General features: G+C 64.6%; 48 protein-coding genes (1 of these 48 only partly in view). 26 read left to right on the forward strand and 22 right to left on the reverse strand.

Annotated elements, in window-relative coordinates:
• The 4 genes from FFS13_RS16210 to FFS13_RS16225 form a co-directional block, all read left to right on the forward strand.
• On the forward strand, positions 1 to 1,630 hold the 3' portion of the coding sequence (locus tag FFS13_RS16210; RefSeq protein WP_137820100.1) for a sigma-54-dependent Fis family transcriptional regulator. Its footprint begins 296 nt before the window's first position; the window shows 1,630 of its 1,926 coding nt (coding positions 297-1,926); its start codon lies off the left edge, out of view; its stop codon occupies positions 1,628 to 1,630.
• Positions 1,631 to 1,791: 161 nt separating this feature from the next.
• Positions 1,792 to 3,144: a UDP-N-acetylmuramate:L-alanyl-gamma-D-glutamyl-meso-diaminopimelate ligase gene (gene mpl / locus FFS13_RS16215; protein ID WP_137820101.1), complete on the forward strand. Its 1,353-nt coding sequence runs from the start codon at positions 1,792 to 1,794 to the stop codon at positions 3,142 to 3,144.
• Between the two features lies 1 nt (position 3,145).
• Positions 3,146 to 3,775: a flavin prenyltransferase UbiX gene (gene ubiX, locus FFS13_RS16220; protein WP_137820102.1), complete on the forward strand. Its 630-nt coding sequence runs from the start codon at positions 3,146 to 3,148 to the stop codon at positions 3,773 to 3,775.
• A complete protein-coding gene (locus FFS13_RS16225) occupies positions 3,768 to 4,055 on the forward strand; it encodes a YceK/YidQ family lipoprotein (protein ID WP_137820103.1) in 288 nt (95 codons plus the stop codon). Before ubiX ends, FFS13_RS16225 begins: the two co-directional genes overlap by 8 nt.
• A 29-nt stretch (positions 4,056 to 4,084) precedes the next feature.
• Here FFS13_RS16225 and FFS13_RS16230 read toward each other — a convergent pair whose 3' ends face one another.
• From FFS13_RS16230 to FFS13_RS16250, 5 genes are all read right to left on the reverse strand, one after another.
• Positions 4,085 to 4,951: an MBL fold metallo-hydrolase gene (locus FFS13_RS16230; RefSeq protein WP_137820104.1), complete on the reverse strand. Its 867-nt coding sequence runs from the start codon at positions 4,949 to 4,951 to the stop codon at positions 4,085 to 4,087.
• Positions 4,952 to 4,994: 43 nt separating this feature from the next.
• Positions 4,995 to 5,288, reverse strand: a complete 294-nt coding sequence (locus FFS13_RS16235) for a DUF5629 family protein (protein WP_137820105.1) — start codon at positions 5,286 to 5,288, stop codon at positions 4,995 to 4,997.
• Between the two features lie 36 nt (positions 5,289 to 5,324).
• Positions 5,325 to 5,966 carry an oxidoreductase gene (locus FFS13_RS16240; RefSeq protein ID WP_137820106.1) on the reverse strand — a complete coding sequence of 214 codons (642 nt, stop codon included), beginning with the start codon at positions 5,964 to 5,966 and terminating at the stop codon, positions 5,325 to 5,327.
• A 31-nt stretch (positions 5,967 to 5,997) separates the two neighbouring features.
• Entirely contained in the window at positions 5,998 to 7,731 is a 1,734-nt protein-coding gene (locus FFS13_RS16245) for a C13 family peptidase (protein WP_137820107.1), read from the reverse strand.
• 140 nt (positions 7,732 to 7,871) lie between these two features.
• Positions 7,872 to 8,327: a MaoC family dehydratase gene (locus FFS13_RS16250; RefSeq protein ID WP_137820108.1), complete on the reverse strand. Its 456-nt coding sequence runs from the start codon at positions 8,325 to 8,327 to the stop codon at positions 7,872 to 7,874.
• Between the two features lie 206 nt (positions 8,328 to 8,533).
• On the opposite strand from FFS13_RS16250, the gene FFS13_RS16255 reads away from it, so the two are divergent.
• From FFS13_RS16255 to FFS13_RS16265, 3 genes are all read left to right on the forward strand, one after another.
• Positions 8,534 to 8,896, forward strand: a complete 363-nt coding sequence (locus FFS13_RS16255) for a CidA/LrgA family protein (RefSeq protein ID WP_137820109.1) — start codon at positions 8,534 to 8,536, stop codon at positions 8,894 to 8,896.
• A complete protein-coding gene (locus tag FFS13_RS16260; protein WP_137820110.1) occupies positions 8,893 to 9,609 on the forward strand; it encodes an LrgB family protein in 717 nt (238 codons plus the stop codon). Before FFS13_RS16255 ends, FFS13_RS16260 begins: the two co-directional genes overlap by 4 nt.
• Before the next feature lie 70 nt (positions 9,610 to 9,679).
• Positions 9,680 to 10,270, forward strand: coding sequence for an LON peptidase substrate-binding domain-containing protein (locus FFS13_RS16265; RefSeq protein WP_137820111.1), 591 nt, complete (start codon positions 9,680 to 9,682; stop codon positions 10,268 to 10,270).
• Between the two features lie 29 nt (positions 10,271 to 10,299).
• Here FFS13_RS16265 and FFS13_RS16270 read toward each other — a convergent pair whose 3' ends face one another.
• Positions 10,300 to 11,616: a bifunctional DedA family/phosphatase PAP2 family protein gene (locus FFS13_RS16270; protein WP_137820112.1), complete on the reverse strand. Its 1,317-nt coding sequence runs from the start codon at positions 11,614 to 11,616 to the stop codon at positions 10,300 to 10,302.
• The gene (locus tag FFS13_RS16275; RefSeq protein ID WP_137820113.1) at positions 11,613 to 12,359 is read right to left on the reverse strand and encodes a DNA-3-methyladenine glycosylase; all 747 of its coding nucleotides are present in this window, start codon (positions 12,357 to 12,359) and stop codon (positions 11,613 to 11,615) included. The genes FFS13_RS16270 and FFS13_RS16275 overlap by 4 nt, the downstream gene beginning before the upstream one ends.
• A 64-nt stretch (positions 12,360 to 12,423) precedes the next feature.
• Here FFS13_RS16275 and FFS13_RS16280 point away from each other — a divergent pair, with 64 nt between their 5' ends.
• A complete protein-coding gene (locus tag FFS13_RS16280; RefSeq protein ID WP_137820114.1) occupies positions 12,424 to 13,278 on the forward strand; it encodes a class I SAM-dependent methyltransferase in 855 nt (284 codons plus the stop codon).
• A 20-nt stretch (positions 13,279 to 13,298) separates the two neighbouring features.
• On the opposite strand, the gene FFS13_RS16285 is transcribed toward FFS13_RS16280, so the two are convergent.
• Positions 13,299 to 14,528, reverse strand: coding sequence for an alpha/beta fold hydrolase (locus tag FFS13_RS16285; protein ID WP_137820115.1), 1,230 nt, complete (start codon positions 14,526 to 14,528; stop codon positions 13,299 to 13,301).
• A 281-nt stretch (positions 14,529 to 14,809) separates the two neighbouring features.
• Between FFS13_RS16285 and FFS13_RS16290 the strand changes: the two genes are divergently transcribed.
• From FFS13_RS16290 to lipA, 12 genes are all read left to right on the forward strand, one after another.
• Complete coding sequence (locus FFS13_RS16290; RefSeq protein WP_137820116.1) at positions 14,810 to 16,069, forward strand: glutamate-5-semialdehyde dehydrogenase; 1,260 nt, start codon at positions 14,810 to 14,812, stop codon at positions 16,067 to 16,069.
• A complete protein-coding gene (gene nadD, locus FFS13_RS16295; protein ID WP_137820117.1) occupies positions 16,062 to 16,706 on the forward strand; it encodes a nicotinate-nucleotide adenylyltransferase in 645 nt (214 codons plus the stop codon). The genes FFS13_RS16290 and nadD overlap by 8 nt, the downstream gene beginning before the upstream one ends.
• 51 nt (positions 16,707 to 16,757) lie before the next feature.
• Positions 16,758 to 17,117: a ribosome silencing factor gene (gene rsfS / locus FFS13_RS16300; protein ID WP_137820147.1), complete on the forward strand. Its 360-nt coding sequence runs from the start codon at positions 16,758 to 16,760 to the stop codon at positions 17,115 to 17,117.
• A gap of 24 nt (positions 17,118 to 17,141) precedes the next feature.
• On the forward strand, positions 17,142 to 17,609 hold the full coding sequence (gene rlmH / locus FFS13_RS16305; RefSeq protein WP_137820118.1) for a 23S rRNA (pseudouridine(1915)-N(3))-methyltransferase RlmH: 468 nt from the start codon (positions 17,142 to 17,144) through the stop codon (positions 17,607 to 17,609).
• A 16-nt stretch (positions 17,610 to 17,625) separates the two neighbouring features.
• The gene (mrdA, locus tag FFS13_RS16310) at positions 17,626 to 19,515 is read left to right on the forward strand and encodes a penicillin-binding protein 2 (RefSeq protein ID WP_137820119.1); all 1,890 of its coding nucleotides are present in this window, start codon (positions 17,626 to 17,628) and stop codon (positions 19,513 to 19,515) included.
• A 38-nt stretch (positions 19,516 to 19,553) separates the two neighbouring features.
• Positions 19,554 to 20,657: a rod shape-determining protein RodA gene (rodA, locus tag FFS13_RS16315; protein WP_171006503.1), complete on the forward strand. Its 1,104-nt coding sequence runs from the start codon at positions 19,554 to 19,556 to the stop codon at positions 20,655 to 20,657.
• Positions 20,658 to 20,686: 29 nt separating this feature from the next.
• Positions 20,687 to 21,697, forward strand: coding sequence for a lytic murein transglycosylase B (gene mltB / locus FFS13_RS16320; protein WP_137820121.1), 1,011 nt, complete (start codon positions 20,687 to 20,689; stop codon positions 21,695 to 21,697).
• A complete protein-coding gene (locus tag FFS13_RS16325; protein ID WP_137820122.1) occupies positions 21,697 to 22,716 on the forward strand; it encodes a septal ring lytic transglycosylase RlpA family protein in 1,020 nt (339 codons plus the stop codon). Before mltB ends, FFS13_RS16325 begins: the two co-directional genes overlap by 1 nt.
• A 58-nt stretch (positions 22,717 to 22,774) precedes the next feature.
• Positions 22,775 to 23,935 carry a D-alanyl-D-alanine carboxypeptidase family protein gene (locus FFS13_RS16330; protein ID WP_137820123.1) on the forward strand — a complete coding sequence of 387 codons (1,161 nt, stop codon included), beginning with the start codon at positions 22,775 to 22,777 and terminating at the stop codon, positions 23,933 to 23,935.
• Between the two features lie 92 nt (positions 23,936 to 24,027).
• Entirely contained in the window at positions 24,028 to 24,300 is a 273-nt protein-coding gene (locus tag FFS13_RS16335; RefSeq protein WP_137820124.1) for a DUF493 domain-containing protein, read from the forward strand.
• Positions 24,300 to 24,953, forward strand: a complete 654-nt coding sequence (lipB, locus tag FFS13_RS16340) for a lipoyl(octanoyl) transferase LipB (RefSeq protein ID WP_137820125.1) — start codon at positions 24,300 to 24,302, stop codon at positions 24,951 to 24,953. The genes FFS13_RS16335 and lipB overlap by 1 nt, the downstream gene beginning before the upstream one ends.
• The gene (gene lipA, locus FFS13_RS16345; RefSeq protein WP_137820126.1) at positions 24,950 to 25,927 is read left to right on the forward strand and encodes a lipoyl synthase; all 978 of its coding nucleotides are present in this window, start codon (positions 24,950 to 24,952) and stop codon (positions 25,925 to 25,927) included. The genes lipB and lipA overlap by 4 nt, the downstream gene beginning before the upstream one ends.
• Before the next feature lie 72 nt (positions 25,928 to 25,999).
• Here lipA and FFS13_RS16350 read toward each other — a convergent pair whose 3' ends face one another.
• From FFS13_RS16350 to leuS, 5 genes are all read right to left on the reverse strand, one after another.
• Positions 26,000 to 27,301, reverse strand: coding sequence for a lytic murein transglycosylase (locus tag FFS13_RS16350; protein WP_137820127.1), 1,302 nt, complete (start codon positions 27,299 to 27,301; stop codon positions 26,000 to 26,002).
• A 61-nt stretch (positions 27,302 to 27,362) separates the two neighbouring features.
• Positions 27,363 to 27,524 (reverse strand): alternative ribosome rescue factor ArfA, encoded by a 162-nt coding sequence (gene arfA, locus FFS13_RS16355; RefSeq protein ID WP_137820128.1) that lies wholly within the window; start codon positions 27,522 to 27,524, stop codon positions 27,363 to 27,365.
• 92 nt (positions 27,525 to 27,616) lie between these two features.
• On the reverse strand, positions 27,617 to 28,654 hold the full coding sequence (gene holA, locus FFS13_RS16360) for a DNA polymerase III subunit delta (RefSeq protein WP_137820129.1): 1,038 nt from the start codon (positions 28,652 to 28,654) through the stop codon (positions 27,617 to 27,619).
• A 42-nt stretch (positions 28,655 to 28,696) separates the two neighbouring features.
• Entirely contained in the window at positions 28,697 to 29,308 is a 612-nt protein-coding gene (gene lptE, locus FFS13_RS16365) for an LPS assembly lipoprotein LptE (RefSeq protein ID WP_137820130.1), read from the reverse strand.
• Positions 29,309 to 29,407: 99 nt separating this feature from the next.
• Positions 29,408 to 32,014, reverse strand: coding sequence for a leucine--tRNA ligase (leuS, locus tag FFS13_RS16370; protein WP_137820131.1), 2,607 nt, complete (start codon positions 32,012 to 32,014; stop codon positions 29,408 to 29,410).
• Positions 32,015 to 32,217: 203 nt separating this feature from the next.
• On the opposite strand from leuS, the gene FFS13_RS16375 reads away from it, so the two are divergent.
• A complete protein-coding gene (locus tag FFS13_RS16375; protein WP_137820132.1) occupies positions 32,218 to 32,652 on the forward strand; it encodes a hypothetical protein in 435 nt (144 codons plus the stop codon).
• Positions 32,653 to 32,843: 191 nt separating this feature from the next.
• A complete protein-coding gene (locus FFS13_RS16380) occupies positions 32,844 to 33,605 on the forward strand; it encodes a YdcF family protein (RefSeq protein WP_137820133.1) in 762 nt (253 codons plus the stop codon).
• A gap of 49 nt (positions 33,606 to 33,654) precedes the next feature.
• Here FFS13_RS16380 and lnt read toward each other — a convergent pair whose 3' ends face one another.
• The 5 genes from lnt to miaB form a co-directional block, all read right to left on the reverse strand.
• Positions 33,655 to 35,175, reverse strand: a complete 1,521-nt coding sequence (lnt, locus tag FFS13_RS16385) for an apolipoprotein N-acyltransferase (protein WP_137820134.1) — start codon at positions 35,173 to 35,175, stop codon at positions 33,655 to 33,657.
• Positions 35,176 to 35,266: 91 nt separating this feature from the next.
• Positions 35,267 to 36,106: an HlyC/CorC family transporter gene (locus FFS13_RS16390; protein ID WP_137820135.1), complete on the reverse strand. Its 840-nt coding sequence runs from the start codon at positions 36,104 to 36,106 to the stop codon at positions 35,267 to 35,269.
• Between the two features lie 44 nt (positions 36,107 to 36,150).
• A complete protein-coding gene (gene ybeY, locus FFS13_RS16395; RefSeq protein ID WP_137820136.1) occupies positions 36,151 to 36,606 on the reverse strand; it encodes an rRNA maturation RNase YbeY in 456 nt (151 codons plus the stop codon).
• Positions 36,599 to 37,609, reverse strand: coding sequence for a PhoH family protein (locus FFS13_RS16400; RefSeq protein WP_137820137.1), 1,011 nt, complete (start codon positions 37,607 to 37,609; stop codon positions 36,599 to 36,601). The genes ybeY and FFS13_RS16400 overlap by 8 nt, the downstream gene beginning before the upstream one ends.
• An 88-nt stretch (positions 37,610 to 37,697) precedes the next feature.
• Positions 37,698 to 39,053 carry a tRNA (N6-isopentenyl adenosine(37)-C2)-methylthiotransferase MiaB gene (miaB, locus tag FFS13_RS16405; RefSeq protein WP_137820138.1) on the reverse strand — a complete coding sequence of 452 codons (1,356 nt, stop codon included), beginning with the start codon at positions 39,051 to 39,053 and terminating at the stop codon, positions 37,698 to 37,700.
• 129 nt (positions 39,054 to 39,182) lie between these two features.
• Between miaB and FFS13_RS16410 the strand changes: the two genes are divergently transcribed.
• Positions 39,183 to 39,506: a DUF1820 family protein gene (locus FFS13_RS16410; protein WP_119952446.1), complete on the forward strand. Its 324-nt coding sequence runs from the start codon at positions 39,183 to 39,185 to the stop codon at positions 39,504 to 39,506.
• Positions 39,507 to 39,564: 58 nt separating this feature from the next.
• Here FFS13_RS16410 and FFS13_RS16415 read toward each other — a convergent pair whose 3' ends face one another.
• From FFS13_RS16415 to FFS13_RS16430, 4 genes are all read right to left on the reverse strand, one after another.
• Positions 39,565 to 40,113 carry a tetratricopeptide repeat protein gene (locus tag FFS13_RS16415; protein ID WP_137820139.1) on the reverse strand — a complete coding sequence of 183 codons (549 nt, stop codon included), beginning with the start codon at positions 40,111 to 40,113 and terminating at the stop codon, positions 39,565 to 39,567.
• Positions 40,114 to 40,318: 205 nt separating this feature from the next.
• On the reverse strand, positions 40,319 to 41,602 hold the full coding sequence (gene hemL / locus FFS13_RS16420; RefSeq protein WP_137820140.1) for a glutamate-1-semialdehyde 2,1-aminomutase: 1,284 nt from the start codon (positions 41,600 to 41,602) through the stop codon (positions 40,319 to 40,321).
• A gap of 60 nt (positions 41,603 to 41,662) precedes the next feature.
• A complete protein-coding gene (gene thiE / locus FFS13_RS16425) occupies positions 41,663 to 42,298 on the reverse strand; it encodes a thiamine phosphate synthase (protein ID WP_371922967.1) in 636 nt (211 codons plus the stop codon).
• 10 nt (positions 42,299 to 42,308) lie between these two features.
• A complete protein-coding gene (locus FFS13_RS16430) occupies positions 42,309 to 43,106 on the reverse strand; it encodes a hydroxymethylpyrimidine/phosphomethylpyrimidine kinase (protein ID WP_137820142.1) in 798 nt (265 codons plus the stop codon).
• A 321-nt stretch (positions 43,107 to 43,427) separates the two neighbouring features.
• On the opposite strand from FFS13_RS16430, the gene FFS13_RS16435 reads away from it, so the two are divergent.
• The 3 genes from FFS13_RS16435 to FFS13_RS16445 all read left to right on the forward strand — a co-directional run.
• On the forward strand, positions 43,428 to 45,824 hold the full coding sequence (locus FFS13_RS16435; RefSeq protein WP_137820143.1) for a hybrid sensor histidine kinase/response regulator: 2,397 nt from the start codon (positions 43,428 to 43,430) through the stop codon (positions 45,822 to 45,824).
• Between the two features lie 203 nt (positions 45,825 to 46,027).
• Positions 46,028 to 46,681, forward strand: coding sequence for a TetR/AcrR family transcriptional regulator (locus tag FFS13_RS16440; RefSeq protein WP_137820144.1), 654 nt, complete (start codon positions 46,028 to 46,030; stop codon positions 46,679 to 46,681).
• A partial coding sequence (locus tag FFS13_RS16445; protein WP_137820145.1) for an acyl-CoA dehydrogenase family protein occupies positions 46,678 to 48,245 on the forward strand: 1,568 nt, incomplete at its 3' end. The genes FFS13_RS16440 and FFS13_RS16445, both read left to right, overlap by 4 nt.

Here is a 48,245-nt window from a genome sequence, read left to right on the forward strand (position 1 = left end):
GGTGATCCTCAACAGCGTCACCGCCTCCGCCGAGCGCAAGACCTTCGAGCGCGCCGGGCTCTGGCTCGGCGCCGATTGGAGCGAGGCCTGCGAGGGCACCAATGGGATCGGCACCTGCCTGGTCGAGCGGCAAGCGTTGACGATTCACCAGGACGAACATTTCCGTGGCCGGCACACCGGGCTGACCTGCTCGGCGAGCCCGGTGTTCGATTCCCAGGGCGATTTGCTGGCCGTTCTGGACGTCTCCTCGGCGCGCCATGACGTCTCGCGGCAGAGCCAGTTTCACACCATGGCGCTGGTCAATCTGTCGGCGAAGATGATCGAGAGCTGCTATTTCCTCCGGCGCTTCGAAGGCCAGTGGCTGCTGCGCTTTCACCTGCAGGCCGAGTACGTCGGGCTGTTCAGCGAAGGCCTGCTGGCGTTCGACGGCGACGGGCGGATTAGCGCGGTCAACCAGAGTGCGATGAATCTGTTGAGCCGTACGCGGGCGGACTTGCTCGGCCAGCCGGTCGAGGGGTTTTTCGATTGTCGGCTGGATGAGCTGCTCGGCCGCGCCAGCCCGCAGCCGAGTGCCAGCTGGCCGCTGCGTGCGCGCAATGGCCGGGCCTTGTTCGCCATGCTCCGGGGTGTGCCGCGCAGCGTGCCGCTGCCGATCGCGCGGCCGACTCTGGCTGCGCCGGCCGCGGCGGCGCCGGCGTCGACCCTGTGTCTGGGCGATGCGGCGCTGCAAACCGATTTTCGCCGGGCCTTGCGCGTCTTCGAGCGCGATGTGCCGTTGCTGATCAATGGCGAGACCGGCTCCGGTAAAGAGGCCTTCGCCAAGGCCGTGCACCAGGCCAGCTCACGGGCCGCCAAGGCGTTCGTCGCGCTGAACTGCGCGGCGATTCCCGAGACGCTGATCGAGAGCGAGCTGTTCGGCTATCGCGGCGGCAGTTTCACCGGTGCGCGCAAGGACGGCATGCGCGGCAAGTTGCAGCAGGCCGATGGCGGCACCTTGTTCCTCGACGAAATCGGCGATATGCCGCTGGCGCTGCAAACCCGCTTGCTGCGGGTGCTGGAAGATCGCCTGGTGGTGCCGATCGGCGGTGAGCCGCAAGAGGTGAATGTGCGCATCATCAGCGCGACTCACCGCGAGCTGGGTGAGCGGGTGCAGGCCGGCAGCTTCCGCGAAGACCTGTATTACCGGCTCAACGGGCTGGTGCTCGATCTGCCGCCGTTGCGCGCGCGCAGCGATCGGTTGGAGTTGCTCGAGCATCTGCTGGCGCAAGAGGCGCGCGGGCAGAACATTTATCTGGAGCCCAGCGCCCGTCAGGCCCTGCTCGACTATGCCTGGCCCGGCAACGTCCGCCAGTTGCGCAACGTGCTGCGCACGCTGACGGCGCTCTGTGAAGACGACTGCGTGCGCCTGACGGATCTGCCGCTGGAAATCCGTCAGGCCCTGCCGCTGGCGCCGGAGCCCGAGGCGAGCAGGGCCAGTCCGCTGGAGGACGCCGAACGCGCGGCCCTGCTCGCGGCGTTGGAAGCCCAGCGCTGGCACATGACGCGTGCGGCAGAGCAACTGGGCATCAGTCGCAATACGCTGTATCGCAAGCTGCGCAAGCATGCTATCGCTCGGGATCAGCACGCCTGAGTGCGCGACGAAGCTCTATCCCCTCGCCCCTTGGGGGATTGCAGGCGCCCCCTACCGTCCAGTGGCAGCGCTCTGGCCCCCTCATGGCTGCGTGCGGTAACCTGCCGGCCAGTTTCTTCGGGCCGCACAGCCCGTTTTCGAGGTCGCCTTCAAGGTAAATCATGCACATCCATATTCTGGGCATTTGCGGCACCTTTATGGGCTCGCTGGCCGTTCTCGCGAAAGAGCTGGGCCATCGGGTGACCGGCTCCGACGCCAACGTTTACCCGCCGATGAGCACCCAGTTGCAGGCGCAAGGCATCGAGCTGACTCAGGGTTACGATCCGGCCCAACTGCAGCCGCCGCCGGATCTGGTGGTGGTCGGCAACGCCCTGTCGCGCGGTAATCCGGCGGTCGAATATGTACTGAACCAGGGCCTGCCCTATGTCTCCGGTCCGCAGTGGCTGGCCGACCATGTGCTGCAAGGGCGCTGGGTGTTGGCGGTGGCCGGCACACACGGCAAGACCACCACCAGCAGCATGCTCGCCTGGGTGTTGGAGCACGCCGGCATGAGCCCGGGCTTCTTGATCGGCGGCGTGCCGCAGAACTTTGCCGTGTCCGCACGCCTCGGTGACACGCCGTTCTTCGTGGTCGAGGCCGATGAATACGACAGCGCCTTCTTCGACAAGCGGTCGAAGTTCGTCCATTACCGTCCGCGCACTGCGATCCTGAATAACCTGGAGTTCGACCACGCGGACATCTTTCCGGATCTGGCGGCCATCGAGCGACAGTTCCATCACCTGGTACGAACCATCCCGAGCGAAGGCCTGGTGATCTACCCAGAGGCCGAGACCGCGCTCAAGCGGGTGATCGAGATGGGCTGCTGGACGCCGGTGCAGACCACCGGTGAAGGCGGTCAATGGCGGGCCAACCTGCTCAGCGAAGACGGTTCGCGTTTCGAGGTGATTTTCGCCGGTGCGCTGCAAGGCGTGGTCGAGTGGCAACTGACCGGCCAGCATAACGTCGCCAACGCCTTGGCCTGCCTGGCTGCGGCACGGCATGTTGGCGTGGTGCCGGGGCAGGGTATCGCCGCGCTGAGCGAGTTCAGGAACGTCAAACGGCGGATGGAGAAGGTCGCCGAAGTCAACGGCATCACCATCTATGACGACTTCGCCCATCACCCGACGGCAATCGCCACCACCCTCGACGGCCTGCGCAAGCGGGTGGGCGACGCCAAGCTGATTGCGATCATCGAGCCGCGCTCCAATTCGATGAAGCTCGGTGCGCACCGCGACGGCTTGCCGGATTCGGTCAAGCAAGCCGATCAGGTGTTCTGGTTCGCGCCGGCCAACCTCGGCTGGGATCTGGCGGCGACCACTGCGACCTGCACGGTGCCCTCGCAGGTCTGCGATTCGCTGGAGGCGATCATCGCCGCAGTGAAAGCCCAGGCGCAGCCGGGCACTCAGGTGGTGATCATGAGTAACGGTGGTTTCGGCGGCCTGCACGGCAAGCTCGCCGCGGCCCTGGAGAACTGAGATGAGCGGTCCGGAACGTATCACCCTGGCCATGACCGGCGCCTCCGGCGCGCAGTACGGCCTGCGCCTGCTCGATTGCCTGATCCAGGAAGAGCGCGAGGTGCATTTCCTGATTTCCAAGGCGGCGCAACTGGTGCTGGCCACGGAGACGGACGTGACCCTGCCGACTAAACCGCAGGCGATGCAGGCGTTCCTCAGCGAGTACACCGGAGCGGCGGCGGGGCAGATTCGCGTGTACGGCAAGGAAGACTGGATGGCCCCAGTGGCCTCCGGCTCCGGTGCGCCCAGCGCGATGGTGGTAGTGCCGTGCTCGACCGGCACGCTCTCGGCCATCGCCACCGGGGCCTGCAATAACCTGATCGAGCGGGCGGCGGATGTGGTGCTGAAAGAGCGCCGGCAACTGATTTTGGTGCCGCGCGAGGCACCGTTCTCCAGCATTCATCTGGAGAACATGCTCAAGCTGTCGAATCTCGGCGCGGTGATCCTGCCGGCGGCGCCGGGCTTCTACCATCAGCCGCAGACCATCGATGACCTGATCGACTTCGTGGTTGCGCGGATCCTCAACGTCCTCAACATCCCCCAGGACATGCTGCCGCGTTGGGGTGAGCACCATTTGAGCAGTGATGATTAGGCTGCTGTTAATTCTGCTGCTGGCGGGCAACCTGCTTGGTTGCGCAACCGCGCGCACCTTGAACGCGGCCAAGCCTGGCGCGCCGCTGGTGTATGCCGGGACGCGCCTGGATTGGTACTCGCTGAATGGCGGCTGCTGCCCGCTGGATCGCTTCGGTGCCGAGGCGCCGAAGTATGCCGGCCTCGACCTGCCGGCCAGCGCGTTGCTGGACACCCTGCTGCTGCCGCTTTCGCTGGCGGCGGCGCTGGGTATCGAGCTGGGCGTGTCGGGTGGGTATTAGGGGCGGCTCCAGCGGCGCTGCACCTCGGTCTAGGCTCTGAGCTGGAGCACGGTTTCCTGGATGTCGGTCAGGCCGTAGCGACCTTTGCCGTCGCGTACCACCCAGCCCATGGCGATCTGCGGATCGTGGGTGAACAGCAGGCGGCCGTTGCGGGCCAGCAAGCTGTCGAGTAGGGCTTGCTTCTCTTCGATCAGGCCTTCCGGGAAACGGTCGTAGCCCATGGTGATCGGCAGATGCACCCAGGGCGCACCGGGGATCAGGTCGCCACTGAAGACCACCGGGCCGTCGGGCATGGCGATTTCCGGCAGCAGTTGTCCGGGGGTGTGGCCGTCGCTCCAGTGAAAGCGCCAGTCCGGACCCAGGCTGGCGGAGTCGCCGTGCTCGTCGAGCAACTCCAGGCGGCCGCTGGCGTCCAGCAGCTCGAGCAGTTCCGGGACGTAGGATGCGCGATCCCGCGAATGCGGATTGCAGGCGCGCTGCCACTGGCGCCGACCGGTGATGAAGCGGGCGTTGGGGAATAGCAGGCGGGCGCTCTTGCCGGGCTCCCAGGCGGCGAGCAGGCCGCCGGCGTGGTCGAAGTGCAGATGGGTGAGCAGCACTATGTCGATGTCGGCATCGCTCAGGCCCCGCTCGGCCAGGCTGTCGAGCAGGACGTGATGTTCTTCCTGCACACCGAAGCGCTGTTTCAGCTCGGGGGAGAAGAAGGCGCCGATGCCGGTTTCCACCAGGATGTTGCGTTCGTCTTCCTGCACCAGCAGGGCGCGGCAGCCGAGGTCGATGCGGTTCTGCGCATCCGGGGTCATCCAGCGTTCCCAGAGTGCGCGCGGGGCGTTGCCGAACATGGCGCCGCCGTCGAGTTTCTGGCTGTTGCCGATGAGGGTCGAGAGGGTTCGCATAAGTCTCCAGTCGGCGGGGGCGGCGGGCTCTAGGCGCGGCGTCTCACAGGTCTTCGTCGGAATTGTCGGCCACCAGGGCGGCCAGGCATTTGAGCCGGTGTTCGCCGCTGCTGGCGACCAGCGTCCAGCTCTGGCTGGCGGGGTCGAAGGTGGCGGCCTGGACTTCGCTGTGGGAGAAACGCCAGAGCCGGCGGCTGCTGCCGTCCATGGCCTCGATCGACAGCTGCGGGGCTGCGGTGTCCGTGCCCAGCTCGAACTGCCAGGCATAGAGCCCGTCGATTTCGAGCATGTCGGCGGTTGCGAGCGCTGCGAGCAGGCTCGGGTCGGGAGTGGTCATGCGGGGGATTCTCTTCGGGGATAACCAGCGGCGAGTTTAACGCCCCAACCTTCTCAGCTCATCCGATTCCACCACGCGTACGCCATCCTGCTCCTCCAGGGCCAGGCGCCAGAGCGCGCGGGCCAGGGTGCAGGCCTGGATGCCGCGGTATTTACCGGGGGCCCAGCGCATCAGGGGGGCGGCCAGGCGTTCGCCGAGGCGGAACTCGTTGCGAGGGCCAAGCAGCAGGGACGGCCGGGCGATCGTCAGTTGCGGCCAGTCCTGTGCCTTCAGGGCTTCTTCCAGTTCGCCTTTGACGCGGCTGTAGAATACCGGGGAGCTGGCGTCGGCCCCCAGAGCACTGATTACCAGGAAGTGCCGGGCACCGAGGGCGCGGGCCCGTTGGCCGACCGCCAGCACCAGGTCGTGATCGACCGCACGGAAGGCTTCCTGCGAGCCGGCCTGTTTCAGCGTGGTGCCTAGGCAGCAGAAGGCAATATCCAGTCGGCCGGTCAGCAGTGGCAGCAAGGTCTGCAGCTCGCCCAGCGGGTTATCCAGGCGTGGATGTTCGGCCAGCGGTTGACGCGTCGGTGCCAGCACGCGGGTCACCGTCGGCTCGCTGAGCAGGCGATCGAGCAGGTGCTCGCCGGTCAGGCCGGTGGCTCCGGCGAGCAGGATATGCTGGGGCGTCAGGTACATGAAGTGTGTCTCTCTGCAGTTACCGCTGAGTCTAGTGGCTGACGCCGGTTTTGTCGGTAGTGGTCGCGCCGAGTGCATGCTCGGCTTGGCTTTCACGCAGCTTGCGCCAGTGTGTCAGCACCGCTTTCGGCGCCCAGATCTGTGGCTCCGAGGGTTCGAAGCCGTCGGCCTTTTCGCGCTCGGCGACCTTGGCCTTGGCCAGGCCGAAAGCCCGTTGCAGATCGTCGGTTTGGCTCAAGGCTTCGGCGAACAGGGCGCGGCCGAAATAGGTGAAGTCATTTTCTTCCGAGCAGCCGAAGGACACCCGATCGCTACGCGCCGCGGTCATCACCAGGGTCTTGGCGTCTTTCAGCGGCGGGATAAAGCCGCCGGAGAAACACGCGGAAATCACCACGACCTTGTGCCGATCCTTGAGTGGTTGCAGCAGCGCGGCCAGTTCGCTGGCCGGCAGGTCGGCCAGTTGCAGGCGCGGCTGATCGAGGCTCAGCTCATGGCTGCGCGAGCCGTGGCTGGTCAGGTAGATGAAGATCAGGTCTTCCGCGCCGCTGCGTTCGGCGAGTGCGCGCACCGCGCGGGTCAGGCTTTCGCGAGTCGCCAGCGGGCGGTCGGCGAGATGGTCGCGGTGATTGGCCAGGGTGATCTGGCCGCGCGCCCCGAAGCGCTCGCCGAGCAGTTGGCTGACGTAGTCGGCCTCGCGCAGAAACACGCTCTGCTTGCCGTCACCGGCGAGCGTCAGGCTGTAGAGTTCGAGTGCCGGGGTGGAGGCGGGAAGCGCGGCGATGGCCTGCTCAAGCAGGTGGCCTTGTTCCAGCAGGCCAATCTCCAGGGGGTCGGGCAGGGCTTGGCCCTGGCTATCACGCACGCGCAGTCCCTGCTGCCAGATACCCGCCTGCACGCTGCCGTCGGCCAGGGTCAGACTGCCGCGGCCAGCGTAACTGCCGGAGGCAAAGTGGCCTTGATAGACGCTGCCGTCGGCGAGTGTCAGGCGGCCTTCGCCGTGGTAACCCCAGTTGCGGAACATCCCTTCGTAGTGGCTGCCGTCGGCGCCGTGGTATTCGCCTCGGCCGCTCAGCGCATCCTCGGCGAACTGGCCCAGCCAGACGTCGCCATCGGCACTCTCGTAGCGGCCCTTGCCATGGAACTGGTCGTTGCGAAAGCCGCCGCTGTAGAGGTCTCCGGCGCTGCTTTTGTAGCTGCCCGTGCCGTTCAGTTGGCCCTGCTCGAAGTTACCGCTGAACTGGTTGCCACTGTCATCGATGCGCAGGCCTTCGCCGTGGGGCTGGCCCTGCACGAAGCGGCCCTGGAAGCTGCTGCCGTCGGCCCGTTCGAGTTTGCCGAGGCCGTGGTAGTGATCCTGCTTGAACTCGCCGCGGTAGCTCAGGCCGCCTTGCTTGAGGCTGCCTTCGCCGTCCATGCGGGCCTGCTTGAAGCCGCCCTCGTAGGTGCTGCCGTCGCTGTAGGTGAGCTTGCCTTGGCCATCGAACAGGCCCTGGTGAAACTCGCCGACGTAGGACTCGCCGCTCGGCCCCAGCCATTTGCCGAGGCCTTCCGGTTGGCCGTCCTTGAACTGGCCTTGGAACCAGCTGCCATTGGCGTAATCCACGCGGCCTGGACCCTGCAACAGACCGTCGACCACCTCGCCACGATAACGGCCGCCATCCGGCAGCACGGCATTCGGCGGGGTCAGCGGCTCGCCCTCACCACAGGCGGCGAGCAGTAGCACGAGGGTCAGTGGGACCAAGGGGGCAAGAAATTGGCGACGCATGCGGGACATCCGAGTCGAGGAGCCTGTCGGGCTTGGGAGTCGCTGAAGTATGCCGTAAAGACGTTGGCGCGCGTGCGGCGCGATCACAACGTGGAAACGAAAACGGGGCGCATTAAGCGCCCCGTTGTGACGGTCATGACTCAGACGAAACAGAGGGTCAGCGGCTCGGCGATATAGGCCGGTTTCTCCTGGCCTTCGATCTCCAGTACCACCTTGGCTTTGAGCAGCCATTGGCCGGGGTTCTTCTCATGGGCGTCGGTCAGGTTGACGATCAGCCGCACCTTGGAATCGACCTTGACCGGCTGGATGAAACGCACGCTGTCCAGGCCATAGTTGACCGCCATTTTCAGGCCCTGCGGCATGATCATGATTTTTTCCATCAGCATCGGCACCAGCGACAGCGAGAGAAAGCCATGGGCGATGGTGGTGCCGAACGGGGTCAGCTTGGCCTTCTCCGGGTCGACGTGAATGAACTGGTGGTCGCCGGTGCATTCGGCGAATTGATTGATGCGCTCCTGGTCGATGGTCAGCCAAGCGGAACGGCCCAGTTCCTTGCCAACATAGTCCTTGAGTTCTGCAACGGGTACGAACGGCATAGATCCTCCTTGAAGGACGGGGTTTTGTTGTTTTGTGAATTAAATCCTCATGGGGCCTAGATCATCATGCACCGTGCATGGGGTCAAGCCTGTATCGCTAGGCCGAATGGTGGGTTATAGCGGTTTGCTTAGCATGCTTATAATGGCCGGGCTTATGCGCCGCAGCGCGATTGCTTGGCTCGCTGTGACCTGAATCGGAGACTCCCATGCTGCTACGCGGCCTGACCTGGTTGGTGCTGTTCCAATTGCTCGGCACCGCGCTCAATGTGTTGTTCTTGTCCATGCTGCCCGGGCCGATCATCGGCCTGCTGTTGCTGCTGGTGTTCCTGATGCTGCGTGGCGAGGTGAGTGAGCCCTTGACGCTGGCGGCCACCAGCTTGCTGCGCTATCTGTCGCTGTTGTTGGTGCCCGCAGCGGTGGGCGTCATGGTGTATGCCGAGGCGATTGCCGCGGACTTCTGGGCGGTGGCGGGGGCGCTGAGCCTGTCGCTGGTATTGTCCTTGGTCTTCGCCGGTTGGCTGATGCAGAAGCTGATCGAGCGGCAAGCGCGCCGGCGGGAGGATGCATGAGCCTCGACTGGCATGGCGCCTGGCAGGCGCTGATCCACCATCCGCTGTTCGGGGTCGGGGTGACCCTCGGCGCTTATCAACTGGCGCTGAGCGCCTATGAGAAAACCCGCTGGGTGTTGCTGCAGCCGGTGCTGGTCTCGATGCTCGCGGTGATCGGCGTGTTGCTGGCCTGCGGTCTGAGCTATGCCGAGTACCGGGAAAGCGCCAAGGTGCTGACCATCTTCCTCGGCCCTGCGACTGTGGCGCTGGCGGTGCCGCTGTTTCTTAACCTGCGGCGGATTCGTCAATTGCTCTGGCCAACGGTGCTGACCCTGGTGGTCGGCGGGCTGCTGGCGACCGCATTGGGTGTGGCGCTGGCCTGGCTGTTTGGCGCCGAGCAGAGGATGTTGATGAGCCTATTGCCGAAGTCGGTGACTTCACCCATTGCCATGCTGGTGGCGGATCAGATCGGCGGCATCGCCGCCCTGGCCGCGGTGTTCGTGCTGATCACCGGGGTGCTGGGCGCGATTCTCGGCCCGGAGTTGCTACGCCGCTTCGGCGTGCACCATCACGCCGCGCAAGGCATGGCCCTGGGCCTGACGGCGCATGCAGTCGGCACCTCGCGGGCGCTGCAGGAGAGCGAAGAGTGTGGCGCCTTTGCCGCGTTGGCGATGAGTTTGATGGGGGTGGCCACGGCGGTGTTGCTACCCTTGGTGGTAGCTTTGCTGGCGTGATGCCCCGGCAGTGTTGCGCCGGTGGGGCTGGCGGGTAGGCGCGAGCGGGCCGCGGAAGAAGGAGCGTTTGATGAGGTTGCCGTTGTTTCCCCTGAATGCGGTGTTATTCCCGGGTGGCGTGCTCGATTTGCAAATTTTCGAGGCGCGTTACCTGGACATGCTTAGCGCCTGCATGAAGCGCGGCGAAGGTTTTGGCGTGGTCTGCATCCTCGAAGGTGAAGAGGTCGGCCATGCTGCCGGGCGCTTCGCCGCGGTCGGCTGTGAGGCGCTGATCCGCGATTGGCAGCAGCGCCCGAATGGTTTGCTGGGGATTCGGGTCGAAGGTGCGCGGCGTTTCAAGGTTAACCGCGCCGAGGTGCAGCGCGATCAACTGACCATGGCCGATATCGACTGGCTAACCGAGGCCGACGAGGGCCCGTTGCTGCCCGAGCACGCCGATTTGGCCGCGTTATTAAGCGCCCTGGCCGAACACCCGATGGTCGCCGAGTTGGGCATGGGCGGGGCGGTGACGGGGCAGCAGGCATTGGCCTATCAGCTGGCGTATCTATTGCCCTTTACCACGAAGCAGAAGCTGGAGCTGCTGGTGCTGGCCGATCCGCAACAACGCCTGGCGCATATTCAGCGGCTGCTGGATCGGCTGCAGGGCGAGATGATTGCGTAGATACCTATAGGTAAACGAATCGCTCGAGCTCAATAGCGGTACTGCAACAGCGCTGCCGGCAGTGCCCAAGTGGCAAAGGCGCCGAGTAGCCCCAGGCAGGCCGGCAGGATCAACCACCAGACGCGTGGCGACAGCGCGGTCAGCGGCGTTTTCCACTGCGTCAGGGTCAGGCTCAGCGCACAGACGCCGGTGGCCAGCAGCGCGCCGGCGATGATGTCGGTCGGCCAGTGCACGCCCAGATACACCCGTGACAGCGCGATCGCCAGGGCCGGCAGGCTTGCCAGCAGCAGCCAGGTAAGCCGCAAGCGTGCCGGCTGACCGCGACCGGCCAAGACCCCCAGCACCAGAAAAAACGCAAAAGAGGCGGAGCTATGGCCGCTGGGCAGGCTGAAACTGTGCAGGGGTTCGAGCAGGACTTCCGGGCGCGCGCGGGCGAACAGCAGCTTCAGGCTCTGATTGGCCAAGGCGGTGCCGAGCAGGGTACCGGCGGCGAACAGCAGCGCGCGCCATTGTCGGGTCAGCAGCAGTAGCAGGCTTAGCAATAGGCCGACGCTTAGCTGGGTCTTGAGGTCGCCAAGTCGGGTAATCAACACCATCACACTATCCAGGCCTGGGTGGCGCTGCTCCTGCACCAGTGTCATCAGGCCCTGATCGAGTTGCGCCAGGCGCGGCCAGCCGATGAACAGCGCGAGCAGAAGCGACAGGCTCAACCCAGCCGCCAGCGCAGTGGCCCAGCGTTGATTGCGCAGGCTGCTGTGAATGCTCGCCGCGAGAAGCAGCGCCAGGCTGAGCGCCACCACCGCGGCCTCGCCCCAGAAGCCTTCCGGCAGCGGCAAGCGCAGGGCGGCGCCGGTGGCCCAGCCGGGCAACAGGTAGGCGACCGACCAGCCGGCGGCGGCGATCAGGCTGACCAGGATAAAACGACCGAGCGGCATGTCGAGCATGCCGGCGACCATCGGCAGCATAGGTCGCAGCGGTCCGATATAGCGACCGACCAGCAGGCTGGCCACGCCATAGCGCTGGAAGTAGTGCTCGGCACCGATCAGCCATTCCGGGTGGTGGCGTAGCCCCGGCAGGCGGCGGATGTTCTGATGGAAGCGGCGCCCCAAGGCATAGGACAGGGCGTCGCCGAGCAGCCCGCCGGTGTAGGCCAGCAGCAGGGTTTCCCCCAGACCCAGGGCGCCGCTGCCGGCCAGTACGGCGATGGCGAACAGCAGCACGGTGCCCGGTACGACGATGCCGGCGATGGCCAGGCACTCGACGCAGGCCACCAGGAAGATGCTCAGGCCGAGCCACTGCGGGTGGGCGCTTAGCCAGCCGGTCAGGCTGTTGAGCCACTCGCTCATGGGTTCGACTCCTGATTGAGCTGGTGCTGATTGAGCAGATAAAAGTCGCGTTGCTCGACTTGGCCGCGGCGCAGCGGGTTGCGCGTGCAGTGGCGGGCGTAGGCGGCGTCGACGAACCGATAGAGCAAGTGCTCGTCGCGCCCACTCGATATGCCCAGGCGGGTGGTCTGGATAATCTGCTCGGGTGTCTCGCCGACGTCTTCGACGAACAGCCGTTGCCAGTCGAAGCGTTGCGCGTCCCAGGCCGGCACCTTGAGGCCGAGGGCTTTGCACAGCAGCGTCTGGCCGGCGCAGAGCTTGTTGAGCGGGCGCGGTCGGCCTTGCGCGTCGGGGTTGTTGCGCTGCATCTGCGCCAGGCTGTCGGGGCCGCTCCGGGCATCGAGAAAGGGGTAAGCCGCTTTGATCAGCACCGCATTGCCGGCCCCCCGGGCGCTGAAGTTCAGCGAGTCGCCCCCGCGGGCGTAATACATGTAGATGTGCCCGCCAGAGAGAAACAGCGCGCGGCGTTTCGCGGTGTAGCCGAGCGAGGCATGGCTGCCCTTTTCCGCGCAGTAGTACGCCTCGGTCTCGATGATCCGCGCCGACAGCCAGAGTTCGCCCATGCGATGGCGGATGACCTTGCCGAGTAAGGCGCGGGCGACGGTTTGCGCATCACGGTCGAAAAAGCTGTCGGGCAAGGGCCGCGCATTCGGCCAGGGCGCACTAGTCGGCCAGGACAAACTAAGGGTGGGATCGCTAAGCATGGGCTGTCATCGCTGCGTGGCAGGGCATAGGCTGGGAGCGATCATAACAATAAGAGAGCCACTCATGAGCCGCCACGCCCGCGCCGACAGTGCCCATATCAGCCCCAGTGCGCATTACACCGGCTATGTCTGGTATCGCCACCAGTTGGCCGAGCCGGCGTTCGCCACCCCCTTCGGGCGCTGGGTGCATGCCCTGCTGAGGCCGATCACCTGGGGCGCGCGGGTCGGTTTCGGCCTGGATATCGAGAACTTCCTGCTGCAACGCCATCTGCTGATCGACGCGCGCTTGACTGCGGCCATCGAGCAGGGCGGCGTGCGCCAGGTGGTGGAGATCGCCTGTGGGCTGTCGCCCCGTGGTCAGCGCTTCTGCCAGCGCTACCCCGAGCTGCGTTACCTGGAGGCGGATTTGCCGGCGATGGCCGCGCGCAAGCGCCTGCTGCTGCATGGCCAGGGTTGGTTGAGCGGTCGGCATCGGGTGCAGTCGGTGAATATTCTCGCCGAGCAGGGCGCGCAGAGCCTGGCGGCGTTGTTCGCCGGGCTGGATCACAACGAGCCGGTGCTGGTGATTACCGAGGGCTTGGTCAATTACTTCGAGCGGCCGCTGATCGAAGGTTTCTGGACGCGCCTGGCCGAGCAGCTCAAGCAGTTCCCGCAGGCGAGCTACCTCACCGAACTCTATCCGGACTTGCGCGAACACCCGCGTTACCGGCAGTTACGCTGGGGCGTTGGCCTGGTCGGCCGGCTGACGCGCGGCAACTATCCGCTGCACTACCGCAACGCCGAGGAAATCGTCGCGGCCTTTAGCGGCTGTGGGTTTCGCGCGACCCAGGTGCTCGATCCCGGTGAGCATGGCGCCGCCCTTGGCCTGCCGCCGATGTCGCTGCCGAGCCTGGTGCGGGTGATCGAAGCGCGGCTGTGAACTGCACTTGAGCGTCGAGCTTAGGCGCAGGCCATGGCTGGCAGCGCGGGCTGGCTAACCAGCTCCGCCAGCGCTTCACTGGCCAGCGCGTCGGTATGCGGAAAGACCAGCGCCAAGCCATTCGCGCCGAGGCGTAGCGGCAATAGCGGCAGTGCCGGCAGCCCGGGCAGCTGCAGTTGCCAGCCCCGCAGCGGCGGCGCGGCCGGTAAGTCACCCTGCAACAGGCCACCGAAGAAGCCCAGCTCGGCTACCTCGACGGCCCACTCGCCAGCCTCGGCGTGAGTCAGGCGGGCGCGCCGATTAAGCGGGGGGCGACGGGCTTCATGGCGTTTCTCCAGCTGCAACAGCGGGCTGCGGGCCAAACGGGTGCTGCCGGGGCTGACCGGCGGCAGCGGCTCGCCGCGCAGAAAAGGGCCATAGAGACCGGCACAGGCGCTCCGCCGTTCGAACTGGGCGAGGTGATCGGCGTCGTGGATCAGCGCACAGTCGGCATCGGCGCAGGCCGCCGCGAAGCTGGCGTGTTCCCAGGGCTGGGTGAAGTGATCGTGTTCGCCGGCGAGCACCAGCGTCGGGCACGCCGGGTGTTGCGCAAAACCCTGAAAACCCAGCAGGCGCAGGCTGTTTTGCCGATAGCGCTCCACCTCGGTCGGCGACAGTCGCTGCATCTGCCGCAGCAGGGCCTTGCGAAATACCGGCGAAACCCCGGTTGCGTTGAGGCGCAGCGGGTTCAGCAGTCCGGTCAGCGCACCTTGGGCGAAGGCGGCGGTCTGGCCTTCGGCCAGCAGGGCCAGACCCTCCTCCAGCAGGCGGCGCGCGCCGGGTCGGCCAAAGGCGGTGATCCCGGCCAGCAACAGGCGCGCGCAGCGCTGCGGATGGCGCACGGCAAACAGCGCCGCCAGCGCCGAGCCATAGGACAGGCCAATCGGCATCAGCGGTGGCAGTTGCAGTTCTTCGGCGAAGGCGGCGATCAGGTCGGCCAGCTCCTCCAGGCCAAGCTCAGGCGCCAGTTGCAGGTTGCCACCCTGGCTGGGCAGGTCGAGGAGGATCACCGGGTGTTCGGCAAGCAGTTCGCCGACTTCGCCGGTGAAGGAGCGAAAGCTTTGAAAGGCGCCGCCGAGCAGCAGCACCGGCGCGCGCGGGTCGTCGGCGCGAGTCGCATAGGCCTGGTAGTGCAGGCGCCAGTCGCCCAGTTCGAGGGTTTCGCTGGCGCTACTGAGCAGCGTGGCGCTGTAGTCGGTGCGGTAACGCATGGCGAGCACTCCGGGGTCTTCTTGTTTTTATGTGGCAAACAGCGCTTGGTTGAGGCGCTAGGCTGAAGGTAAACATCGGCGAGGCGTTTGTTTACCCAACCTTCGGGCGGCGCTGGGCCGTGGGTGTCACCGTCCCGCCGCTCAGCCCTGGCGGCAGTGGCTAGGGGCGTTACCGTGGCGGCAGTGGGACGCGCTGTTTACCACCCGCCCGACGCCGCTGGGCGTGGGGCGGCTGCGCCGCTATAATCAGCCGCTTTCCTCATTGCCAGACCACCGAGACCATGACCGAGTCCGTGCTCGACTATATGACCCGCCTGGGCCGCGCGGCGCGCGAAGCCTCACGCGTGGTGGCTCGCGCCAGCACCGCGCAGAAGAATCGCGCCCTGCAAGCCGCCGCCGCCGCCCTCGACGCCGCGCGCACCGAGTTGTCCGCGGCCAATGAACAAGATCTGGCCGCTGGCCGCGCCAGTGGCCTGGAGCCTGCACTGCTGGAGCGCCTGGCGCTGACTCCGGCGCGGATCGACGGGATGATCGAAGGCCTGCGCCAGGTCGCCGCGCTACCCGACCCGGTCGGCGCCATCCGGGACATGAGCTACCGTCCCTCGGGCATCCAGATCGGCAAGATGCGTGTGCCGCTGGGGGTGATCGGCATCATTTACGAGTCGCGGCCGAACGTGACCATCGATGCCGCCAGCCTGTGCCTGAAATCCGGCAACGCCACCATCCTGCGTGGCGGCTCGGAGGCGATTCATTCCAATCGAGCGATTGCCGCCTGCATTCAGCGTGGCCTGGCCGACGCCGGTTTGCCGGCTGCCGCGGTGCAGGTGGTGGAAACCACCGACCGTGCCGCCGTCGGCGCGTTGATCGGCATGCCGGAATTCGTCGATGTGATAGTCCCGCGGGGCGGTAAAGGCTTGATCGAACGCATCAGTCGTGACGCGCGGGTGCCGGTGATCAAGCATCTGGACGGTATCTGCCACGTGTATGTGGCCGCCCAGGCCGATTTGGCCAAGGCGCAGAAGATCGCCTTCAACGCCAAGTGCTACCGTTACGGCATCTGCGGTGCGATGGAGACCTTGCTGGTGGATCAAGCGGTCGCTGCGGACTTCCTGCCGGCGATGGCGGCCGAGTTTCGCGCCCAGGGTGTCGAGCTGCGCGGTTGTGAGCGGACTCGCGCGTTGATCGAGGCGCAGCCGGCAACCGAGGAAGACTGGAGCACCGAGTATCTGGCGGCGATTCTGTCGATTCGGGTGGTCGATGGTCTGGATCAGGCCATCGAGCACATCAATCACTACGGTTCGCACCACACCGACTCGATCGTTACCGAGCATCAAGGGCAGGCGCGGCGTTTCCTCGCCGAGGTCGACTCCAGTTCGGTGATGCTCAATACTCCGACCTGCTTCGCCGATGGCTTCGAGTACGGTCTGGGCGCCGAGATCGGCATTTCCACCGACAAGCTGCACGCCCGTGGCCCGGTCGGCTTGGAAGGCCTGACCTGCGAGAAGTATGTGGTGATCGGCGACGGTCAGCTGCGTGGCTAAAAGAGTCGGAATTTTCGGTGGCACCTTCGATCCGATCCATATCGGCCACCTGCGTGGCGCGCTGGAAGTGGCGGAGCAGCTTGGCTTCGAAGAGCTGCGCCTGATCCCCAGCGCGCGGCCGCCGCACCGCGATGCGCCGCAGGTGTCCGCCGCCGATCGGTTGGCGATGGTCGAACAGGCGGTAGTCGGCGTGCCGCCGCTGAGGGTGGATGATCGCGAGCTAAAACGCGACAAGCCGTCCTACAGCATCGACACCCTGGAGTCCCTGCGGGCCGAGCTGGCGGCCGCGGATCAACTGTTTCTGCTGCTGGGTTGGGATGCCTTTTGTGGGCTGCCGACCTGGCATCGCTGGGAAGAACTGCTCGACCACTGCCATATCCTGGTGTTGCAACGCCCGGATGCCGACAACGAGGCGCCGGAAGCGCTGCGCGACTTGCTGGCGGCCCGCAGTGTCAGTGACCCGCAGACCCTGAGTGGGCCGAGCGGACAGATTGCATTCGTTTGGCAGACACCCTTAGCGGTGTCCGCTAGCCAGATCCGGAGTCTGCTGGCCAGCGGAAAGTCGGTGCGTTTTCTGGTGCCCGACGCGGTACTGGCCTATATCCATGCGCGCGGGCTGTACCGCGCGCCGAACTGAACACGAGCTAACGAGTTACCTATGAAGAACAAAGAACTGCACAACCCCGCACTGGCCAGCGAAGACCTGGTCAAGCTGGCCATCGCCGCCCTGGAAGACATCAAGGCCCAGGACATCACCACCATCGATGTGCGCGAGAAAACCAGCGTCACCGACTTTATGGTGATCGCCAGCGGTACCTCCAGCCGCCATGTGAAGTCCCTGGTGGACAACGTGCTGGAAAAGGTCAAGGAAAAGGGCGTACGCCCACTCGGCAGCGAAGGCCTGGATACCGGCGAATGGGCGCTGCTCGACCTGGGCGATGTGGTGGTGCACGTGATGCAGGTCGCCACCCGCCAGTTCTACGACCTCGAACGCCTGTGGCAAGGGGCCGAGCAGAGCCGCGCCCACCACACGCCGGGGCAAGAGTAAGGCTGACTCTCGGTAGAGCCTGGTATGCGTCTACGTCTGATCGCCGTTGGTTCGCGGATGCCGCGTTGGGTGGAAGAGGGCTGGCAGGAATATGCCAAGCGTCTTCCCGCCGAGCTGCCGCTGGAGCTGGTGGAAATCCCCTTGAACACCCGTGGCAAGAATGCCGACGTGGCTCGCCTGATCCGTCAGGAGGGCGAAGCCATGCTGGCGAAGGTGCAGCCGGGCGAGCGGATAGTCACCTTAGAGGTGGAAGGGCGCCCGTGGAGTACCGAGCAGTTGGCGGTCGAGTTGGATCGCTGGCGCCTGGATGCGCGCACCGTCAACCTGATGGTTGGCGGCCCCGAGGGGCTGGCGCCCGAGGTGCAGGCCCGCAGCGAGCAGCGCTGGTCGCTGTCGCCGCTGACCTTGCCGCATCCGTTGGTGCGCATCTTGATCGGCGAACAGATTTATCGCGCCTGGACTGTGCTGTCCGGTCACCCCTATCACAAGTAGTCGCCAGTAGTCGCCGATGCCGCAGCCGATTCGCCTGAAGGATCACGAGAAGGACGCCCGCCAAGTTCGCAAACGCGTGGTGGTAGGCGCTGGCGCCGTCCTGTTTTTGGTCTGTGTGTTGATCGCGCGCCTGTATTACCTGCAGGTGATTCAGTACGACTACCACTCGACGCTGTCGGAGAATAACCGCGTTCACGTCCAGCCGATTCCGCCGACCCGTGGGCTGATCTTCGACCGCAATGGGGTGATCATCGCCGACAACCGGCCGAGCTTCAGCCTGAGCATGACCCGCGAGCGCGCCGGTGACTGGAAGCAGGTGCTGGATGTCATAGTCGAAGTGCTGGAGCTGACCCGGGAAGATCGGGCGCTGTTCGAGAAGCGCATGCGCCAGGGCCGGCGCCCGTTCGAGCCGGTACCTATCCTGTTCGAGCTGAGCGAGGAGCAGATCGCCCGTATCGCGGTGAATCAGTTCCGCTTGCCTGGCGTCGAGGTGGTGGCCCAGTTGGTGCGCCATTATCCGCAGAAGGAGCACTTTGCCCATTCGGTGGGCTATGTCGGGCGGATCAACGAAGCCGAGTTGAAGAAACTCGACCCGGTCAACTACAGCGGCACCCACCACATCGGCAAGACCGGGATCGAGCGCTTCTACGAAGATCGGTTGCATGGCCAGGTGGGCTATGAAGAGGTCGAGACCAACGCCCGTGGCCGGGTGTTGCGGGTGCTCAAACGGACCGACCCGATTCCCGGTGCGGATGTGATCCTTACCCTCGATATCCGTCTGCAGGAAGCCGCGGAGGCGGCGCTGGGTGGTCGGCGTGGCTCGGTGGTGGCGCTCGACCCGGCCACTGGCGAGGTGCTGGCGATGGTCAGTCAGCCGAGCTTCGATCCCAATCTGTTCGTCACCGGCATCGGCTTCAAGGCTTATTCGGAGCTGCGCGACTCGATCGATCGGCCGCTGTTCAACCGGGTGCTGCGGGGTCTGTACCCGCCGGGTTCGACGATCAAGCCGATGGTCGCGGTCGCCGGGCTGGACAGCGGGGTGGTCACCCCGGCCTCGCGGGTGTATGACCCAGGCTTCTATCAGCTACCCAATTACGAGCATAAATACCGCAACTGGAACCGCTCCGGTGACGGCTCGGTGAACTTGGAGATGGCCATCATGCGCTCCAATGACACCTACTTTTACGACCTCGCGCACAAGCTCGGCATCGATCGATTGCACACTTATATGAGCCGCTTCGGCATCGGTCAGCGGGTTGCTCTGGACATGTTCGAGGAATCCAGCGGGCTGATGCCGTCGCGTGACTGGAAGCGTGCGCGTTATCGCCAGGCCTGGTACCCGGGTGAAACCCTGATCCTGGGGATTGGCCAGGGTTATATGCAGGCCACACCGCTGCAACTGGCCCAGGCCACCGCCCTGGTCGCCAACCATGGCAAGTGGATTCGCCCGCATCTGGCGAAAACCATCGAAGGGCTGCCACCGGTCGATCCGAGCCCGCTGCCGGACATAGTGCTGCGTGATCCGGGCATCTGGCAGCAGGTCAGCAACGGTATGCAGATGGTGATGCACGGCCCGCGCGGCACCGCGCGCAAGGTCGGCGACACGGCGGCTTATCGGATTGCCGGCAAGAGCGGCACGGCGCAGGTGGTGGCGATCAAGCAGGGCGAGAAATACGACCGTTCCAAGGTGCAGGAACGGCATCGCGACCATGCGCTGTTTATTGGCTTCGCTCCGGCGGACAACCCGAAGATTGCGGTGGCGGTGATGGTCGAGAACGGCGAGTCCGGCTCGGGTGTCGCCGCGCCGGTGGTCAAGCAGGTGATGGACGCCTGGCTGCTGGGTGAAAACGGCCAGTTGAAAGCGGAGTACGCGCCGCCCCTGAGTGCCGAGGCTCCGAACCTATGAATAGTAATTTCGATCGCACCCTGTCCAACGAGGACGTGATGCGCCGGCGTGCCAGTCTGCTGCAGCGCCTGCACATCGACGGTCTGTTGCTCTTGCTGCTGCTGGTGTTGGCCGCCGGCAGCCTGTTCGTGCTGTATTCCGCCAGCGGTAAAAATTGGGATCTGTTGATCAAGCAGGCCAGTTCGTTCGGCCTTGGCCTGCTGGCGATGTGCGTGATCGCCCAGTTCGAGCCACGCTTCTTGGCGCGCTGGGTACCGCTGGGCTATGTGTTCGGCGTCGCTTTGCTGGTGCTGGTCGAGGTGATGGGCCATAACGCCATGGGCGCCACGCGCTGGATCAATATTCCCGGGGTGATCCGCTTCCAGCCGGCGGAATTCATGAAGATCCTGATGCCGGCGACCATCGCCTGGTACCTGGCCAAACGCAGCTTGCCACCGCGCCTGAAACATCTATTGCTCAGCCTGGCGCTGATCGGCGTGCCCTTCGTGTTGGTCGTGCGCCAGCCGGACCTGGGCACCGCGTTGCTGATCCTCGCCTCGGGGGCCTTCGTGCTGTTTATGGCGGGCCTGCAATGGCGCTGGATTCTCGGCGCGGCGGCGGCGGTGGTGCCGGTCGCCGTGGGCATGTGGTTCTTCGTCATGCACGAGTATCAGAAGCAGCGGGTGCTGACCTTTCTCGACCCGGAAAGCGACCCGCTGGGGACAGGTTGGAACATCATTCAGTCGAAGGCGGCGATCGGTTCGGGCGGCGTGTTTGGTAAAGGCTGGCTGCTCGGCACTCAGTCGCACCTGGATTTTTTGCCGGAAAGCCATACGGACTTTATCATTGCGGTCCTCGGTGAAGAGTTCGGTCTGGTCGGCATCTGTCTGTTGCTGCTGATTTACTCGCTACTGATTGCCCGTGGGTTGGTTATTACTGTCCAGGCGCAGACGCTGTTCGGTAAGCTGATGGCCGGCAGCCTGACGATGACCTTCTTCGTTTATGTATTCGTCAACATCGGCATGGTCAGTGGCCTGTTGCCGGTGGTAGGGGTGCCGCTGCCTTTCATTAGTTACGGTGGAACTTCGCTGGTGACGCTGATGTCAGGGTTTGGGGTGTTAATGGCCATCCACACGCACCGTAAGTGGATTGCCCAAGTTTGATTGGGTTAAGGATTGGGGTGAGGGATTTAATGCTAGGTTTGCGTCGCTGGGCTACTCGCACGGCACATTGGGTCGGCCTCGCGGGCCTCTGTGGTTTCGCCCAGCAGGCGCTGGCCGCTGATTATGAGGGGTCGCCGCAGGTCGCCGAGTTCGTCGCGGAGATGACCCGCGACTATGGTTTTGCCGGTGAGCAACTGGTCAGCCTGTTTCGCGAAGTCGAGCGCAAGCAGACCATCCTCGATGCCATCTCGCGCCCGGCGGAGAAGGTCAAACCCTGGAAAGACTACCGACCGATCTTTATCACCGACTCGCGGATCGCCCGTGGGGTGGACTTCTGGCGTCAGCACGAAGCGGCGTTGGCGCGGGCCGAGCGGGAGTATGGGGTACCGGCGCAGGTGATAGTCGCGATCATCGGGGTGGAAACCTTCTACGGTGGCAACACCGGCAGCTACCGGGTGATCGACGCCCTGTCGACACTGGGCTTCGATTACCCTCCGCGGGCCGAATTCTTCCGCAAGGAGCTCAAGCAGTTCCTCTTGCTGGCGCGCGAGCAACAGCTCGATCCGCTGACCCTGAAGGGCTCCTACGCGGGCGCCATGGGCCTGCCGCAATTCATGCCGAGCAGCTTCCGCGCCTATGCGGTGGACTTCGACGGCGATGGCCAGATCAACATCTGGAGTGATCCTGATGATGCGATCGGCAGTGTTGCCAGCTACTTTAAACGTCACGGCTGGGTGACCGGCGAACCGGTGGTGAGTACCGCGCAGATCAATGGCGAGCAGGCCGATGAGGGGCTGACCCAGGGGCTGGATCCGGTGAAGACGGTAGGCCAGTTGCGGGCGCTGGGCTGGGCTAGCCATGAGGCGTTGCGTGACGATCTGGCGGTCACCGCTTTCCGGCTCGAAGGCGAGGCGGGCCCCGAGTATTGGCTGGGCCTGCCGAACTTTTATGTGATCACCCGCTATAACCGCAGCGCGATGTACGCCATGGCCGTGCATCAGCTGTCCGACTTACTGGTCCAGGCACGGGGCACTAAGTAATGCAGGCACTGCCGACTAAGCTGGCGGCGTATGGCGCTTTGGCGCTGTTGCTGGCCAGTTGCTCCACCAGTCATGCCCCGCCAGCGGGGCAGTCGGGGGCTCCTTCCGGGCCGGGCGACTTTGCCCGCCCGCACAAGGACGGCGCGCCCTGGTGGGATGTCGATGTGTCGCGGATTCCCGACGCTGTGCCGATGCCGCATCACGGCGCCTACAAGGCCAACCCCTACACGGTGCTGGGCAAGACCTATTACCCGATGCCCGATGCGCGGCGCTATCAGGCCAGCGGTACCGCATCCTGGTATGGCACCAAGTTCCACGGCCAGGCCACGGCCAACGGCGAGAAATACGATCTCTACGGCATGAGCGCGGCGCACAAGACCCTGCCGCTGCCCAGCTATGTGCGCGTGACCAACCTGGAGAATGGCAAGAGCGTGATCCTGCGGGTCAACGACCGCGGGCCGTTCTATTCCGACCGGATCATCGACCTGTCCTTTGCCGCGGCGAAGAAGCTCGGCTATGCCGAAGTCGGCACCGCGCGGGTCAAGGTCGAGGGCATCGACCCGAACGAGTGGTGGGCGCAGCAAGGCCGGCCGGTGCCGATGGTGTTGGCCCAGCCGCAAATGGCCCAGGCCCAGGCCCAGGCCCAACCGCAGCCGGCGGTGCAAGCCATTGCCCAGCCCATCGCCCAGCCTGTCGAGCAGTACAGTCCGCCGCCCCAGCAGCATGCCGCGGCCGTCCTGCCGGTGCAGATCGACGCAAAAAAAAACGCTTTAGTCGGAGCCTCTGGCCTGTATCTCCAAGTGGGCGCCTTCGCCAATCCGGACGCTGCCGAGCTGCTCAGAGCCAAACTGAGCGAGACGGTGAGTGCGCCGGTGTTTATCAGCTCGGTGGTGCGCAACCAGCAGACCCTGCATCGAGTGCGGCTGGGGCCGGTCAACACTCAGGGTGAAGCCGAGCAACTACAAGACAGCGTGCGGCTGGCCAATCTGGGTCAGCCGACCTTAGTGAAGCCGGAGTAACGGCTTCACCCGATTTGCCCGCAAGGGCCTGTTTGCCATTAGTGAATTCGAGAGACGGATGAACATCACCACCTTTACGCAACGCTTGAGCCTGCTTGTCCTGTTGATCGCCACGCCCGCTGCCTGGGCGGCCGAGCAGGTTGTTCCGGCGCCCCCGCAACTGGCGGCCAAGGCTTATGTGCTGATGGATGCCGCCAGCGGCAACGTGTTGGTCGCGAGCAATGGCGATCAGCGCCTGCCGCCGGCCAGCCTGACCAAGTTGATGACCGCCTATATGGCGACTCTGGAGATTCGTCGCGGCCAGATTGGCGAGAGCGATCTGGTGACTGTCAGCGAAAACGCCTGGCGTACCGGTGGTTCGCGGATGTTCATCCAGGTCGGCACCCAGGTATCGGTCAGCGATCTGCTGCACGGCATCATCATTCAGTCCGGTAACGATGCCAGCGTGGCGATTGCCGAACACATCGCCGGTAGCGAAGACGCGTTCGCCGACATGATGAACACCACTGCGCAAAAGCTCGAGATGAGCGGCAGCCACTTCATGAACGCCACGGGCCTGCCCAATCCCGAGCATTACTCCACGGCGCATGACATGGCGCGTCTGGCCCGCGCGATCATCTACGAAGACCCGGCGCACTACGCCATCTACTCGCAGAAAGAGTTCTTCTGGAACAACATCAAGCAGCCCAACCGTAACCTGCTGCTGTGGCGCGACAAGACCGTTGACGGGCTGAAAACCGGCCATACCGATGAGGCGGGCTACTGCCTGGTGTCCTCGGCCGTGCGTGACGGCATGCGGCTGATCTCCGTGGTGTTCGGCACTGCCAGCGAGCAGGCCCGGGCGGCGGAAACCCAGAAGTTGCTGACCTACGGCTTCCGCTTCTTCGAGACCCAGACCTTCTACCAGAAGGGTGCCGAACTGGCGCAGGCGCCGGTGTGGAAAGGCGCCGTTCGTCAGGTCAAGGCCGGCCTGGCCCAGGATCTGACCATGACCCTGCCGAAGGGCCAACTGAAGAAGCTGGCAGCCAGCATGAGCATGGCTCCGCAACTGGTTGCGCCGATCAAGCAAGGCGATGTGATCGGCAAGGTTGAGGTCAAACTGGGCGATAGCGTGGTGCATAGCGCCGACCTGATCGCCCTCGAAACGGTCGACGAAGGTGGCTTCTTCCGTCGCGTGTGGGATAGCATTCGGCTGTTCTTCTACGGGTTGTTTAACTGACCTTTGGCAAGTGCCCGCCCGGTCTTCATAAGAGCGGGGTGGGCTGCGGCCCTTGCGAATCACGAGTTCGCCGAGACTATTTAGTTGAAATCATGACTGACGCTAACGCTGTAACCATCGAATTCCCCTGCGAGCGCTACCCGATCAAGGTGATCGGCGATGCGGGCGAGGGTTTTGTCGAGCTGGTCATCGAAATCCTTGGCCGCCACGCCCCCGATCTTGACGCAGGCACCCTGGTGCTGCGCGATAGCCGCAATGGCCGTTATCAAACCGTACAACTGCTGATCACCGCCACCGGTATCGAGCAACTGCAAGACATCAATAGCGAGCTGCGTGCCACCGGGCGCGTGCACATGGTGCTCTGATGCCGTCGAACCTGGGCGTTCGCGAGCTCGGCCAGGTGCCTTATGAGCCGACCTGGCACGCCATGCAACGCTTCACCGACACCCGCGGGCCGCTGACAGCGGACGAAATCTGGCTGCTGCAGCATCCGCCGGTGTTTACCCAGGGGCAGGCCGGTAAGGCCGAGCATGTGCTGTTCCCCGGCGATATCCCGGTGGTCAAGGTCGATCGTGGCGGGCAGGTGACTTATCACGGGCCCGGTCAATTGGTCGGTTATCTGTTGCTGGATGTGCGCCGCCTGGATATCGGTGTGCGTGAGCTGGTCAGTCGCATCGAGTCGAGCCTGATCGATCTGCTCGCCAGTTACGGGGTGAGTGCGGTAGCCAAAGCCGATGCGCCGGGGGTCTATGTGGACGGTGCGAAAATCGCCTCGTTGGGCCTGCGGATTCGCAACGGCCGCTCCTTTCATGGCCTGGCGCTGAATGTGGATATGGATTTGGAGCCGTTCGGGCGGATCAACCCCTGTGGCTATGCCGGCATGGCGATGACCCAGCTGCGTGATTTGGTTGGCCCAATAGAATTTGCCGAGGTAAGTGCCCGGCTGCGTGCGCAGCTCGTCAAACACCTCGACTACGCTGAACAGACGACCCTGACGGGCGGAATTGAATCGCTATGAACACGGTAGAGTTGACGGGCAAAGGCCCGGTGAAAGTGGAAGCTGGGGTCAAGCTGCGCGGCGCGGAGAAGGTCGCGCGGATTCCGGTGAAGATCATCCCGACCGATGAGCTGCCACGCAAACCCGACTGGATTCGTGTGCGCATGCCGATCTCTCCTGAGGTCGATCGGATCAAGCAGCTGTTGCGCAAGCACAAGCTGCACAGTGTCTGCGAAGAAGCTTCCTGCCCGAACCTCGGCGAATGTTTCTCCGGCGGCACTGCGACCTTCATGATCATGGGCGACATCTGCACCCGCCGCTGCCCGTTCTGCGACGTTGGCCACGGCCGGCCGAAGCCGTTGGACGCCGACGAGCCGATGAACCTGGCGGTGGCGATCGCCGACCTGCGTTTGAAGTACGTGGTAATCACCTCGGTGGACCGCGACGACCTGCGCGACGGCGGCGCTCAACACTTTGTCGACTGCCTGCGCGAGATCCGCAAGCTGTCGCCAGGCGTGCAGCTGGAAACCCTGGTGCCGGATTACCGCGGCCGCATGGACGTCGCCTTGGCGATCACCGCCAATGAGCCGCCCGATGTGTTCAACCACAACCTGGAGACCGTACCGCGCCTGTACAAGGCCGCGCGTCCGGGCTCGGATTTCGAGTGGTCGCTGGACCTGCTGCAGAAGTTCAAGCAGATGGTCCCGCAGGTCCCGACCAAGTCCGGCTTGATGCTCGGCCTCGGTGAGACCGACGAGGAGGTGATCGAGGTCATGCAGCGCATGCGTGAGCACGATATCGACATGCTCACCCTCGGCCAGTACCTGCAACCGTCGCGTAGCCACTTGGCAGTCCAGCGTTTCGTGCATCCGGACACCTTCGCCTGGTTTGCCGAGGAAGGCACCAAGATGGGCTTCAAGAACGTCGCTTCCGGCCCGCTGGTGCGCTCTTCGTACCATGCCGATCAACAGGCGCATGGCGCGAAGAACAGCTAAGCGCGTCGAGGTTAAACAAAAAGGGCGACCCAGTGGGTCGCCCTTTTTGTTTGCCGCGTCATGCCCGGGTTGTTAGGGGCGCGAACGCAACGCGTCGAGCAGCTCATGGCTCGGGTAACCATCGGCAGGCACCCTCAAGGTCTGCTGATAGGCCTGCACGGCTTTGCGCGTGTTCGCGCCAATGATCCCGTCGGCTGCGCCGGGGTTGAAGCCGTGGGTAGCCAGCAGTTCCTGCAACTCGATGCGTTCGCTACGCCCCAGTTGTGGATCGTTACGCGGCCAGGCCGCGACGACTTGACTGTTGGCGCCGCGGATCCCGTCGGACAGCAGGCCGACTGCCAGCGCGTAAGACGAGGAGTTGTTGTACTTGAGAATGCTGCGAAAGTTATTCATCAGCAGAAAGGCCGGGCCGCGATGCCCGCTGGGCAGCAGCAGGGTGGCCGACTCGCCGGCCAGCGCCGGTGCAGTCGCGCCGTTTAGCGGTTGCACTCCAAGGGCGGCCCATTCGGCCAGGCTCAGGTGCTGCTCCGGGTCGGCCAGGGCATAGTCGAAGCCGCCCGGCAGCCGCACTTCAAAGCCCCAGGGTTGTCCGTGTCGCCAGCCAGAGGCTTGCAGGTAGTGAGCGGCGGAAGCCAAGGCGTCGGCCGGCGAGCTCCACAGGTCGCGGCGACCGTCGCCATCGAAGTCCACCGCGTGCTGGTTATAGGTGGTCGGCATGAATTGCGTTTGGCCCATGGCGCCGGCCCAGGAGCCGATCAGACGTTCGGGGCTGATGTCGCCATGTTCGAGAATCTGCAGTGCGGCCAGCAGCTGGTCGCGCCAGAACCCTTGGCGGCGGCCTTCGTAAGCCAGGGTGGCGAGCGAGCGGATCACGCTATTGTTGCCGATATTGCTACCGTAACCGCTCTCCATGCCCCAGATGGCCACCAAGGTTTCGGCTTGCACGCCATAGCGCTGCTCGATGCGCTCGAGCGTCGCGCCTTGTTGCGCCTGCTGAGCCTGGCCGCGGGCGATCCGGCTGGCAGATACGGCACCGTCCAGGTATGCCCAGATCGGTCGGGTGAATTCCGGCTGGCTGCTGTCGGCGGCGAGTACCGCCGGATCCAGGGTGACGCCGGCAAAGGCGCGGTCGAACAGCGCCGGGCTGATGCCGGCGGCCAGGGCCTCGTCGCGCAACCGGTTACGCCAGTCGGCAAAGCTCAGGGTGGCTGTCGGCAGGCTCGGCTCTGTGCTGGGCGTGGCTTGGCTGCTTACACTGGTGGCGGGTTTAGAGCGCGCGGACGTTTGCGTTGGCGCTTCGGCGCAAGCGGCTAGCAGGCTTAGGTTGAGGCTCAGGGCGGCGCAGGCAAGGCCTCGCGGGGACAGGTTCAGCATCGGTGCTCTCACAGCTTTTTTGCCAGCGGCAACCTTAACATGAAGGGGCTGTGCCGGGTTTTCAGGCCGCCAGAAAGACCGAAGCCTCCCAGTGGTGAGACGGGGAGGCTTCGCGGCGGTAGCTACCTTTGCCCTTGCGGGGCTGTTCCTGGCGACAGCGGAACAGCGGTTGCGCTACCAGGGACTTGGCCTTGTTCGGGCCGTGCTTGGAGTGTTTGGCCATGGCCGATCCTCTAGTGGGCGCTGCACAGTGCAGGCGCGCGGATCATCGGGCTTGGTATAAAAAATGTCCAGGGCTACGTCCGTGCCGGCAGGTCACTCCGACGGCAGAGCCAGGCGCTGCCCTGCGATCATCAGGGTCAGGCGGCTCAGGTCGATCCACGGGTCGCCGGCTGCCTGACCCTTGATCTGCGCATCGATGCGCTGCGCGTCCAGCAGCAGTCTGGCCCAGCGTGCTGCGGAGTGCCGTTGCAGGGCCTTGCTGACCAACGGCCGGCGTTTGTCCCAGACCGGTGGGCGGGCTTGGCTGAAGGCTTTGTCCAGGGGCACGCCTTGGCTGTATTGCTGCGCCAGGTTGGCCAGCAGGCGCAGTTCGCGGGCCAGCGCCCAGAGAATCACGGCGGTCTCTACGCCTTCACCACGCAGGCCTTCGAGGGTGCGCAGGGCGTGCGCGGCCTCGCCATTGAGTGCGGCGTCGATCAGGCCGAAAACGTCGAAGCGCGCACTGTCGGCTACCGCCGCTTGTACGGTGTTGGCGTCGATCTGGCCACCTTCGGCGAGCAGTTTGAGCTTCTCGATTTCCTGAGCCGCGGCCAGCAGGTTGCCTTCGACGCGCGCGGCGATCAGCTCCACCGCCGCCTGGCTGGCGGCCAGGCCGGCCTGCGCCAGGCGCTGGCGAATCCACTGGGGCAGCTGCTGGACCTCGACTGGCCAGATCTGGATGAAGTGCGCCTGTTGGCCGTCGATCAGCGCCTTGGCCCACTTGGTCTTCTGCGCGCTGCCATCCAGTTTCGGCAAGCTGATCAGCAACAGGGTATCTTCCGGTGGGCGGGCGAGGTATTCCAGCAGGGCGGCAGTGCCCTTGTCGCCGGGCTTGCCGGAGGGCAGGCGCAGTTCCAGCAGGCGCTTGTCGGCGAACAGCGAGAGGCTGGCGCCGGCTTGCAGCAGCGTGCCCCAGTCGAAGTTGGCTTCGGCGTTGAACACCTGGCGCTCGGAAAAACCCTGGCTGCGGGTCGCCGCGCGGATGGCGTCTGCGGCTTCCTGGCAGAGCAAGGGGTCGTCACCACTGACCACATACACCGGAGCAAGGGGGCCCTGGAGGTGTTTGGCGAGTTGGGCGGGGTTGAGTTTCATCGGCGGGCAACCACGGGGGCCGCAGTGGCGGCCCCGCGCGGCTTACTGAGTCTTGATCGGTAGTTGCAGCGGCGATTGCTGCGGCTGGGCTTGTTCCGCCTGGCGGGCGGCTTCCAGCGCCTCGGCTTCGGCCTTGGCCTTGGCTTCAGCGGTTTGCTGCAGTTGATCGAGCTGGTCTGGGCTGATCTGCTGCAGGCGTTGCGCCAACTGCTGGACCAGGTCGCGGCGCATTTCTTGGCGCACTTGCGCGGCTTCCTGGTCGGAGCCGATCAGGTTGTTTTCGTCCTGGACGTAGACGTTCTGCACTTCCAGCTGGCTGCTCAGCAGCAGCAGGTTCTTGGCGCCGCGCAGCTCGTAGTCGAGGGTCATGGTCAGCTCATATTCTGCGCTGCGGGCGCTGCTGGTGTAGCTGGCGGTGCGTTGGCTTTCGGCTTCTTTTGCCAAAACCAGGGTGTAAGGGGCGCCGGGATAGACTTTGACGTCGTTGCTTTCCAGCACCTGACGCACTTCTTTGACGGTGGTGCCATAGGCATTGCGGGCAGTGAGGTCAAGCTCCTTGAGGGCGAACTGAGTATCGCCAGTGCCGCGCAACTGGAAGCCACAGGCACTCAGCAGCGCCGCCAGACCCACTACCAACAGATTCCGTTTGATCATCTTGTTTCCCCTTAAACCATTTGCATCGTTGCAGCCCAAGGCTCAGCGATGCCTCGATAGGCTCTCTGCAGCAGTCTGCCTGACTGCTGCAGAGCTTAATCAGCTCGCGACGATATTGACCAGCTTGCCCGGCACTACTATGACCTTGCGAATCGTCAGGCCGTCGGTAAAGCGCAGCACGTTCTCGTTCACCCGTGCGGCGGCCTCGATCTCTTCGCGCGAAGCGGTGGCGGCTACGTCGATGTGCCCGCGCAGCTTGCCGTTGACCTGGACCACCAGTTGCAGGTTGTCCTGCACCAGCGCGGACTCGTCCAGCACTGGCCAGGTGGCGTCGATGATCGCGCCGGCATGGCCGAGTTCCCGCCAGAGATCATGGCAGATATGCGGCGTGATCGGAGCCAGCAGCAGGGCCACGGTTTCCAGGCCTTCCTGCAGCAACGCGCGATCCTGAGTGGAGGCTTGCGGGGCTTTTTCCAGCACGTTCATCAGGGTCATCACCGCGGCGATGGCGGTGTTGAACTTGTGGTGCTGACCAATATCCTGGCTGGCTTGCTTGATCGCCAGGTGGATGGCGCGGCGCACGTCTTTTTGCCCATCGCTCAGGTTGGCTTGATCCAGGCTGCCCGGCAGGCCCTGGATAACGTGAGCTTGGGCGAGACGCCAGACGCGGCGCAGGAAACGATGCGAGCCTTCGACGCCGGAATCCGACCACTCCAGGCTCATGTCTGGCGGCGAGGCGAACATCATGAACAGCCGGCAGGTGTCGGCACCGTACGCATCGATCATCGACTGCGGGTCGACGCCGTTGTTCTTCGACTTGGCCATCTTCTCGGTGCCACCGATTTCCACCGGCAGGCCGTCGCTTTTCAGCTTGGCGCCGATGATTTTGGCCTTGGCATCGCGTTCGATTTCCACGTCGGCCGGGTTGAACCAGGTCTTGGCGCCGTTGGCTTCCAGGCGGTAGTAGGTCTCCGCGATCACCATGCCTTGGGTGAGCAGGTTCTTGAACGGCTCGTTGGAGCTGACCAGGCCTTCATCGCGCATCAGTTTGTGGAAGAAACGCGCGTAGAGCAGGTGCAGGATGGCGTGTTCGATACCGCCGATGTACTGATCCACCGGCAGCCAGTGGTTGGCCGCGGTCGGGTCGACCATGCCGTCGCCGTACTGCGGCGATGCGTAGCGCGCGTAGTACCAGGAGGACTCGACGAAGGTGTCCATGGTGTCGGTTTCGCGCTTGGCCGGCGCGCCGCATTTCGGGCAGGCGCAGCCATAGAACTCGGGCATCCGCGCCAGTGGGCTGCCAGCGCCATCCGGCACTACATCTTCCGGCAGGACCACCGGCAGTTGCTCTTCCGGCACCGGCACGTCGCCACAGTTGGCGCAGTGGATGATCGGGATCGGGCAGCCCCAGTAACGCTGGCGGCTGATGCCCCAGTCGCGCAGGCGGAACTGGGTGCGCGCCTGGCCGAGGTCTTTCTTCAGCAGGGCGACTTCGAGGGCGTCGAAGGCGCCGGCGAAGTCCAGGCCGTCGAATTCGCCGGAGTTGATCAGTTGACCGTGCTCGCCATAGGCGTCCTGCCAGGGCGCCGGGGTTTGCTCGCCGGCGCTGGTGCGGATCACCGCCTTGATCGGCAGCTGGTATTTGTGGGCGAACTCGAAGTCGCGCTCGTCGTGGGCCGGCACGGCCATCACCGCGCCTTCGCCGTAATTCATCAGCACGTAGTTGGCGACCCACACCGGCAGCTTGGCGCCGGTCAGCGGGTGTTCGACGAACAGCGGAGTCGGCAGGCCTTTCTTTTCCTGGGTGGCGATATCGGCTTCGGCCACGCCACCGCGTTTGCATTCGTCGATGAAGGCTTGCAGCTCGGCATTGCCCTTGGCGGCAAGCGTCGCCAGCGGGTGTTCGGCGGCGACGGCGACATAGGTCGCGCCGAGCAAGGTGTCCGGGCGGGTGGTGAAGACTTTCAAGACGCCCGCGGCGCCGATCGACGCCTGGTCGTAAGGGAAGCAGACTTCCATGCCGCGGGATTTGCCGATCCAGTTGCGCTGCATGGTCTTGACCTGTTCCGGCCAGCCATCCAACTCGTCCAGGCTGCTCAAGAGCTCATCCGCGTAGGCGGTGATCTTGAAGTAGTACATCGGGATCTCGCGCTTCTCGACCAGGGCGCCGGAACGCCAGCCGCGGCCGTCGATGACTTGTTCGTTGGCCAGCACGGTCTGGTCGACCGGGTCCCAGTTGACGGTGCCGTTCTTGCGGTAGATCACGCCTTTTTCGAACAGCTTGGTGAACAGCCATTGTTCCCAGCGGTAGTAGTCCGGTTTGCAGGTGGTGACTTCGCGCGACCAGTCGATGGCCAGACCCAGGCTCTTCAGCTGGGTCTTCATGTAGGCGATGTTTTCGTAGGTCCACTTGGCTGGCGCGACGTTGTTCTTCATCGCGGCGTTTTCCGCCGGCATGCCGAAGGCGTCCCACCCCATCGGCTGCAGCACGTTCTTGCCTTGCATGCGCTGGTAGCGGGCGATCACGTCACCGATGGTGTAGTTACGCACATGCCCCATGTGCAGCTTGCCGCTGGGGTAGGGGAACATCGACAGGCAATAGAAGGTGTCTTTGCCTGGTTGTTCACTGACTACAAAGGACTTTCGCTCGTCCCAGTAGGTTTGCGCGGCGGCTTCGATTTCACGGGGCTGATAGAGTTCGTGCATGGCTACTTAGGCTGAAAAAGGGGGCTTACAGGAAACGTCGTAGCATACATGAGCGCCCTCGGCCGTGGGAAACCTTGATTATCCTGGGTGCCACGCGGGCTGGCCTCGGCCCGCCGTTGGTCGCGGCGCGTAGCCGGTTGAAGGTGCGACGCTAAGCTTTCAGTAGGGGGTGAAGTGGGGCGTGCCTTGCGCGAGGTGAATGGATGGGCGAATTGCGGCGAGCAGAAGCGCGAGGCGGGCTGTATGAGCGGTTGCTGCAACGCCTCGCTTTGGCGCTGGATGAGGCCGATAGTGCCACTCGCCTGCATAAGGAGCCGCCGCGTGAGTTGGAGTTGCGCGGGCTGAGCCCGGCGGAACTGGAGTTGATTCGCGCGTACCTGGATCGCGATCTGCATTGGTTGCGCGGTTGGCATGCCGCCGCCCAGGAGCTGGCGCTGCTCGAACACACGCCGCTGCGCTGGACTAAACCCGGTCGTGCCAGCAATAAGCTGGAGGGCAAATCGAAAGCGCTGTTCAAGCGTCGGCAAAAACTACTCTGCGCCCTCTGTGGCGCGATTGCGCATTGGCAGCCGGGGGAGGGTGTGCAGGCCTGCCTCGTTTGTGGCTCACAGCTTTTTCGCGCCGGTAATCCCCGTTAGGCTGCGGGCACCCCGGGAGCCTGTCGGACTTAGAGCTGTCCTACTGCGAAAGCCAGGATATTGGCCCGTTTTTCCACTCAGCCTCGTTAAAGAGAATGACTATTTGCCTCGCCTGAGTGAAAAAAACGTTCTCAATCCCAGACTTTCTCGCTACGGACGTCTAAGCCCTACAGGCTCCGAGGAGGTGCTCGATGCCGCTGCGTTACCTGCTCAAACAACTGCTTCTGCCGCCGGGCGGTCTGCTGCTGTTGCTGCTCGTCGGCTGGTGGCTGCGTCGCCGCTCCCCGCGTGCGGCGGCAGCCTGCTTCGTGCTGGGGTTTGCCGGGCTCTGGCTGATGAGTTTGCCGATCAGCGTGGAGTGGGCGGCGCGCGCGTTGGAGCGCGAGCCGGCGTTGGCCGAGGTCGAATGGGCCGGGTTGGCGCAGCGTGCCGATGCCATCGTGGTGCTGGGTGGCGGGCGCGAGCAGGCCGACCCAGCCTGGGGCGGCGATCAGCCCAGTGCGCTGACGCTGGAGCGTTTGCGCTATGCGGCGCGCCTGGCCAAGGCGGCAGGCTTGCCGGTGCTGGTCAGCGGCGGCCTGCATTACGGCCAGCCGCCCAGTGAGGCGGCGTTGATGGCGCAGGTATTGGCTCGCGACTTCGGCGTCAGCGTGCGCTGGTTGGAGGGGCTGAGCCGCACGACTTGGGAAAACGCCAGTTACAGCGCCGAAATGTTGCGGGACGCGGGGATCAAGCGGATCGTGCTGGTCACCCAGGCCGGGCATATGCCGCGCTCACGCTGGAGTTTCGAACGGGTGGGTTTCGCGGTGATAGCGGCGCCGGTAGGTTTTCTCGGCGTGCCGAATGCTCGCCCGCTGGGCGGCTGGCTGCCGGAGAGCAAGGCAATTTGGCAGAGCGGCATGCTGTTGAACGAAGCGCTCGGCTTGCTCGCTTATCCCTTGGCTTATCGCTGAGCTGTCGGCGGGGTTGCGCTAAACACGGCACTACCCCTCCGGCAGGGCCTTATAGGGTTTTTGCCATCCGGCTGGCCAACAAGGCCCAGCCAAACAGCAGGCCGCAGAGGATTACCAGCGGCCAGGCGCGCCATTTGAGATAGGGCGTCAGGTTCTGCATCGGCACCACTTCGCCGTACAGCACGCCGCGTTGGAACTGTGGAATCTGCACGGCCAGCTTGCCGAACGGGTCGATCAGGCCGGTCACCCCATTGTTGGTGGCGCGGATCATCCAGCGGCCGGCTTCCAGGGCGCGCATTTGCGCCATCTGCAGGTGTTGCAAGGGGCCGATGGAGGTGCCGAACCAGGTGTCGTTGCTGACGGTCAGGAGGATCTGGCTCTGCGCGGCGAGGCTGGCGGCGAACTCCGGGTAGACCACTTCGTAGCAGATATAGGGGGCGATCCGGTAACCCTTGGCTTCGAGCAACGGCTGATCGGCGGGGCCGCGGGCGAAGTCGGACATCGGCAGGTCAAAAAAGGCGATCAAGCCGCGCAGCACATCCTGCAGGGGTACGTATTCGCCAAACGGCACCAGCTTCTGTTTCAGATAGGTGCCGTGGCCCTGGCCGATGACGCTGATGCCGTTGTAGTAGCGTTTCGCGCCCTGCTTATCGACCTGGCGGATCGGCACGCCGGTGATCAGTGCGGCCTGACGCTCGTTGGCAAAGCGCCCCATGACGCCGAGATAGCCTTCGGCGAACTCCTTGAGCACGGGAACTGCGGTTTCCGGCCAGACGATCAGGTCGACTGGCTGCGCGCCGAAGCTCATGTCGCGGTACAGGGCCAGTTGGGCGTTGAGCTGTTCGGGATCCCATTTCATCTGTTGCGCGACATTGCCCTGCATCGCCGCCACTTTCAGGGGCGCGCCGGCGGGTTCGGTCCAGGCTTGGCCCTTCAGGCCCAGGCCGGCGACCCAGGGCGCAACCAGCAGCACCAGGCCGATGACGAGAAACAGCTTGCGGCTACGCAGGTGCGCCAGGTTGACCAGCAGGGCCGCCGTCAGTGCCAGGACGAACGACAGCAGCCACATGCCACCCACCGGTGCGAGCCCGGTGAGTGGGCCGTGCAGTTGGCTGTAGCCGGCGTAGAGCCAGGGGAAACCGGTGAGAAACCAGCCGCGGAAGGCCTCCTGGGCCAGCCACAGGGCGGCGAACGCCAGGGCGTCGGCCAGCGGCGCCTCGTTGCGGCGCAACCAGCGCGCCCATAGCCAGCCGGGCAAGGCGAAGAACAGCGCCACGCCGGCACAAAATAACAGGGTCAAGAAGGCCGCCAGCGGCGCCGAGGCGGCGCCGTAGTCGTGAATGCTGACGTAGATCCAGCTGGTGCCGGCGACGAACAGGCCGAAGCCATAGCACCAGCCGCGCCACAGCGCCTGACGTGGACCGAGGTCGCGCAAGCCGAGGTAGAACAGGGCGATGGACAGCAGCGCCAGCGGCCAGATATCGAAGGGCGCGAGTGCCAGGGTGGTCAGGGCGCCGGCCAGAGTCGCCAGCAGATTGCCGGGCCAGCCCGGGCGTACGATCCAATTCATGCTCGATCCTTGAAACCTGCTTGATATCTGCTGCGCGCGCGACGGGCTTAAGCAGGTTTTCCTGTTTTGGGTTGCTTCATGCGTGATCGGCTCAGCGCGACATCGGCGTCAGGCGCAGCAAATGAATGCGGCGGCTGTCGGCGCTCAGTACGCGGAAACGGTAGTCGCCGATCTCGGTCACTTCGTTGCGCTTGGGCAGATGGCCAAACGCACTCATCACCAGGCCGCCGACGGTATCGAACTCGTCATCGGAGAACTGGCTGGCGAAGGACTCGTTGAAGCTGTCGATCGGCGTCAGGGCCTTGATCAGGAAATCGCCGCTGGGCAGCGGTTTGATGTAGCTGTCCTCCTCGACGTCGTGCTCGTCCTCGATGTCGCCGACTATCTGTTCCAGCACGTCCTCGATGGTTACCAGGCCTGCCACGCCGCCGTACTCGTCGATGACGATGGCCATGTGGTTGTGGTTGGCGCGGAACTCGCGCAGCAGCACATTGAGGCGCTTGGACTCCGGCACGAAGGTGGCCGGGCGCAGCAGATCCTTGATGTTGAACGTGTGGTTTTCGTCGTGCAGCACCAGCGGCAAGAGGTCTTTGGCCAGCAGCACGCCGATGACGTCGTCAAGGCTTTCGCCAATCACCGGATAGCGCGAGTGGGCAGACTCGATGATCGCCGGGAGAAACTCCCGGGGGGTCTGGCTGGACTTGATGCTGATCATCTGCGAGCGCGGGACCATGATGTCGCGGACCTGGAGGTCGGCGACCTGGATCGCACCTTCGACTATGGCCAGCGCTTCGCTGTCGAGTAGTTTGTTCTGATGGGCTTCGCGCAGCAGCGACAGCAGTTCTTGGCGGTTTTTCGGCTCGTGGGCAAAGGCCTGGGTGATTTTCCCCAACCAGGATTTTTGCCCGTTGCTCGATCGGTCTTCGCTCATGCTGGTTTCTCAGTGTTCCTTTCTGGTGCCTGACGGAGGTCAGGCTATTCGTCGCCGGCGTAAGGGTCGGGGTGACCCAGTTCGGCGAGCAATTGTTGTTCCAAGCCTTCCATCTCGGCGGCCTCTTCATCCTCGATGTGGTCGTAGCCGAGCAGATGCAGGCAGCCGTGAATCACCAGGTGCGCCCAGTGGGCCTCCAGCGTTTTGCCCTGCTCGGCCGCTTCGCGGGCGACCACGGGCACGCAAATCACCAGATCGCCCAGCAGTGGGATATCCAGCAACTCGTCGGGTACATCGGCGGGGAAGGACAGTACGTTGGTGGCGTAGTCCTTGTGCCGGTAGCTGTGGTTCAGTTCGCGGGCTTCCGGCTCGTCGACCAGGCGGATGGTCAGCTCGGAGGAGGCCGAGCGCTGGCGCAGGGCCAGTTCGCACCAGAGGCGGAACTCGGCTGCGCTGGGGCTGCTGGCGGTACTGGCGTTTTGCAGGTCGAGCTCAAGCATTGTCGCCATCCGTGTCGAGTTCGTCGTCGAGCTTGCCGTGCATGCGGTTCTCGTGGCGCTCGTAGGCTTCGACGATGCGCTGCACCAATGGGTGACGGACCACGTCCTTGGACTTGAAGTGGGTGAAGGAGATGCCGGGCACGTCGCGCAGCACATCGATCACATGGGTCAGCCCTGACTTGGTGCCGCGCGGCAGGTCGACCTGGGTGATGTCGCCGGTGATCACCGCGGTGGAGCCGAAACCGATGCGGGTGAGGAACATCTTCATCTGTTCCAGCGTGGTGTTCTGGCTCTCGTCGAGGATGATGAAGCTGTTGTTCAGCGTGCGGCCGCGCATATAAGCCAGCGGCGCGAGTTCGATCACCTGGCGCTCGATCAGCTTGGCGACCTGTTCGAAGCCGAGCATTTCGTACAGTGCGTCGTACAGTGGGCGCAGATAGGGGTCGATCTTCTGCGCCAGGTCGCCCGGGAGGAAACCGAGTTTCTCGCCCGCTTCCACCGCTGGGCGCACCAGCAGGATGCGGCGGACCTGTTCGCGCTCCAGCGCATCCACCGCGCAGGCGACGGCCAGGTAGGTCTTGCCAGTGCCGGCCGGGCCGACGCCAAAGTTGATGTCGTGGTTGAGGATCGCTTTGACGTAGCGCTGCTGGTTGCTGCCGCGTGGGCGAATGATGCCCTTGCGGGTACGCAGGGTGACGCTGGCCTCGGCTCGCGGGTTGTTCAGCTCTTCGAGGCCGGACTCCTGCAGGAACAGGTGCACCAGATCCGGCGACAGCTGGGTCGTGTTGGTTTCGCGGTACAGCCGGCGCAGCAGCTGCTCGGCGGAGTGGGTGTGTTCGGCAGGGCCAATCAGCTCGAATTGATTACCGCGGTTGCGGATTTCGATGGCCAGGCGTTGCTCGATCAAGCGCAAGTGCTCGTCGAACTGCCCGCAGAGATTGGCGAAGCGGCGAGCCTCAAAGGGTTCGAGGATAAAGCGATGCGGTTCTATGGGTGCGTTCAAGGTCGTGTGTTAGCCGCCAGTCGGCAGGGGTGATAAATCGAAGGATAACCCCGGGCGCCCAAGGGTGAAAGCTCGGGCGTCTACGGTTTTACTCTTGGCCCGGTGTCGCGCCGTGCTCTGCCAGCAAACTGCCGCGCAGGGAATGGGGCATGGCCTCATCGATCTGCACGTCGGCGAACTGGCCGATCAAGCGTGGATTGTCGCAGCGGAAGTTGACGATCCGATTATTCTCGGTGCGGCCGGTGAGCCAGCCTGGGTCTTTCTTCGAATAGTCGCTGACCAGGATGCGCTGAATGCTGCCGACCATCCGTCGGCTGATCTCATAGCCTTGCTGGTTCAACAAGTGCTGCAGGCGCGCCAGGCGTTCGCGATTGACTTCGGCGGGAATCTCGTTCGGCAGGTCGGCCGCCGGTGTACCCGGGCGTGCGCTATAGACGAAGGAGTAGGAGAAGTCGAAGCCGATGTCGGCGATCAGTTGCAGGGTTTGCTCGAAGTCTTTCTCGGTCTCGCCGGGGAAGCCGACGATGAAGTCCGAGGTGATGCTGATGCCCGGGCAGGCGGCCTTGAGTCTGCGGATCTTCGACTTGTATTCGAGCGCGGTATGGTTGCGCTTCATCGCCGCGAGGATGCGGTCGGAGCCGGCCTGTACCGGCAAATGCAGGTGCTTGACCAGCTCCGGAACCTCGGCGTGGGCCTGGATCAGGCCGTCGGAGAACTCCAGCGGGTGCGAGGTGGTGTAGCGGATGCGGTCGATCCCGTCGATCGCCGCGATCACCCGGATCAGCTCGGCCAGGTCGGCCGTGCGGCCGTCATGGGTCGCGCCCCGGAAGCCGTTGACGTTCTGCCCGAGCAGGGTGACTTCGCGCACGCCGTGCTCGGCCAGGTGGATGACCTCGGCCAGCACGTCGTCGAATGGCCGGCTGACCTCTTCGCCGCGGGTATAGGGCACCACGCAGAAGGTGCAGTACTTGCTGCAACCTTCCATGATCGAGACGAAGGCACTGGGGCCGTCGATGCGCGGCTCGGGCAGGCGGTCGAATTTCTCGATTTCCGGAAACGACACGTCCACCTGCGGCAAGCGGGTGCTGCGCGCGGCATCGATCATCTCCGGCAGGCGGTGCAGGGTTTGCGGGCCGAACACCACGTCGACATAGGGTGCGCGATCACGGATCGCCGCGCCTTCCTGGCTGGCCACGCAGCCGCCGACGGCGATCACCATGTCCGGCTTGGCCAGCTTCAGTTCGCGCCAGCGGCCCAGTTGCGAGTAGACCCGATCCTGGGCGCGCTCGCGGATCGAGCAGGTGTTGAGCAGGATGACGTCGGCGTCTTCTGCGCGCGCGGTGACTTCCAGGGCTTGATGTTCGCCCAACAGATCGACCATGCGCGAGCTGTCGTACTCGTTCATTTGGCAGCCGTGGGTTTCGATATAAAGCTTCTTGGTCATGCGCGGTCGTCGGCTGGTTCGAAGAACCGCGCATTATAGTGGGCGAGTCGCAGGCTTCCTAGCATTGCCTGCCCGGAGGCTATGCTATGATTTCGCCCCCTTAATTCCTTCCGTGGTTATCTGCCATCCATGAGCAAGCGTGAACCTATCTACAAGGTGATCTTCCTCAACCAAGGCCAGGTGTACGAGATGTACGCCAAGCAGATCTATCAAAGTGATCTGTGGGGCTTCCTGGAGGTGGAGGAGTTCGTCTTTGGTGAGCGCACGCAGGTGGTGGTCGATCCCAGCGAAGAGAAGCTCAAGGCGCAGTTCGAGGGCGTGGTGCGCAGTTTCGTGCCGATGCACGCGATTGTGCGGATCGACGAAGTCGAGCGTCTGGGTACGCCGAAGATCAGCGAAGCGCGCGGCGTGAGCAATATCATGCCGTTCCCCATGCCGATGCCGGATAAGTAAGCCGCTTCGGGTGTCTCTAGGCTGGGTTTTGTCCTGCGGACTCTACCCAGCCTACGAATTACGGCAACGGCGCGAACGGAGAGCCGCCTTCAGCGGTCTGCAGTTCCAGCAGGTAATTGCGGAAGATCTGCCCAAGCACCTGGGTGGCGATCTCCAGCTGTTCGCGGGGCATCTGCGCGGCGACCTGATCGGCGGTGTCCAGCGCATCTTCGGCGCCATTCACGGCGGCCATCTTCAGCACTATATAGGCCTGCACATTGTTGGCCGGCACGCCTTCGCCGCGGAAGAACATCACCCCCAAACGGTATTGCGCCTGCGCATGGCCTTGCAGTGAGGCTTGCTCGAACCAGTTCAGCGCTTGCGCCAGATCGCGCGGGGCACGCTTGCCGTCGTAATAGAACTCGCCGAGCTCGAATTCCGCCTCTGGGTCGCCCGTTTGGGCGGCCTGTTGGCAGGCGGCCAAGGCTTGCGGCAGGTCTTCGGGCAGGGTGTTGAGCGAGCAGCGGCCAGTCGCCGAGATCAGCAAGGAGTTACCGCCGGCAGATGCGAGCAGCGGGAGAAGGAGCAACAGGCAGCCCAAGGTGAGGGTGCGGCCGGTGCGGTTCATGGAAATCGACACGCCTCAAAAAGCAGTACGAGCAAGATGCTCGGCCGACGAAACGCGTCGGCCATCACATTATGAAATAAGCAGAGCCATCCTTACAAAGTCTTTACGGGCTTTTCTGGCTTTTAGGGCGCGGGCCTGGCAACGCCAGTAAGGGCCCGCCAAGCGGCCAGCGCCAGCACGCCAGCGGACAGCTGCTGTATTGCAACTAGCGCAAAGCCGCGAAGGCGCGCTCGGCGGCGTCCAGGGTGATTTGCAGTTCCTTGTCGCCATGGGCGATGGAGGTGAAGCCGGCCTCGAAGGCACTGGGTGCCAGGTATACGCCGCCCTCCAGCATCAGGTGGAAGAAGCGCTTGAAGCGTTCGGCATCGCTGGTCATCACGTCGTCGAAGGTGACGATAGCGTCGGCGCCGCTGAAATACAGGCCGAACATGCCACCTGCCTGGGTGGTGACGAACGGGATGCCGGCGGCATCGGCGCGATCCTGCAGGCCTTGAAGCATGCGCGCGGTGTAGTCGGCCAATTCGGCATGGAAGCCCGGGCGGCTGATCAACTTCAGTGTGGTCAGGCCGGCGGCCATGGCCAGCGGGTTACCGGACAGCGTGCCGGCCTGGTAAACCGGGCCGAGCGGGGCGATTCTCTCCATGATTTCGCGCTTGCCGCCGAAGCAGCCGACCGGCATGCCGCCGCCGATGATCTTGCCGAAGGTGGAGAGGTCCGGCGTCACCCCGTAGTGCGCCTGAGCGCCGCCGAGGGCGACGCGAAAACCGGTCATCACTTCATCGAAAATCAGCACCACGCCGTGTTTGTCGCACTGCGCGCGCAAGCCTTCGAGGAAGCCCGGCGCCGGCGGTACGCAGTTCATATTGCCGGCCACCGGCTCGACTATGATGCACGCCACTTGGTTGCCGACCTCTGCGAGCAGTTTTTCGACTGCACCGAGGTCGTTAAACGGCAGGGTCAGGGTGTGTTTGGCGAAGGCCGCCGGTACGCCCGCGGAGCTCGGCACGCCTTGGGTCAGGGCGCCGGAGCCGGCCTTGACCAGCAGGCTGTCGGAGTGCCCGTGGTAGCAGCCTTCGAACTTGATGATGCTGTCGCGCCCGGTGAAGCCGCGGGCCAGACGAATGGCGCTCATGGTCGCCTCGGTGCCGGAGCTGACCATGCGGACCATCTCCATGGAGGGCACGATCGAGCAGACCAGGTCCGCCATGTCGACTTCCAGCGCGGTCGGTGCGCCGTAGGAGAGGCCGTGTTGCAGCTGCTGGCGCACCGCGTCGAGCACGTCCGGGTGGCTATGGCCGAGGATCATCGGGCCCCAGGAGCCGACGTAGTCGACATACTGTTTATTGTCTTCGTCCGTCACATAGGCGCCGCTCGCGTGTTTGAAGAACAGCGGGGTGCCGCCCACGCTTTTGAAGGCGCGCACCGGCGAGTTGACGCCGCCGGGGATGTGTTTTTGCGCGTTGGCGAACAGGGTTTCGGAACGGGACATGCTGGACCTCTCGGAAAACGTAGGGTGGATTAGCGCAGCCTAATCCGCCGTAACTGGGTATCAGGTAGTTGCGAACAGATCGCTGAAGGCGCGGGCGCGGCGCGCGACGTCCTGGGCGCTTTCGGCGCTGAACAGCGCGTGGATCACCGCCAGCAGGCTGGCGCCGTGGGCTATCAGCTGCGGCGCGGTTTCCAGGGTGACGCCACCGATTGCGGCTATCGGCAGGCTCAAGCGGGTGTGGGCCTGCTGCAGCAGCTCGAGGGTGGCGGCGGGCGCACCGGGCTTGGTGTTGGAGTTGAAGAAGCGGCCGAAGGCCACATAGCTGGCGCCTTCGCGGGCGGCCTGTTCGGCCAGCTCCAGTTGGGCGTGGCAGGTGGCGCCGATGATCGCCTGGCGACCGAGCAGGGCGCGGCCGGCGGCGAGTGAACCATCGCCCTGGCCGAGGTGGACGCCGACGCCCAGGCGCGCGGCCAGCTCGGCGTCGTCATTGATCAGCAGGCTGGCGCCGTAACGCTCGCAGAGGCTGCGCAAGGCCTCTGCCTCACGCAGGCGGCGCGCCTGATCGCTGGACTTGTCGCGGTATTGCAACAGGCGTGCGCCGCCGTCCAGCGCCGCTTCGACATAGGGCAGCAGCTTGCCACCGGTCAGCAGTTGGCTGTCGGTGATGGCGTATAGGCCGCGCAGCGGTTGGCTCACGGGCGGCGCCTCATGAACAGAAATCCAACGGCAGGCGGCGCGGGACGAACTGGCCATGGCCCAGTTGCTCGGCATCGCGCAGGGTGCGCCAGGTGTAGCTCAGTGCCGATTGCACGGCGCTGGCCAGGTTTTCCCCTAGCGCCAGGCGGCCGGCCAGGGTGCTGGCCAGGGTGCAGCCGGAGCCGTGATAGCTACCGGGCAGGCGCTGGCAGGTGAAGGTGTGGCGGCTGCCGTCGCGCGAGTACAGGCGGTTATGCACTTGCTGCTCGTCGCCATGGCCGCCGGTGATCAACAGGTGCTGGCAGTAGGGCAGGAGTTTTTCCGCGCACTGATCCGCCGTGCCGTTTGGCAGTTCGGCGAGAATCCGCGCTTCCGGCAGGTTCGGCGTGGCGATGGTCGCCAGGGGCAGCAGGCGCTCGCGCATGGCGTAGCCGACTTCATCTTTGCCCAGGGCGCCGCCACCACCGGCGCGTAGCACCGGGTCGCAGACCAGCGGTATGCCGGGCAGTGCTTGCATGATCTCCAGCACGGTCTCGACCATCTCGATGGAGCCGAGCATGCCGAGCTTGACCGCGGCCACCGGTAGGTCGGCAATCACCGCCTGGGCTTGGGCGAGCACCCAGGCGCGGTCGAGCACGCGAAAATCGCGAACGTTGACCGTGTCTTGCACGGTCAGCGCGGTGACCGCCGGTGCGGCGTGGCAACCCTGCGCGAGCAGGGCCTCGATATCGGCCTGCAGGCCGGCGCCACCACTGGGGTCATGGCCGGAGAGGCAGAGAACAACGGGACGGGAACTGTAGATAGTCATGGTGCGCGAGCTTATCACTAATCACCTTTTTTGCGCCCGGATTGGCCGCTTCGTCGATGAGCCGGTGCAGGCTGAGACGCCCCTCGTGTTGCGCTCGACACTGCCGCGTCAGGCGGACAACTGTGCGCCAGGCGCGGCACGCCGCCAGTAGCCGTGCCGGCACCGGAGAACGAGCTTAAGTGCCTGGTGGTGAGCGGCTTTTCCCGACGGGCGGCTGTGCTAGAGTGAGCCCCATTCGAATAGCCAGGCTCTGCGTGGTGGCGTCGTTCAGGGGGTGTGAGGCTCCCCCGGCGCGGCGCGACAAAGCCTTTGCGGGGCAGCATGCGCTACGGCCTTTTTTTACTCCTTTGTCTGTGCTCGGCGCTGGCTGGCGCAGTCGAGTTCGACGAGTACACCCGCAGCCTAGTGCTGGGCCAGGAAATTGACCTGTTCGAGGATGTGCGCGGCAACGCCAGCATCGAGGAAATCACCTCGCCGGCCCTGCAGGCCAGCTTTCGCCGGCACGATAGGCCGGTACTCAACGCCGGTTATTCGCGCTCGGTGTTCTGGCTGCGCCTGGATCTGGCCTATCGCCCGCAAACCTTGGTCGGTCAGCAGCCGTGGCTGCTGGAACTGGCCTACCCGCCGCTCGATCATCTGGAGCTCTATCTGGCGGATGGCCGGGGCGGCTTCCAGTTGGCCCAGCGCACCGGCGATGCGCTGCCGTTCGCCAGCCGGCAGATCAAGCAGAACAACTACCTGTTCGAACTCAGCCTGCAGCCCCACCAGCCGCAGCGCGTCTACCTGCGTCTGCAGAGCCAGGGTTCGCTCCAGGCGCCGCTGAAGCTCTGGTCGCCGACGGCCTATCTGGAAGAGCAGCCGGGGCGCATCTATGTGTTGGGCATCATCTATGGCGTGCTGCTGGTGATGCTGATTTACAACCTGTTCATCTACCTGAGCGTGCGCGACACCAGTTACCTCTATTACATCTTCTACATCGCCTCCTTTGGTCTTTACCAGGTCTCGGTAAACGGGGCCGGTATCGAGTACTTCTGGCCGAATAGTCCCTGGTGGGCGAATGTCTCCACGCCGTTCCTGATTGGTTCTGCGGCCTTGTTCGGCTGTCAGTTCGCCCGCAGCTTTTTGCATACCGCGGAGCACAGTCCGTGGGTCGATCGCAGCCTGCTGGGGACTATGGCGCTGGGGGCAGTGGTGATGCTGCTGGCGCTCACCGCCAGTTATGGCTTTTCCCTGCGTCTGGCGACCTCTGTGGCGCTGCTGTTTACCGTGGTGGTGTTCAGTGCGGGCTTGCTGGCCTGGCGGCGTGGCATGCGGGTGGCGCGTTATTTCATCATCGCCTGGAGCGCCTTCCTGCTCGGCGGCATAGTCAACAGCTTGATGGTGCTGGGCTATCTGCCCAACGCGTTCCTGACCATGTACGCCAGCCAGATTGGCTCCGCGCTTGAGGTCGGGCTGCTGTCGCTGGCCCTGGCCGACCGCATCAACTCGATGAAGGAAGAGCGCGCGCGGATTCTCTATGAGTCCGGGCGCAAGCTGGAGGCGCTGAACCAGAAGCTGGCCAACAGCAACCGTCTGAAGGACGAGTTTCTCGCCACCGTCACCCACGAGCTGCGCACGCCGATGAACGGGGTGATCGGCTCGCTGGAATTGATGCAGACGGTGCCGATGGATGTCGAGTTGGAGCAATACCAGAAGACCGCCACGACCTCGTCGCGCGACATGATGCGGATGATCAACGACATCCTTGCCCTCACCGAGCTGCAAGCCGGTAAGCTCTACCCCTGGCGTGAGCCGTTCAGCCTGCGCGGGCTGTTCGACGGCTTGCGCGCGCAATTCGCCCCGCGTGCCGAGGACAAGGGCCTGCGTTTTACCCTGGAGTTGGACGACAGCCTGCCCGACACCCTGGAAGGCGACGCCGGTAAACTGGCGCAAAGTCTCGGCTATCTGCTGGATAACGCGATCAAGTTCACCCCGCGCGGGGCTGTCGGCGTGCGCGTGAGCTGTACGGATGTACTCAAGGATGGCCTGACGCTGCGCGTTGAAGTGATCGACAGCGGCATAGGTTTCAGCACCCCGGTGGATGGTTCGCTGTATCAGCGCTTCCATCAATTGGATGGTTCGATGACCCGCGAGTACGGCGGTCTGGGGGTCGGCCTGGCGATCTGCCGGCAGTTGGTCGGGCTGCTCGGCGGCAGCCTGAGCCATCAATCGCAGTTGGGCCAGGGCAGTTGCTTCGAGCTGCGCGTGCCGTTGTTCCTGGCGGCGCCGAGCTCGCAACAGGCGCCGCAGCGCCGGGCCATGGGCCAGGCGCTGCGCCACCCGGAGCAATGTACGGTGCTGGTGGTCGAGGACAACAGCATCAACCAGCTGGTGCTGCGCGGCATGCTGCTGAAGCTCGGTTACCGGGTGCGCTGCGCCGACAATGGCGCCGAGGCCCTCGAACTGCTGCGCCGCGAATCTGTGGATGCGCTGCTGCTGGATTGCCAGATGCCGGTGATGGACGGTTTCGCCACCTGCCGCGCGCTGCGCGGCTTGCCAGGCTGCCGGGAGCTGCCGGTGCTGGCCATCACCGCCCATAGCCATAGTGGCGACCGCGAACGTTGCCTGGCGGCGGGGATGAGCGATTACCTGGCCAAGCCCGTGAAGTTCGAGGCGCTGCAAGCGCTGCTGCATGACTGGCTGCTCTGCCAGGCCGCGACTAACTCGCAGCAGGCGTAGGCTGGGTAGAGCGAAGCGAAACCCAGCGAGCGGACTCTGTGCTCGGATGAGTTAATGAGTTGGTCGTACAGAGCTCTAGGCTGAGCTTGGCTGGCGAGCCTCTTCGTCTGCGGAGTTTTCGCGGCTGTTTTGACCGATATCCCACTTTAGCCAAGTTCTGAATCATGATTCACTGGAGGTATAAATGAATCAGGATTCAGATCATGGCCTATCGCCTGACCGCCGCCCGTCTCGACCGTGACCTGGAGTTGCGCGAGCGGATTCTCGACTGCGCCCTGACGCGGGTGGCCGAGGGAGGGTTCGGCGCCCTGACCATGCAGGCCCTGGCCGAAGATGTCGGCATCGCCACCGGCAGTCTGTACCGGCACTTTCGTGGCAAGGGCGAGTTGGCGGCGGAAGTCTTCGCCCGCGCCAGCCAGCATGAGGTCTACACCCTGGCCGCGGTGCTACGCGGCCCCGGCACTCCTGATCAGCGTTTGGCCGAGGGCCTCCGGCAGTTCGCCGCGCGCGCCTGGCACAGCCGACGCTTGGCCTTCGCCCTGATCGCCGAGCCGGTCGAGCCCGAGGTGGACGAGCAGCGCCTGCTGTATCGCGAGGCCTACGCCAAGCTGTACGCCGACCTGCTGCGCGAAGGCGTGGCCACCGGCGCGTTCCGCCTCAGTGCCATTCCGTTGGTGGCCGCCTGCCTGGTGGGCGCCACCGCCGAATCCCTGGTCGGGCCCCTGTCGCCGCCGGCACGCGCGGCGCGGGCGGCCGGCCATGCGTTGCCCGACCTGGGCGAGGTCAGCCAAGCCCTGGTCACCTTCTGCCTGCGCGCCGTTGGCGCCCCATTGCCTACCGAGGAGTCCTTGCCATGAACCTGCATCAGTTCGCCGAAACCCATGAAGTGACCAACCAGGTGCCAGCGCTGGAGGGCGTCAACCTCTACCGCCTCGACCTGCCGTTGCAGGAGTGGACCCGGCGCTTCGGCGGCGGCTGGGCCGAGGCGCGGATCGACGCCTATGGCGCCTTGGCCGGCGGGCCGCTGATGGCCGCGGGCTTCCTGGCCAACGAGAACAAACCGGTGTTCAAGAGCCATGATCGCTACGGTCATCGCATCGATCTGGTGGAGTTTCACCCGGCTTACCACGAGCTGATGCGCACCGCCATCGAGCACGGTCTGCCGTCGCTGCCCTGGACCGAGCCTCGTGCCGGCGCGCAAGTCGCCCGTGCGGCCATGAGCTACCTGCATAGCCAGGCCGAGGCCGGCAGCGGCTGCCCGCTGACCATGACCTACGCCAGCGTACCGGCGCTCAAGTTGCAGCCGGATATCGCCGAAATCTGGCTGCCGAAGATCCTTTCGAGCCAATACGATCCGCGCAATCTGCCGCTCAGCCAGAAAACCGGGGCCACCATCGGCATGGCGATGACCGAGAAGCAGGGTGGCACCGATGTGCGCGCCAACACCACGCATGCCCATCCGCTCGGCATGCCCGGGCCGGGCCAGGCCTATGAGCTGGTCGGGCACAAGTGGTTCTGTTCGGCGCCGATGTGCGATGCCTTCCTGACTCTGGCGCAGACCGACAAGGGCCTGAGCTGCTTCCTGCTGCCACGGCATAGACCGGACGGCACGCGCAACCAGTTCTATATCCAGCGCCTGAAGAACAAGCTGGGCAACTGGTCGAATGCCTCCAGCGAGGTCGAATATCGCGGCGCGCTGGCCTGGATGATCGGCGAGGAAGGCCGCGGAGTGCCGACCATCATCGAGATGGTGGCGCTGACCCGTTTCGACTGCATGGTCGGCTCCAGCGCCTTGATGCGCCAGGCGCTGACCCAGGCCGCGCACCACTGCGCCTATCGCAAGGTCGGCGGCCGGGTACTCAATGAGCAGCCGCTGATGCAGAACGTGCTGGCCGATCTGGCCCTGGAGAGCGAGGCGGCGCTGGCCCTGACGCTGCGCATGGGCCGGGCCCTGGACCATGCCCACGACGAGCAGGAAGACAAGTTCGCTCGGCTGGTCACCGCGGTCGGCAAGTATTGGATCTGCAAACGCGCCCCGGCGATGATCAACGAGGCGGCGGAGTGCATGGGCGGTGCCGGCTATGTCGAGGACAGCATCCTGCCAAGGCTGTACCGCGAGGCGCCGGTCAACTCCACCTGGGAAGGTTCGGGCAACGTGCAGTGCCTGGACGTGCTGCGTGCTTTGTCGAAAGAGCCCGGCGTGCTCGACGCCTTGTTTGTCGAGTTGGGCGACGGCCATGGCGATGCCCGGCTGCAGGCGCATATCGGCCAGTTGCAGGCGGGCTTTCGCGACACCGCCGATATCCAATACCGCGCGCGCCAGTTGACCGAAGACGTCGCCGTGGCACTGCAGGCCAAGTTGTTGCTGGAGGCCGGTAACGCGCTGGTGTCCGATGCCTTTATCGCCAGTCACCTGGGGGC

It is taken from the genome of Pseudomonas sp. 2FG (genome assembly GCF_005502935.1).
In the GTDB taxonomy this organism is placed as follows: domain Bacteria; phylum Pseudomonadota; class Gammaproteobacteria; order Pseudomonadales; family Pseudomonadaceae; genus Aquipseudomonas.

Excerpts from the sequence above, each read along its gene's own strand:
- mpl (WP_137820101.1), top strand. The coding sequence starts at position 1,792 with ATGCACATCCATATTCTGGGCATTTGCGGCACCTTTATGGGCTCGCTG.
- ubiX (WP_137820102.1), top strand. The coding sequence starts at position 3,146 with ATGAGCGGTCCGGAACGTATCACCCTGGCCATGACCGGCGCCTCCGGC.
- FFS13_RS16225 (WP_137820103.1), top strand. The coding sequence starts at position 3,768 with ATGATTAGGCTGCTGTTAATTCTGCTGCTGGCGGGCAACCTGCTTGGT.
- FFS13_RS16230 (WP_137820104.1), bottom strand. The coding sequence starts at position 4,951 with ATGCGAACCCTCTCGACCCTCATCGGCAACAGCCAGAAACTCGACGGC.
- FFS13_RS16235 (WP_137820105.1), bottom strand. The coding sequence starts at position 5,288 with ATGACCACTCCCGACCCGAGCCTGCTCGCAGCGCTCGCAACCGCCGAC.
- FFS13_RS16240 (WP_137820106.1), bottom strand. The coding sequence starts at position 5,966 with ATGTACCTGACGCCCCAGCATATCCTGCTCGCCGGAGCCACCGGCCTG.
- FFS13_RS16245 (WP_137820107.1), bottom strand. The coding sequence starts at position 7,731 with ATGCGTCGCCAATTTCTTGCCCCCTTGGTCCCACTGACCCTCGTGCTA.
- FFS13_RS16250 (WP_137820108.1), bottom strand. The coding sequence starts at position 8,327 with ATGCCGTTCGTACCCGTTGCAGAACTCAAGGACTATGTTGGCAAGGAA.
- FFS13_RS16255 (WP_137820109.1), top strand. The coding sequence starts at position 8,534 with ATGCTGCTACGCGGCCTGACCTGGTTGGTGCTGTTCCAATTGCTCGGC.
- FFS13_RS16260 (WP_137820110.1), top strand. The coding sequence starts at position 8,893 with ATGAGCCTCGACTGGCATGGCGCCTGGCAGGCGCTGATCCACCATCCG.
- FFS13_RS16265 (WP_137820111.1), top strand. The coding sequence starts at position 9,680 with ATGAGGTTGCCGTTGTTTCCCCTGAATGCGGTGTTATTCCCGGGTGGC.
- FFS13_RS16270 (WP_137820112.1), bottom strand. The coding sequence starts at position 11,616 with ATGAGCGAGTGGCTCAACAGCCTGACCGGCTGGCTAAGCGCCCACCCG.
- FFS13_RS16275 (WP_137820113.1), bottom strand. The coding sequence starts at position 12,359 with ATGCTTAGCGATCCCACCCTTAGTTTGTCCTGGCCGACTAGTGCGCCC.
- FFS13_RS16280 (WP_137820114.1), top strand. The coding sequence starts at position 12,424 with ATGAGCCGCCACGCCCGCGCCGACAGTGCCCATATCAGCCCCAGTGCG.
- FFS13_RS16285 (WP_137820115.1), bottom strand. The coding sequence starts at position 14,528 with ATGCGTTACCGCACCGACTACAGCGCCACGCTGCTCAGTAGCGCCAGC.
- FFS13_RS16290 (WP_137820116.1), top strand. The coding sequence starts at position 14,810 with ATGACCGAGTCCGTGCTCGACTATATGACCCGCCTGGGCCGCGCGGCG.
- rlmH (WP_137820118.1), top strand. The coding sequence starts at position 17,142 with ATGCGTCTACGTCTGATCGCCGTTGGTTCGCGGATGCCGCGTTGGGTG.
- mrdA (WP_137820119.1), top strand. The coding sequence starts at position 17,626 with ATGCCGCAGCCGATTCGCCTGAAGGATCACGAGAAGGACGCCCGCCAA.
- rodA (WP_171006503.1), top strand. The coding sequence starts at position 19,554 with ATGCGCCGGCGTGCCAGTCTGCTGCAGCGCCTGCACATCGACGGTCTG.
- mltB (WP_137820121.1), top strand. The coding sequence starts at position 20,687 with ATGCTAGGTTTGCGTCGCTGGGCTACTCGCACGGCACATTGGGTCGGC.
- FFS13_RS16325 (WP_137820122.1), top strand. The coding sequence starts at position 21,697 with ATGCAGGCACTGCCGACTAAGCTGGCGGCGTATGGCGCTTTGGCGCTG.
- FFS13_RS16330 (WP_137820123.1), top strand. The coding sequence starts at position 22,775 with ATGAACATCACCACCTTTACGCAACGCTTGAGCCTGCTTGTCCTGTTG.
- FFS13_RS16335 (WP_137820124.1), top strand. The coding sequence starts at position 24,028 with ATGACTGACGCTAACGCTGTAACCATCGAATTCCCCTGCGAGCGCTAC.
- lipB (WP_137820125.1), top strand. The coding sequence starts at position 24,300 with ATGCCGTCGAACCTGGGCGTTCGCGAGCTCGGCCAGGTGCCTTATGAG.
- lipA (WP_137820126.1), top strand. The coding sequence starts at position 24,950 with ATGAACACGGTAGAGTTGACGGGCAAAGGCCCGGTGAAAGTGGAAGCT.
- FFS13_RS16350 (WP_137820127.1), bottom strand. The coding sequence starts at position 27,301 with ATGCTGAACCTGTCCCCGCGAGGCCTTGCCTGCGCCGCCCTGAGCCTC.
- arfA (WP_137820128.1), bottom strand. The coding sequence starts at position 27,524 with ATGGCCAAACACTCCAAGCACGGCCCGAACAAGGCCAAGTCCCTGGTA.
- holA (WP_137820129.1), bottom strand. The coding sequence starts at position 28,654 with ATGAAACTCAACCCCGCCCAACTCGCCAAACACCTCCAGGGCCCCCTT.
- lptE (WP_137820130.1), bottom strand. The coding sequence starts at position 29,308 with ATGATCAAACGGAATCTGTTGGTAGTGGGTCTGGCGGCGCTGCTGAGT.
- leuS (WP_137820131.1), bottom strand. The coding sequence starts at position 32,014 with ATGCACGAACTCTATCAGCCCCGTGAAATCGAAGCCGCCGCGCAAACC.
- FFS13_RS16375 (WP_137820132.1), top strand. The coding sequence starts at position 32,218 with ATGGGCGAATTGCGGCGAGCAGAAGCGCGAGGCGGGCTGTATGAGCGG.
- FFS13_RS16380 (WP_137820133.1), top strand. The coding sequence starts at position 32,844 with ATGCCGCTGCGTTACCTGCTCAAACAACTGCTTCTGCCGCCGGGCGGT.
- lnt (WP_137820134.1), bottom strand. The coding sequence starts at position 35,175 with ATGAATTGGATCGTACGCCCGGGCTGGCCCGGCAATCTGCTGGCGACT.
- FFS13_RS16390 (WP_137820135.1), bottom strand. The coding sequence starts at position 36,106 with ATGAGCGAAGACCGATCGAGCAACGGGCAAAAATCCTGGTTGGGGAAA.
- ybeY (WP_137820136.1), bottom strand. The coding sequence starts at position 36,606 with ATGCTTGAGCTCGACCTGCAAAACGCCAGTACCGCCAGCAGCCCCAGC.
- miaB (WP_137820138.1), bottom strand. The coding sequence starts at position 39,053 with ATGACCAAGAAGCTTTATATCGAAACCCACGGCTGCCAAATGAACGAG.
- FFS13_RS16410 (WP_119952446.1), top strand. The coding sequence starts at position 39,183 with ATGAGCAAGCGTGAACCTATCTACAAGGTGATCTTCCTCAACCAAGGC.
- FFS13_RS16415 (WP_137820139.1), bottom strand. The coding sequence starts at position 40,113 with ATGAACCGCACCGGCCGCACCCTCACCTTGGGCTGCCTGTTGCTCCTT.
- hemL (WP_137820140.1), bottom strand. The coding sequence starts at position 41,602 with ATGTCCCGTTCCGAAACCCTGTTCGCCAACGCGCAAAAACACATCCCC.
- FFS13_RS16430 (WP_137820142.1), bottom strand. The coding sequence starts at position 43,106 with ATGACTATCTACAGTTCCCGTCCCGTTGTTCTCTGCCTCTCCGGCCAT.
- FFS13_RS16435 (WP_137820143.1), top strand. The coding sequence starts at position 43,428 with ATGCGCTACGGCCTTTTTTTACTCCTTTGTCTGTGCTCGGCGCTGGCT.
- FFS13_RS16440 (WP_137820144.1), top strand. The coding sequence starts at position 46,028 with ATGGCCTATCGCCTGACCGCCGCCCGTCTCGACCGTGACCTGGAGTTG.